The organism is Streptomyces tropicalis, from assembly GCF_029269835.1.
GTDB lineage: Bacteria > Actinomycetota > Actinomycetes > Streptomycetales > Streptomycetaceae > Streptomyces > Streptomyces tropicalis.
In genome coordinates, this window is record NZ_JARJBB010000030.1 from 1 (window position 1) to 40,664 (window position 40,664).

Below are 40,664 nucleotides of genomic sequence, written 5' to 3' on the forward strand. Positions count from 1 at the left end.
GCGGTGGTCACCGTCACCGGGCCGGGTGCGGTGGTCGTCGCCACCGGGCACGGTGGGGTGGTCGCCGCCGTGGTGGCGTCGGTCGTCGATGGGGATGGGGCCGCCGGGCCGGTTGCGGTGGTCGTCGTCACCCGGCTGCGTGCGGTGGTCACCGTCACCGGGCCGGGTGCGGTGGTCGTCGCCACCGGGCACGGTGGGGTGGTCGCCGCCGTGGTGGCGTCGGTCGTCGATGGGGATGGGGCCGCCGGGCCGGTTGCGGTGGTCGTCGCCACCCGGCTGCGTGCGGTGGTCACCGTCGCCCGGCCGGTCGCGGTGGTCACCGTCGCGGCGGTGGTCGCCGTCGCCGGGCCGGTTGCGGTGGTCGCCGTCGTGGCGGTGGTCGCGACCGGGCCGGCTGCGCTGGTCGCCGCGGCCCAGCCAGTCGCGGAGGTCGCGGCTGCCCATCCAGTCGCGGACGTCGCGCCGGTGGTCGCGGGCGTGGCGGCCCCAGGACTCGCTGTCGACGAGCCGGCCCCACGCGTCGCGCAGCGTCGCGGTGTCCTCGTTGTCCCACACGTAGGTACGGCGGTCCTGGTAGACGTCGGAGAAGGTGTCGCGGCCGACGCCGGAGTGGACGCGCACGGTCGCGCCGGCCGCCAGCCGGCGGTGGCGGAAGACGTAGGTACGGCCGTCCTCGTCCGACAGTCTCCAGCCGTCCAGGTTCACGGCCTGGCGGGAGTCGTTGGTGAGGGCCACCCACTCGCCGTTCAGGGAGCGGTTGGAGCCGTCGTCCCGGCCGGGGGAGTCGTACTGCACGGCGCTGATGAAGACCGAGCGGTGGTGCTGGGCCGGGTGACCGGCGGCCGAGGCCGGGAGCGCCATGGCGCCGACAGCGGCGCCCGCGACGACGGCGACGGCGGTCGCACGGCGGACGGAGGGGGAGACGGTCACGAGGATCCTCCAAGGAAGGAGTCCGGCGCACCCCCGGGCCTGCGAGGGTCAGGCCGTCGCAGGCCCGGGGGTGCGTGATACCAGTGGCGGCCGGCCGGCCGCGCACCCGCACACTGCCAACCCGCCCCCGCCGCCACTCGTCCGGTACGCCGTGTATTACCGTTCCGGGATATTTTCGTTACGGTCACATGCACTATCCATTTATCGCCCGAATACTACCTATTGACCTACTATCAGGCGTTCAGGTCGCGGCCGCGCCGGGATCCGCGCTTCCCGGCGGCCCCGCGGCAGCCCGCCCGCCGCCGCGGCATCACCCGGAAGTGAGTAACAGACCGCACCCCCGCCGGGGGTGAGGCACCGGGTGCGCCACGGCGGAAGAACATCCGAAAATGACGTCCCGCCCGCCGCTCCCGCCCCTTACAGTGCCCCGGGGAATTCACGGGGAGGGGGCGCTCTCATGCGCAAGGGAGTCAAGGCCGCCGTCGTCGGCGGTGTGGTCGTGGTGCTGGTGGGCGGGGCCGGGTACGGCGCGTTCAACGTGGTGTCCGCGCTGAGCGGGGGCGGCGGGCTCGGCGGCCCGGCGCCGGTGCGGACCGGGCCGCCCAGCGGGGACGAGGTCGAGGACACCGCCGGGAAGTTCTTCGCCGCCTGGGAGAAGGGGCAGGCGGCGACGGCGGCCTCGTACACCAACTACCCAGAGGCCGCAGGGGCGTTGCTGACCGCGTACGGCGGGGACGCGCACCTCGCCCAGGTGCGGATCACGCCCGGCGCGGCCTCGGGCGCCACCGTCCCGTTCTCGGTGAGGGCCACCGTGTCCTACGGCGGGAAGTCGGAGCCGCTGGCGTACGACAGCCGGCTGACGGTGGTCCGCGGCACCAGCACCCACCGTCCGCTGGTCGACTGGCAGCCCTCCGTGGTGCACCCCGACCTGAAGAAGGGGGACACCCTCGTCACCGGCCCCTCGGCCGCGCCGCCGATCGAGGCCGTGGACCGCAACGGCACCGTCCTGACCAAGGACGACTACCCGTCCCTCGGCCCGATCCTGGACGCGCTGCGCGCCAAGTACGGGGACACGGCCGGCGGCACGCCCCCGGTCGAGCTGAGCATCCGGCACGAGGACACCGACGCCGCCGAGACCCCGCTGCTCACACTCGCCAAGGGCCGCGCGGGCAGGCTGACCACGACGATCAGCGCCCGGGCGCAGGCCGCGGCGGAGCAGGCGGTGCAGCGGTACGCCGAGTCGTCGGTCGTCGCCGTCCAGCCCTCCACGGGCGAGGTCCTCGCGGTGGCCAACCACCGCGACGACGGCTTCAACGCGGCGTTCCTCGGCCGCCTCGCGCCCGGCTCCACCATGAAGATCATCAGCGCGGCCACCCTCATCGACTCCGGGATCACCACCGCGAGCGGACCCGCGCCCTGCCCGGACCAGGCGGTCTGGCAGAGCGAGACCTTCCACAACCTCCGGGGCATGACCGCCGACGAGCACGCCACCCTCGCCGACAGCTTCGCGCGCTCCTGCAACACCGCGTTCGTGAAGTACGCCGACTCGGTCCGGGTGGACTCGCTGACCCGGGAGGCCGAGCGGCGCTTCGGGCTCGGCCGGGACGACTGGAAGGTCGGCATCCCGTCGTACGACGGCTCGGTGCCCGCCTCCGGCGGCCCGGACACCGCGGCCAACCTCATCGGCCAGGGCGAGGTCCAGATGAGCCCGCTGGACATGGCGTCGGTGACGGCGACCGCGGCGACCGGCCGGTTCCGCCAGCCCGTCATCGTCCCGGCCGCCCTCGACGACCGCGAACTGGCACGTGCGGACGGCCTGCCGGCGGGCACGGTCGCCCAGCTGCGGCAGATGATGCGCCGCACCGCCACCAGCGGCACGGCGGCTCCGGCGATGTCGGGGCTGTCCGGCAGCATCGGCGCGAAGACCGGCTCCGCGGAGGTCGACGGCCAGGCGCGGTCCAACAGCTGGTTCACCGGCTACCGCAACGACGCGGCCGCCGCCGCCATGACCCAGGAGGGCGGCCACGGCGGCGACGCGGCCGGCCCGATCGTGGCGGCCGTCCTCCGCGCGGCCGGCTGACGGGGCCGGACTCCGCGGGCTCTCACGGGAGTTGCCCGGTCCGGCGCACCGTGCCGGACCGGTCGCCGGGCCGCGGGCCAATGTCGCAGCTCTGCTACGGGACCGGCCGCCGGTCCCGTTCTCCCGTGCGGGACCCTAGGCTGGTCGCCGTCGTTGGCAGCATGAGGCGGTGAGGGGGGCGGGGGCCCCGGAGAGACGCGGAGGAGCACAGGGCAGTGGGCAAGAGGAGACGCGCCGTCGAACGGCGCGCGACAGCGAAACCCGCCGTGCTCGGCGGCATGATCGCCGTGGTCGTGTGCGGCGCGGGCTTCGCCGTCCATGCGCTCTACGGCGGCGGCACGACCGGCGGCCACACCCGCTCGGCCGCCGGAGCCGACGACCACAAGGCGGTGAAGACCGGCCCCCTGTCGGCGGCCGAGGTGCAGACCACCGCCGAGCGCTTCCTCTCCGCCTGGCAGCGCGGCGGCACGGCCGAGGCGGCCGCCGCCACGAACGACGCGGCCGCCGCCACGTCCCTGCTCGGCGGGTACGCCAAGGACGCCCACCTGGAGCACGTCACGCTGACCGAGGGCACCCCCGCCGGGGCGAAGGTGCCCTTCGCCGTGAAGGCGACGGTGGCGTACAAGGGCCTGAGCCGGCCGCTTGCCTACGACAGCGCGCTGACCGTCGTGCGGCGCCCCGCCGACGGCCGTCCGGTCGTCGACTGGCACGCCTCCGTGGTCCATCCCGAACTGCGCGACGGCGACACCCTGGAGACCGGCGAGTCCGGCAACCCGCCGATCCGGGCCCTGGACCGGGACGGCAGGGAGCTGACCACGGCCGCGTACCCGTCGCTGGGGCCGGTGCTCGACGGACTGCGCGAGAAGTACGGCCGGAGCGCGGGCGGCCGGGCGGGCGTCGAACTGCGCGTGGTCCGCGGCAAGGCGTCGACGGCGGCCAAGTACTCCGACAAGACCCTGGCCACGCTGAGCAGGGGCACGCCGGGCACGGTGCACACCACGCTGGACCCCGCGCTGCAGGCTACGGCGGAGAAGAAGGTGGCCGCGCAGGACAAGGCCTCGGTGGTGGTGATACGCCCGTCGACCGGGGAGATCCTGGCGGTCGCGAACACCGGCCACGGTTTCAACACCGCGTTCCAGGGTTCCCTGGCCCCCGGCTCCACGATGAAGGTCATCACCTCGTCGCTGCTGATCGAGAAGCGGCTGGCCTCGCCGGACAAGCCGCACCCGTGCCCGAAGACCTTCACGTACGGCGGCTGGAAGTTCCACAACGACAACAACTTCGAGATCAAGGACGGCACGTTCAAGGCCAGTTTCGCCCGGTCCTGCAACACCGCCTTCATCAGCCAGGCCGGGAAGCTGAAGGACCCCGACCTGACCCGGCAGGCCCAGGAGGTGTTCGGGCTGTCGATGAACGACTGGGCGATCGGGGTGCCGTCCTTCGACGGTGCGGTGCCGGTGCAGAGCGCGGCGCAGATGGCAGCCTCGCTGATCGGCCAGGGCGGGGTCCGCATGAACCCGCTGAACATGGCGTCGGTGGCGTCGACGGTGCGGGCGGGCACCTTCCACCAGCCCTACCTGGTCTCCCCCAAGGCCGACGGCCGCACGCTGGCCACGGCGTCCCGGAAGATGTCCGCGTCCACCCTGTCCGACCTGCGCGAGCTGATGCAGTACACCGCTTCCTCGGGCACGGCCGCCCAGGCCATGGCCGGGCTCGGCCCGGACTTCGGGGCGAAGACCGGCTCGGCGGAGGTCGACGGGCAGAAGAAGCCCAACGGCTGGTTCACGGCGTACCGCGGGGACCTCGCCGCCGCCGGTGTCGTGCAGGCCGGCGGCCACGGCGGCGACACGGCGGGCCCGATCGTGGCCGCCCTGCTCAAGCAGGGGGCCTGAGCAGGGGCACAAGCCCGGGCGCGGAGCCCGAGCGGGGCACCCCGGCGCCGGGCGCAGGGAGTTCAGCGGTGCCCGACGGGCTCCACGGCGGCGGCCATGTAGGTGCGCCGCAGAAATCTGATCAGCGTCTTCATCTCGAGCTGGACCACGGAGACGCCCTGCGAGGAGTGGAACTCCACCACGGCCTGGACCCGGCCGCACGGCCAGACCCGGACCTCGCCGGTGCCGGTCGGGACGCGCAGCCCCTGCTCCAGGAGCGCCCGGGGGAAGGTCCACTCGCGGCCCCCGGGGAGACCGACTCTGACGGATCGGGGGTCGGCATCGGCGTCGTAGCGCAGGACCACCGGGACGGCACCGAGGTCGTCCTGCATGTCGTCGTCCGTGAGGATGTGTGCGCGTGCGTACTGTTCGACCACCGGCATCGGACGACCCTTTCACGCTGGGTAACGTAGGCGAAAGCCGTACGTCCGCTTCCTCTCCAATGTGCCATATTTTCCGGATCGCGCCCCTTGACAAGGGCGTCAACGTCACCGACATGGCGATCGTCACGACCGTCGTGTCGTACGCCGTCTTCCGGGGCCTGGTGAAGGTGCTGCCGCGGCGCCGCAGCTCGGTCACGGCCGCCTCCTTCGCCGCCGCCCTCCTGTCCGTCCCGGCCGCCGTCGTCGCCTTCACGCTGATGTACGCGCTCGGCGGCACGACCGACGTGCCGATCGGCAGGGTCGCCACCGCCATGATCGGCGTCCACGCGCTCATCGGCCTGGGCGAGGCCGTCATCACCGCGCTGACCGTCGGCGCCGTCGTCGCCGTCCGCCCGGACCTGGTGCACGGGGCGCGCGGGCTGCGGCAGCGCCTGCGGCTGCGGGTCGGCGGCGAGCTGGTCGACGCCCCGGCCGCGGAGCCGGCCCCGGCCGCCGCCCTGGAGGGGGTGGGCATGCAGGACTTCGCCGACCGCCCGCCGCACCACCTGCCCTTCGGCCAGCGCCGCCGGGTGGCGGTGGCGACCGTACTGGCCATGGAGCCGGAGATCCTGGTCCTGGACGAGCCCTCCTCCAACCTGGACCCGGCCTCGCGCCGCGAACTGGCCGACATCCTGCGGTCGCTGGACGTGACCGTCCTGATGGTCACGCACGACCTGCCGTACGCGCTGGAGCTGTGCCCGCGCCCGCTGGTGCTGAGCGACGGCGTGATCGCCGCCGACGGCCCGACCGGCACCCTGCTCTGCGACGAGGAGCTGATGCGCGCCCACCGTCTGGAGCTGCCCTTCGGCTTCGACCCGCGATCCGTGACAATGGGCGCGTGACGAACCAGCCCGACGGCGAGGCGGAGACCGGACCGCCGCTCCTGGACCGCCAGTTGTGCTTCGCGCTGTACGCGGCGCAGCGGGCGGTGACGGCCGCGTACCGGCCGGTGCTGGAGGAGCTGGGCCTCACCTATCCCCAGTACCTGGTGCTGCTGGTGCTGTGGGAGCGCGGTGAGACGACGGTGAAGGACCTGGCCGCCGCACTGCGCCTGGACTACGGCACCGTGTCGCCGCTGCTGAAGCGGCTCCAGTCGGCGGGGCTGGTGCGCCGGGAGCGGTCCGCCCGCGACGAGCGCTCCGTGCTGGTCGCGGTCACCGGGCGCGGCGAGGAGATGCGGGAGCGGGCGGCACGGGTGCCGCGGGCGCTGCTGGAGGCGACGGAGCTGGACGAGGCCGGGGCCGAAGGCCTGCGCCGGGAGCTGTGGCGGCTCGCCGAGCGCGCGGGCCGGGCGGCGGACCGCGCCCGCTGAGCACCGCCCGCACCACGGGCCCCTGCAGGACCGCACTCCCGTACCCATCAGTATCTTGTGCGCAATACACTTGTGCACTCCTGTATGGCCGTCGTCCGTCATGCCTGCCCCGGGGAGGTCCCGCCGTGCCCGAAGACGCCACCGACACCCGACCGACGAAGATCATGTACGTCGCCGAGGCCACCGCGCACGGCGGCCGGGACGGCTTCGTCACCAGCCAGGACGGCCGGATCGACCTCCAGGTCGCGATGCCTCCGGAGCTCGGCGGCGACGGCTCCGGCACCAACCCCGAGCAGCTGTTCGCGGCCGGGTACAGCTCCTGCTTCCACAACGCGCTGATCCTCGCCGGCCAACGCTCCGGGTACGACCTGGCCGGATCCACCGTCGCCGCGAAGGTCGGCATCGGCCCCAACCGGCACCGCGGCTACGGCCTCGCGGTCGCCCTGAGCGTCTCCCTCCCGGTCCTGGACCCCGACCTCGCGGCGCGTCTGGTCGACGAGGCCCACGAGATCTGCCCCTACTCCAACGCCACCCGCGGCAACATCGATGTAACGATCGTGCTCGGCTAGCGCGACCCAGGAATCGCAGGCCGGACACCCTTGTTGCATTCGATGCCATAGTCAGGAGTGCGAGGCCGTCCGCGAGCGGGGCGGTGCGGGCGAGACGGAGAGGAACACGGGCGTGGACGTGGACGTGCACGGCACGGTGGCCGAGGGCTTCGAGCCGGTCCGGGACGCGTTCGCGGCGAACTTCGCCGCGCGCGGCGACCGGGGCGCGGCGGTCGCCGTGTACCGGGACGGGCACCGCGTCGTCGACCTGTGGGGCGGCACCCGTGACATCGACGGCACCGCCCCGTGGGAGCGCGGCACCGCCCAGATCGTGCGCTCGGCGACCAAGGGCGTGGCCGCGGCGGGCCTCCTGCTGCTGCACCAGCGCGGGGAGCTGGACCTGGACGCGCCCGTGGGCGCGTACTGGCCCGAGTACAAGGCGGCGGGCAAGGAGCGGACCCGGGTCCGCGACCTGCTCGCCCACCGCGCGGGCGTGCCGGTGCTGGACCGGCCCCTGACACCCGAGCAGGCCGCGGACCCGCTGCGCGGCGCCGAGGCCGTGGCCGCCCAGGCGCCGGTGTGGGAGCCGGGCACCGGTCACGGCTACCACGCGCAGACCTACAGCTGGCTCACCGGCGAGCTGGTGCGGCGGGTCACCGGCCGCCCCGTCGGCGCGTGGATCGCCGACGAGATCGCCGGGCCGGCGGGGGCGGACCTGTGGGTCGGGCTGCCGCCGGGTGAGGCCCACCGCGCGGGCCGGGTCGGCCGAATCGCCGACCCGGAACCGGCGGGCGGGCTGAAGGTCCGGCCCAAGCGGTCGGTGGCCGAGACGTACGCCGACCCCGCGTCGGTGACCAACCGGGCGTTCGCGGCGATCAGCCCGCTGCCGGACGAGAACGACCCCGCCTACCGGGCCGCGTCCCTGCCCGCGTCCAACGGCGTCGCCACCGCCGACGGGCTGGCCCGCTGCTACGCCGCCCTCATCGGCGAGGTCGACGGCGGTACCCGCCTCTTCACCCCGGAGACGGTGACGCTGGCCCGCACCGAGCAGTCCGCCGGTCCGGACCGCGTCCTCGTGGTCGGCACCCGCTTCGGACTCGGCCACATGCTGCACGGCGGCGCCTCGCCCCTGCTGGCACCGGGCTCCTTCGGCCACCCGGGCCGGGGCGGTGCCCTCGGCTTCGCCGACCCGGAGTCGGGCGTGGCCTTCGGCTACGTCACCAACGGCTTCCGCACGAGCGTCACCGCGGACCCGAGGGCGCAGGCGCTGGTGCGGGCGGTGCGCACGGCCCTCACGGCATCGCCGGTCGCCTGACGCCCACCGTCCACCGCCCGACCGCCGTCCACCGCCGAACGCCCGCCGCCGAACGTCTGCCGTCCGCCGCAGGACGCCCGCCGGGGCGGAGGACGGCGCACGCGTCCCCCGGCCCGCGCCGGGGCGCACCGCGCCGCCCCGGGCCGGACGGGCCGGACGGGCCGTAACCGGACGCGCCCGGGCGCCGGGAGCGTCCGGGTGCCTCAGGCGTGGATCGGGTGCGACATGCGTCCCGACATCTGGTCGATCTCGCCGTGCGCCTTGTCCAGGAGGGCCATGGCGATCTCGTTGAGGGCCCGCGCGCCCGCGATCTCCTCGCCGACCCGCGGCTGGTTCTCGTCGGTGCGGTGCCGGCTGGCGCGGCCGTGCCCCCGCACCTCAGTCCCGTCGGGCAGGCGGACCAGTGCCGCGGCCCGCGTGTGCTGGTCGTCCTCCTGGAACTCCAGCTCCACGTGCCATCCCACAGCGGTGTGCATCATGACGGTCACCTCCGGAACATCTGCTTCCAGGGTGCTCCTCGGCAGGCCCGCCCGCACCCACGGACGCTGCTCAACCCGGGTGCAGCATCAGCCCGATGCCGGCGACGACCGGCCCGGCCGCCGCGATGCGCGGAGCGCCGAGCCGCTCCTTGAAGAACACCGCGCCGATCAGCGCCCCGACGATGATCGAGGACTCCCGCAGCGCCGCGACCGGCGCGAGGTCGGCCCGGGTCTGCGCCCAGAGCGCGAGCGCGTACGCCGTCACCGACAGCACCGCGCCGAGCATCCCGAGCGCGGCGAACGGCCCGAGCGCCGCCGCCGTCCCGCCGCGCAGGCGCACGAGCGCGTACGCGGGGATCACGGCGCCCTGGAGCACCATCAGCCAGGCGATCTGTCCGAGCGGCGATCCCGCCATGCACACGCCGAGTCCGTCGACGACCGTGTACGCGGCGATGGACAGGCCGGTCGCGCAGGCCGCGCCGAGCGCCGCCCACGGGGCCGGCGGCCGCGCAGGCCCCACAGGGCGACGCCGGTCAGCCCGGCGCAGGACACCGCGACCCCGGCGGCGGCCCAGCCGCCGGGCACCTCGTGGGCGAGGACGGCGGCGAGCACGGTGACGAGGAGCGCGGCGGTGCCGCGGGCGAGCGGGTGGACCTGCCCGAAGTCGCCCAGCCGGGAGGACGTCATCAGCAGCGCGAAGTACACGACGTGCAGGGCCGCGGAGCCGGCCAGGTACGGCCACGCGGGGGCGGCCGGAGCGGCGGTGAACGGTGCCATGGCCAGACCGACGAGCAGGCCGACGCCCGCGATCAGCGTGAAGGCGGCGAGCTTGTCGGTGATCCGGTGCGCGAGGGCGTTCCAGCCGGCGTGGGTGACGGCGGCCAGCAGCACGGCCGCGACGACGACCGGCGTCACCGGGCGCCCCCGCCCACGCACCCCGCCGACCGGGCCCCCGCCCCGTCATCGGCCCCCGCACCCGGCCCGCTCCCGCCGTCATCATGCCCGGCAGGCCAACGGCCTCCCCGCCCGCCCGGCAGCACGCCCCGCCCCGTGGACGCGACCGGCCGGTGAGGACGCGCCCCTCCGTGCGAAGGGGCGCGTCCTCACCGGCCGCGGTGCGGGGGTCGCGGGTCAGAGGCGGGCCGGCTCGGGAGTGCCGGCGGGGACCGCGGGCGCCGGGGAGAGCCGGCGCAGGCCCTCGCCCTCGACGTCCACGTCGGGCAGGGCGCGGTCGAGCCAGGCCGGGAGCCACCAGGCGCGGCGGCCGAGCAGGGCGAGGACCGCGGGGACCAGTGCCATCCGCACGACGAAGGCGTCGAAGAGGACCGCGACGGCCAGGCCGAAGCCGATCATCTTCACCATGGCCTCGCTGGAGCCGATGAAGCCGGAGAAGACGGCGATCATGATGATCGCGGCCGCGGTCACCACCCGGGCGCCGTGCCGGAAGCCGGTCACCACGGCCTGCCCGGGGTTCTCCCCGTGCACGTACGCCTCCCGCATCCGCGTCACGAGGAACACCTCGTAGTCCATCGCGAGGCCGAAGACCACGCCCACCATGAAGATCGGCATCATCGACATCACGGGGCCGGTCTGCTCGACGCCGAGCGGGCCGGACAGCAGGCCCCACTGGAACACCGCGACGACCGCGCCGAGCGCGGCCATGACGCTGAGCAGGAAGCCGAGGGCCGCCTTCAGCGGGACCAGGACCGAGCGGAAGACCACGATCAGCAGCAGGAAGGCCAGGCCCACCACCAGCGCCAGGTACGGCACCAGCGCGTCGTCGAGCTTCTGCGAGACGTCGATGTTCATCGCCGTGGAGCCGGTGACGAGGATCCTCGCGTCGGTGCGGGCGGTGATGCCGTCGCCCGCGGCGCGGAGGGAGTGGACCAGGTCCTCGGTCGTGGCCGAGGACGGCTCGGAGTCCGGGATCACGGTGACGATCGCGGTGTTCCCGGCCCGGTTGGGCTGGGCGGGGGCGACGCCGGCGACGTCCCCGAGCCCCCTGACCTCGTCGGTCACCTGGGTGAAGGCCGCCTCGGGGTCGGCGCTGCGCCGGGCGTCCACGACCACCGTCAGCGGCCCGTTGAAGCCGGGGCCGAAGCCCTCGGAGAGCAGGTCGTAGGCGCGCCGCTGGGTGGTGGACACCGGCTGGGACCCGTCGTCGGGCAGGCCCAGCCGGAGGGAGGCGGCCGGGACGGCGGCGGCGCCGAGGCCGACCACGCCGAGCAGCAGCACCGCGACGGGGCGGCGGACGACGAAGCTCGCCCAGCGCGTGCCCATGTTCGGCCGGGCGGGCCGGCCGTCGGTGCGCCCGCCGCCGAGGAGCCGGCTCCGCCCGCCCGCCGGGCGGACCCTGCGGCCGGCGTAGCCGAGCAGGGCGGGGATCATCGTCAGGGCGATGAGGACGGCGACGACGACGGTCCCGGCCGCGGCGACGCCCATCTTGGTCAGCATCGGGATGTTCACGACCGACAGGCCGACCAGTGCGATCACCACGGTCAGTCCGGCGAAGACGACGGCGGAGCCGGCGGTGCCGACGGCCCGTCCGGCGGCCTCCTCGCGCTCGCGGCCCTCGGCGAGCTCGGCGCGGTAGCGGGAGACGATGAACAGGGCGTAGTCGATGCCGACCGCCAGGCCGATCATCGAGGCCAGGGTGGAGGTGGTGGAGCCGAGGTCGAGGGCCCGGGCGAGCGCGGCGATCGTGGAGACGCCGATGCCGACGCCGACGAGCGCGGTCAGCAGCGGCAGGCCCGCCGCGAGGAGCGAGCCGAAGGTGACGACGAGGACGACGGCCGCGATGCCGATGCCGACGACCTCCGTGGCACCGGTCTCGGGCGCGGCGGTGAGCGCGTCGCCGCCGACCTCCACGGTCAGTCCGGAGGCGCGGGCGTCCTGCGCGGCCTTCTTCAGCGCGGTGCGGGAGGAGTCCTCCAGCGCCATGCCGGAGACCTTGTAGCGCACGGAGGCGTAGGCGACGGTGCCGTCCCGGCTGACCGCCCGCGCGCCGTACGGGTCGGCGACGGAGGCGACCTCGGGGCCGTGGGACAGCCGCGCGACCGTCTTCTCGACGACCGCGCGGGGCGCGGCGTCCGTCATCCGCTCACCGGCCGGCGCCTTGAAGACGACGCGTGCGGTCGCCCCTTCGGCGCTGGTCCCGGGGAAGCGCTGTTCCAGCAGGTCGAAGGCGCGCTGGGCCTCGGTTCCCGGGATGGAGAAGGAGGTGTTGCCCGCGGGGGGCGCGCCGGCGGCGCCGACGCCGGCGAGCGTCAGCAGCGCCACCCAGATCAGGGCGACGACGTGCCGCCGCCGGAAGGCGAACCGGCCGAGCCGGTAGAGGATCGTGGCCACGTGGACGTACTCCCGGTCAGGTCGTGGGGTCTTCAGGGCAGGGGGTATCGGCCCGACGACGAGGGGGAGACCGCCCGTGCCGCGGGGGCCGGGGGTGGGGAGGTCGCGTCAGGTGGTGCGGTGAGCGGGTGGGTCAGGGGGTGGGGACGCCGAGTGCGGGGAGCACCACGGCGTCGACGTAGGACGTGACGAAGGCCCGGGTCGGCGGCTGCTCGTCGAGCAGCGCCCTGGTGACGAATCCGCCGACGAGCATGTGCAGCAGGAAGTCCAGCGCGGGGCAGTCCGCACGGACCTCGCCCCGGTCGACGGCGCGTTGCAGCATCCGCCGGAACTCCGTCATCTCCGGTTCCACGAGGTGCTCGCGGAACGCCTGGCGCAGGTCCGGGTTGTGGTGCATCGCCATGGCCACACCCCGCATCAGCGCGGAGTGGCGCTCCATGGTGCAGTCGTCGTCCTGTGCCACGAGGGCGTGCAGGTCGCCGCGGAGCGTGCCGGTGTCGATCTCGCCGATCCTGCCGGGCTTGCCGTGCCGGATGGCCCGGACGACCAGTTCGGCCTTGCCGCCCCACTGGCGGTAGAGCGTGGCCTTGCTGGACCGGGTGCGGGCGGCGACGGCGTCCATGGTGAGGGCGTCGTAGCCGACCTCGCGGAGCAGGTCGAGGACGGCCTCGTAGAGCTCGGCCTCGCGTTCGGGCGTGATCCGGCTGCGGCGCGTCGACGCGGCCTCGGTCATCCCGCCCGCCTTCCCTCTCCGAACGACACGGTTTCGTACAGGTCGAATGTAGCGCAGGCCTCTAAAGAAACGAAACCGTTTCGTACGTGTCGTGGGTCACGCCCACCGTCCTCCCACGAGTTGCTGCGCCCCCTCCCCCGGAAAAGCATGGTGAGGTGAGCTATCTGCACCTGCCGCACCTCAGCGGCGAACTGCTCTGCTTCGTGGCCGAGGACGACCTGTGGCTCGCGCCGCTGGACGGGTCGGCCCGCGCCTGGCGGCTCACCGTGGACCGCACCAAGGCCGGCCACCCCCGCTTCTCCCCCGACGGCAGCGAGATCGCGTACACGAGCTGGCGCAGCCTGGTGCCCGAGATCCACGTGGTGCCGGTGGACGGCGGCCCCGGCCGGCAACTGACGTACTGGGGCAGCGCCGACACCCAGGTCTGCGGGTGGACCCCGCCGGACGGGCAGGGGCGCAGCGACATCCTCGCCGTCGCCTCCCACGGCCAGCCCTTCTCCTACTTCACCTGGGCCCACCAGGTCTCCACCGACGGCGATCCCGGCCGCAAACTCCCCTGGGGCCCGGTCGCCGACCTCCAGATCGCCGACGCCGAGGGCGCGGGCGAGCACCGCACTCTGCTGCTCACCGGCACACCGCCGCACGAGCCCGCGTCCTGGAAGCGCTACCGGGGCGGCGCCACGGGCCGGCTGTGGCTGAACGGCCGGCAACTGCTCCCCGACCTCGACGGGCACCTGCACTCCCCGCTCCTGATCGGCGGGCGGGTCGCCTTCCTCTCCGACCACGAGGGCATCGGCAACCTCTACTCGTGCGCCTACGACGGCACCGACCTGCGCCGCCACACCGACCACGACGCCTTCTACGCCCGGCACGCCTCCAGCGACGGCACGCGGGTGGTGTACCAGTGCGCGGGCGACCTGTGGATCGTCGACGACCTGTCGCCGGACGGGGTCCCGCGCCGCCTGGACGTGCGGCTGAGCGGCGCACAGGCCGGCCGCCGCCCCTACCAGGTGCCGGCCGCGCAGAACGTCGACGGCCTCTCCGTCGACGAGACCGGCCGGGCCTGCGCCGTCGTGGTGCGCGGCTCGCTGTACTGGCTGACCCACCGCGACGGCCCCGCGCGCACCCTCGGCGACACCCCCGGCGTCCGGGTCCGGCTGCCCGAGATGCTCGGCGGCACCGGGCAGGTCGCCTACGTCACCGACGCCGAGGGCGAGGACGCGGTGGAGATCGCCCGGCTGCCGCGCGCCACCGGCGAGAGCGCGCCGCGCCGGCTGGCCGCGGGCGCGCTGGGCCGCGCCCTGGAGATGGTCTCCGACCCCGAGGGCGAGCGGCTGGCCCTCGCCTCCCACGACGGCCGCCTGCTGCTGCTCGACGTGCCCGAGGAGGACGCCGGTGACGGTCACGGCGGCCCGGGACCGTCGGGCCCGGGCGACGGTACGGACGGCGAGGGCGCCACCGGGGACGGCGAGGGCGCCACCGGGGGCGGCACGGTCACCGAACTGGTCCGCTCCGTCAACGGCCCGGTCCGCGACCTCGCCTTCTCCCCGGACGGCGCCTGGCTGACCTGGTCGCACCCCGGCATCGGCCGCTCGCTGCGGCAGATCAGGATGGCCCGCATCAAGGACCGGCAGGTCGTCGACGTCACCGACGGCCGCTTCGAGGACGAGAACCCGGTGTTCACCCGGGACGGGCGCTACCTGGCCTTCCTGTCCTGGCGCGGCTTCGACCCGGTGTACGACGTGCACACCGGGGACCTGTCCTTCCCGCTCGGCTGCAAGCCCTACCTGGTCCCGCTCTCCTCCGCCACCCCCTCCCCGTTCGCCCTGACCCCGGAGGGCCGTCCCGCCGCGGGCGGCCTGGACCCGGTGGAGAACGGCGGCGAGGGCGGCGCCGTGACCGTGGAGGTGGAGGGCCTGGAGAGCCGGGTCACCCCGTTCCCGGTCGCCGCCTCCAAGTACTCGGCGCTGCAACCGGTCGCAGGCGGTGGGCTGGTGTGGCTGCGGTGGCCGATCTCCGGCGCGCTCGGCGAGACCTTCGCCAACCCCGACGACACCACCGGCCGTCCCACGCTGGAGCACTTCAACCTCACCAAGGCGAAGAAGTCCGACCTGGTCGGGCATCTGGACTGGTTCGCGGTGAGCGGCGACGGCACCCGGCTGGTCGTGGTCGACGAGGGCGACCTGCGCGCGGTGCCGTCCACGGAGCTGGGCGACAGCGACTCCACGACCTGGATCGACCTCCGCAGGATCCTGCACGTGGTCGACCCGGCCGCCGAGTGGCGGCAGGCGTTCGAGGAGGCGGGCCGGCTGATCCGCGCCTACTTCTGGGACCCGGGCATGTGCGGGGTGGACTGGGACGGCGTGCTCGCCCAGTACCGGCCGCTGGTCGAACGGGTCGCCTCCCCCGACGAGTTCGCCGACCTGCTGCGCGAGGTGCTGGGCGAGCTGTGCACCTCCCACGCCTACGTCGCCGCCGCCCGCCGCAACGAGGGCCCGCCGCACTACCAGCGCCACCAGGGGCTGCTCGGCGCCGACCTGGTCCGGCGGGACGAGGGCTGGACGGTCCGGCGCATCCTGCCCGGCGACTCCTCCGACTCCCGGGCCCGTTCACCGCTGGCGGGCACCGGTGTCCGCGAGGGCGCGGTGCTGACCCACGTGGACGGCCGGCCGGTGGACCCGACGACCGGCCCGTACCCGCTGCTCGCGGGGGCGGGCGGGACGACGGTGGAGCTGACCTTCGCGCCCGCCCGCGGTGACGGTCCCCGGCCGCCGCGCCGCATCGCCGTGGTCCCCCTCGTCGACGAGCGGCCGCTGCGCTACCAGCACTGGGTGGCCCGGCGCCGGGCGGTGGTGCGGGAGCTGAGCGGCGGCCACTGCGGCTACCTGCACATCCCCGACATGGGCGGCTCGGGCTGGGCGCAGTTCAACCGCGACCTGCGCCGGGAGATGTCCCGGCCCGCTCTGATCGTCGACGTCCGCGGCAACGCCGGCGGGCACATCAGCGAACTGGTCGTGGAGAAGCTCACCCGCACGATCCTCGGCTGGGACCTGACCCGTGACGCCGAGCCGGTGTCGTACGCCTCCAACGCGCCGCGCGGCCCCATCGTGGCGCTCGCCGACGAGGCGACGTCGTCCGACGGCGACATGATCACGGCGGCGATCAAGCTGCTCAAGCTGGGTCCGGTGGTCGGCCGGCGCACCTGGGGCGGGGTGGTCGGCATGACCGGCCGGCACCGCCTGGGCGACGGCACGGTGATCACGGTCCCGATGAACGCGGCCTGGTTCGACGCCTACGGCTGGTCCGTGGAGAACCACGGCGTCGCCCCGGACCTGGAGATCACACGCACCCCCCTGGACTGGGCCGAGGGCCGCCACGCCCAGCTGGACGACGCGGTCGAACTGGCCCTGGAACTCCTGGCGACCAACCCTCCGGCGACCCCGCCGGACCGCCTCGACGTCCCCCGGCACACCCGGCCCGAGCTGCCCCCGCGCCCGTAGCGGCACGGCCCGGCGCCACCGGACAGGCGCTGCACCACCGGGCACCGCACGGCACGGCACGTACGGCTCGGCAGTGCCCACGGCGCGGACGTGGGGTGCCCCGAACTCACTGGGGCACCCCACGCGTTCACGGCCGGGGCCGAGCGCAGCGACTAGGCGTCGTGGTCCTGGTCGAAGCGGTCCTCCATCTCGTCCCGCGTGTTCTCCATGCCCTGGCGGGCACGGTCACGCGGCTGGGAGGAGCGCTCGCGCTGCTGCTGGCCGGTGTGCTGCCCCGGGTGCTGGCCCGGGTGCTGGCCCGTCTTCTCGCGGGTCTCGCGGGTCTCGCCGGCCTTCTGCCTGCCCTGCTGCATCTGCTCGGCCTGGTCCTGGAACTTGTCCTTCATGCCCATGCGTGTTCACTCCCAAAGTGGGTGAGGGGATCGGGCTCGACCAGATTCACACGGCCCGTGACCCTGCGCATGTCGATCAGTCACGCACCGTAGCGCGCTCCTGTTCGTCGGCCGCGCCACCCGCTCCCACCAGGCCCGTCCGCATGCCCGTCAGCCGGTCGGAGAACCGCCGCATCTCCCGCCGGCCGACCGTGCCGATGACGCCCGGCAGGTAGCCGCGCACCCCCTGCATCCCGCGCAGCCACCACTGCCCGTACACGTGACCGGAGCGCCGCTCGATGCCGGCCACGATCCGGTCCACGGCCGGGCCGAGCGGGTAGGTCTTGTTGGACGGCCACGGCAGCCGCTGCCTCAACTCCCGCATGACGTCGTCCTGATCGGCCCCGCGCACCATGTCCGTGTCCGTCCACGACAGGTAGGCGACGCCCACCCGCACACCCCGGTGGCCGACTTCGGCCCGCAGGCTGTGCGCGTACGCCTCGACGCCCGACTTGGACGCGCAGTACGCCGTCATCATCGGCGCCGGGGTGATCGCGGCGAGCGAGGCGACCTGGAGCAGGTAGCCGCGGCTCTCGGTGAGCACCGGCAGGAACGCCCGGCCCGTCACGGCCGACCCGATGAGGTTGACCTCGATGACCCGCCGCCAGGACTCCGGGTCGGAGTCGGCGAACGGACCGCCGTTCGCCACACCGGCGTTGGCGACCACGATGTCGACCTTCCCGAAGCGCTCCTTCACCTCGGCGGCGACCCGGCTCATCGCCTCGTGGTCGGTCACGTCGGCGTGCCAGTGGGCGCTGTCCCCGTGCAGCCGCTCGGACACCTGCTTGAGCGCGTCCGGCTCCAGCCCGACGAGCGCGACGCGCGCGCCGCGGGCGGACAGCTTGCGCGCGAGCAGCTCGCCGACGCCCCGTGCGGCGCCGGTGACGACCGCGACCTGCCCCTCCAGACTCACCCTGCTCATGCACCCTCCTTGATCGTTGCGTCGTCGCCGTGCCGCGGGCCGTCCGCCGGCGCATGGACGGTGACCAGTTCCCGGATCCTCGCGGTGACCAGCTCGGGAGCCTCCACCGGGGTCATGTGCCCGAGCCCGGGCAGCTCGGTCAGTCCGGCGCACCGCGGGAGCGCCGCCGCCAGCGCCCGCGCGTGCACCACCGGGGTCATCCGGTCGGCGGTGCCCGCGATCACCGCGGTCGGCACCTCCAACTCCGCGACACCGTGGTCGAGATCGAGCCCGTTCAGCACCTGCGACCAGGCGTGCCGCACCCGGCGCGGGCAGGCGTGCACGATCCGCGCGCACGCCTCCACCATGTGCGGGGCGGAACCGGCGCCCATCGTCGCGTACTTGAGGATCCGCCGGGCGGCCGGCGTGACCGGCCCGAGCGGCGCGCGGGAGCCGAGGACCCGCCCGGTCAGCCAGGTCCGCAGCCGTCCGGCGCGGATCGGCACGACGGTCGACTCGGCGACCAGCCGCGAACTGCCGGTGCTGCACAGCAGGACGGCGGCCGCGTGCGCGCGGAAGCGGGGCCGGGCGGCCGCGGCCATCACGGTCATGCCGCCCATGGAGTGCCCGACGATCACGGCCCTCCGGCCCGGTTCCAGGGTCGCCGCGAGCACCGCCTCCAGGTCGTCGGCGAGGGCGTCGGTGCTGCACGCCGCGCTCGCCGGGCTGCGGCCGTGACCGCGCTGGTCGTAGGCGACGACCCGGTGGTCCGCGGCGAGGTCGCGGATCTGCGCGGCCCAGAAGGCGGTCGAGCAGGTCCATCCGTGGGAGAACACGACGACCGGGGTGTCCGGGGCGTCCGGGTCGCTCTCGGGTCCGTGCACCTCCACGTGCAGCCGGGCGCCGTCGGCGGACACGGCGGTGAGGGTGCGGGCGGGCACGGGCGGCGCGTACGGGCCTGCGGCCACGGGGGTCGGACGGCTCACGCCTCCACCTCCGCGGGCTGCTGCGGGGTGCCGTCCGCGGCCGCACCGGCGGCGGATCCCGCCGTGCGCGGCGCGGTCGCCCCGTGGCCGTCCTCCGCGGCCGGGGACCGCAGCACCCGGTACTCGCCCAGGTCCACCCGGCGGGTGGCCCGGCGGAACTCCGCCGTGGTGCCCGGCCAGACGGTGGTGTTGCGGCCGCGCGCGTCCAGGTACCAGCTGGTGCAGCCGCCGGTGGTCCACACGGTGCGCTTCATGCGCTCCTGCACGAAGTCGTTCCAGGCGTCCACGGCCTCGGGGCGGGCGTCGAGGGCGACCCGGCCGCCGAGCACGTTCAACTGGCGCAGGAAGTTCGCCATGTAGTTCAGCTGCGACTCGATCATGAGGATCATCGAGGAGTTGCCGAGGCCGGTGTTCGGCCCGATGATCGTCATCCAGTTCGGGAAGCCCGCGGCGGAGGCGCCGCGCAGGGCCTCCATGCCGCCCTTCCAGGTCTCCGCCAGGGTGCGGCCGTCCGCCCCGACGACCCGCTCGGCGATCGGCATGTCGGTCACGTGGAAGCCGGTCCCGAAGATGATCACGTCGGCCTCGGCCTCGCTGCCGTCGGCACCGACCAGGGTCGAGCCCCGCACCTCGGTGAGCCCGGCGGCCACGACGTCCACGTTCGGCCGGGCCAGGGCCGGATAGTAGGTGTTCGACAGCAGGATCCGCTTGCAGCCGATGCGGTAGTCCGGGGTCAGCTTGGCGCGCAGCGCCGGGTCCTTGACGGCGCGGGTCATGTTGCGCCGGGCCAGCCGCTCGACGATGCCCAGCTCGTTCGGACGCTTGGTGAACGCCTGGACCTGGAGCTCCCGGATGCCCCACAGCAGTCCGCGGCGCGCCTGCGCGGTGAAGGGCAGCGCCCGGTGCAGCCGGCGCTCCAGGCCGCTGATCTCGCGGTCCACCCGCGGCATGACCCACGGAGGGGTCCGCTGGAAGAGGGTGAGCTTCGCCACGTCGGGCTGGACGGCGGGCACGATCTGGATGGCGGAGGCGCCGGTGCCGATCATGGCGACCCGCTTGCCCCGCAGGTCGAGTCCGTGGTCCCAGCGGGCGGAGTGGAAGACCTTCCCGGGGAAGGTCTCCAGGCCCTTCACCGCGGGGAGCCTCGGGTCGGACAGCGGGCCGGTCGCGGAGACCACGGCGTCGGCGGAGAGCCGTCCGGCGGCGGTCTCGATGTCCCAGCACAGCCGCTCGGCGTTCCAGGTCATCCGTGTGACCTCGGCGTGGAAGCGCAGGTGCGGGCGGAGCCCGAAGACGTCCGCGACGTGCTCCAGGTAGGCGCGGATGTGCTCCTGCCCGGAGAAGGTGCGCGGCCAGTCCGGGTTGGGCGCGAAGGAGAAGGAGTAGAGGTGGGACGGCACGTCGCAGGCACATCCCGGATAGCTGTTGTCGCGCCAGGTGCCGCCGACGCTGTCCGAGCGTTCCAGGACGACGAAGTCGGTGATCCCCTCGCGGCGCAGGCGTACGGCCGCGCCGAGCCCGCCGAACCCGGACCCGATCACCGCCACCCGCACATGCTCGTGTTCGGCCATTGCGCGCCCCTCCATGCCTCGCGTTGCCCGTAGGCGGCCGCGCCGGACGCACCGGCCCCGCCGACTCTGCCAGTGAACACTGGCGCAGTGGGAGCGTAGAGGAGGTCCGTACCGAGCGGTAGGGGGCGGGACAAGGAAAGTTACCGGCGGTACAACATAGGGTGCCGGTGTGGCAGACGACGGTGGACGACGCGAGTACCGCATGGAGGAGCTGGCCCGGCTGGCCGGCATCACGGTGCGCACCCTGCGCTTCTACCGGGAGCGCAAGCTGATCCCGCCGCCCCGCCGCGAGGGCCGCATCGCCTGGTACGACGACCACCACCTGGCCAGGCTGCGCACCATCTCCGCCCTGCTGGAGCGCGGCCACACCCTCAACGGCATCGCCGAGCTGGCGGAGGCCTTCGACCACGGCCGGGACGTCGGCGACCTGCTCGGCGTCGGCGGCCCCACCGAGGAGACCCCGGTCCGCCTGACCCCGGAGGAACTCGCCGACCGCTTCGCCGGCGAGGTCACCGCGGAGAACCTCGCGGCCGCCATGGACCTCGGCTACCTCGGCACCGACGGCGACGAGATCGTGCACGTCAGCCGTCGTCTGCTCGACGTCTCCGCCGCCCTGGTCCGCGAGGGCATCCCCCTCGCCGAGGTCCTCGCCGCCGGCAAACGCGTCCGCGACCACGCCGACGCCCTCGCCGCCCTCTTCACCGACCTCGTCACCCGCCACGCCCCCGAGGAGGAGCTCCACCGGCTCCGCCCCCTGGCCAAGAGCGTGGTGGAGGCGGAACTGTCGATGGCCCTGGACCGGTACCTCGGCGGGCGGGACAGCGGGCGGGACCGGACGGCTCAGCGGTCGTAGACGACCGTCACCGGGGCGTGGTCCGACCAGCGCTCCGCGTGCGTGGCCGCCCGCTCCACGAACGCCTTGACCGCCGTGGCCGCCAGCCCCGGCGTCGCCGCCTGGTAGTCGATCCTCCACCCCGTGTCGTTGTCGAAGGCGCGCCCCCGGTAGGACCACCAGCTGTACGGGCCCTCGGTGTCCGGGTGCAGGGCGCGGACCACGTCGACGTAGCCGCCGTCGGCCGGGGCGAGGACCCGGGAGAGCCAGTCGCGCTCCTCGGGGAGGAAGCCGGAGTTCTTGGTGTTGCCGCGCCAGTTCTTCAGGTCGGCCTGCTGGTGGGCGATGTTCCAGTCGCCGCAGACGAGCACCTCGCGCCCGTCGGCAGCGGCCCGCTCCCGCAGTTCCTTCAGATGGGCGAGGAACTCGCCCATGAAGCGGACCTTCTCGTCCTGCCGCTCGGTGCCGACCTCGCCGGAGGGCAGGTAGAGGCTGGCCACCGTGAGGCCGGGCAGGTCGGCCTCGACGTAGCGGCCGCTGCCGTCGAACTCGGCGGAGCCGAAGCCCACCCGGACGCGGTCGGGCTCACGGCGGGTGCAGAGGGAGACGCCCGCGCGGCCCTTGGCGGCGGCCGGGGCGTGCACGACGTGCCAGCCCTCGGGCGCGCGGACGGGCTCGGGCAGCTGGTGCGGCTCGGCCCGCACCTCCTGCAGGCAGAGCACGTCGGCGTCCGTCGCCGCGAGCCACTCCACGAAGCCCTTCTTCGCGGCGGCCCGCAGTCCGTTCACATTGGCGGTCGTCACAGTGAGCATCCCGGCACCTTACCGGCACACTGGACGGGGTCTCGTCCGAGACGGCCCACCTGTCCGCCCCCGCAGTGATCTACGGTTCCCCCATGATTCTCCGCCCCGTTCCCTTCGACCACCCCGACGCCGTGAAGCTCAACGACGAGGTACAGGCCGAGTACCACGTGCGCTACGGCGACGGCGGCGACGCCACGCAGCTGGACCCGGCGGACTTCCGGCCGCCGAACGGCCTGTACCTGATCGCCTACGACGTGGACGGCACCCCCGTCGCGACGGGCGGCTGGCGCGGCCGGGACGCGAACGCGGAGGGCAACGAGGACGGCGACGCGGAGCTGAAGCGGATGTTCGTGGTGGCGCAGATGCGCGGCCGCGGCCTGGCCCGGCGCATCCTCGCCGCGCTGGAGGACGACGCCCGCGCCGCGGGCCGCGTCCGGATGGTCCTGGAGACGGGCGACCAGCAGCCGGAGGCCGTCGCCCTGTACGGCTCCTGCGGCTACGAGCCGTGCGTCAAGTTCGGCTACTACCGGGAGTACGACTCGAGCATCTGCCTCGCCAAGCGGCTGTAGCCGGCCAAGTACGCGTCGGTCCCCGCCCGTTGTCCCGGCGGGGGCCCCGCCGGGAGCGCGGAGGGCGCTCGGGGGCATGTGGCCGGGGCGGCGGTGGACGGCGCCGCGGAGGGTGCCGCAAAAAAGTCGGAGCCCGATCGGTGATACCGATCGGGCTCCGAGCTGCGTGGACCTGAGGGGATTTGAACCCCTGGCCCCCTCGATGCGAACGAGGTGCGCTACCGGACTGCGCCACAGGCCCTTGCAACGAGTGAAACTCTAGCATCCCCGCGCGGGTGGTTGGAAATCCGCTCCCCGCCAGGTCAGCGGGCGGGGAGCGGCGGATGCCGCCCGCCGCCGGGCCGCCCTCCTGCTACTCGTTGGCGGCCCGCGGACGGCCCCCGTCCTCGTACTGGTCGAAGAGCGGCGTCCGGCCGCGCTCGCGGGAGCGGCGGGCGGAGGCGGCGCGGCGGGCGTCCGTGCGTCCGGCGTCCGCGGCGTCCTCCGGCTGCTCCGCGGGCTCGCCCGGCTCGCGCGCCTCGTCGTCCCCGGCGGCGGCCACCGCGTCCGGCTCCGGCAGGGCCGAGCCTGAGCGGGCCGAGCTCCAGGTGCCGGGGGCGCCGAGGTCCACCTCGGAGGTGGCGCGGGGAGCGACCGGCGCGGTCACGTACGTCGGCAGCGGCACGGGCACCGGGTCCCAGCTGTCCCCTTGCCCGGGGCGGCGCTCGCGCTGCTGGTCGAGCCACTCGGCGTGGTCGGTCTGCTCGACGAGGGCGCGCCGGTCGGCTGCGAGGCTGGACAGTTCCGGGTCGGCCTCCGCTTCGGGTCCGGCGTCCGCCTCGTGCGTCTCCTGCTCCGCGGCGGCACGGCGGCGCGGAGGGCGCTCGCGCAGCCGCTGTGCGGCGGCCTCCGCCTGCCGGCGGTCCATGTGGAAGGCGAAGCGGCGCCGCTCCTGCGACCGCAGGTACACGATGTACCCGCTGAGCAGGAGGGCGGGCACGCCGGGTGCCCACAGGAAGGCCAGGCCGCCCACGGCCGCGACGATCGCGCCGGCGGTGAAGGCGAGGAAGAGCATGACGGTGGTGCGCCGGCGGCGTGCGAGGACCTTGGTGCGCCGGGCGCGTGCTGCGGCCGCCTCCGAGCCGGGGGCCCGCCGGGCGGCGGGCACGCGGGTGCGGCCGCGCGCGTCGCCGGGTGCGGGTGCCGTCGCGGTGGACCGGGCCGCGGGGGCGGCCGGCTCGGCGCCCGGGACGGTGGACCGGGCGGCCGGGGCCGCGGGTCTCGCCGCAGCGCGGGACACGCGGTCGCGGGCCGGTTCCGGGGAGGGCTCCTGGCTGCGGGCCGGCGGCACGGCGAAGGCCCGGACGTCCACCGAGTCGGTGATGCCGTCCGGTTCACCGGCGTCGGGCTCCCCCGTCCCGGAGGAACGCGCCCGCAGGTCCTTGGCGTACCGGCGCTCCATTCCCGCCCGTCCGGACAGCAGCCGGATGGCGGTGCTGAAGCGTTCCGTCGGACGAGCCTCGTTCAGCTCGTCCTGCCTACGGAGCCACATGGGCACCAAGTAGGCGGCCCAGGCCCCGACGATGACTGCGTAGATGAGGCCGCTGCTGCTCACGTCTCACACGGTAGAGGGGTTTGCATGAGGCCATCCGCCAATTGGGCCGGTGTGTCGCACGATCTGGCTGATATTTCGAACTTTTTTTGTGATCGATGCGATCACCGGGCCGTCAAGGCCGGGAATTCCCGGCATCCAAGACGGTCATCGAGGGATCGAGAGGGATCAATTTCGAACAGATATTCAATTTCCGGGGTGTGCGGGATTCCCGCCGGTCGTCCTGCGGGTCCCGGTCGTGGTGTCGTGGGTCCGCTGTGCCCGGTTGCGCCGCCAGCGGGACAGCAGTCCGTCGGGGACCTCCTCCGCGGTGAGCGCGAAGACCAGATGGTCCCGCCAGGCCCCGTCGATGTGGAGATAACGCGGCCGCAGCCCCTCCTCGCGGAATCCGAGTTTCTCCACCACCCGACGGCTCGGCCCGTTCTCCGGGCGAATGCAGACCTCGATGCGGTGCAGGCCGACGGTGCGGAAACAGTGGTCGACGACGAGGGCCACCGCGGTCGGCATCACCCCGCGTCCGGCGACCGACTGGTCCACCCAGTAGCCGACGTGGCCCGAGCACATCGAGCCCCAGGTGATCCCGGCGACCGTCAACTGCCCCACCAGGCGCCCCTGGTACTCGATGACGAACGGCAGCATCCGGCCGGCGTGCGCCTCCGACCTGAGGTGGCGGACCATCTGCCGGTACGTCGGCCGGTGCGCGATCGGGCCGCTGGGCGTGGGCGGCGGGATCGTCGCCTCCCAGGGCCGCAGCCAGTCCCGGTTGCGCCGGTTGACCTCGCGCCAGGCCCGCTGGTCGCGCAGCTTTATCGGCCGCAGGACGACATCGCCCTCGGCGAGCACGACGGGCCAGGATGGGCTGTTCAGCGCGCACCCCCTGGACGTCCGGGACGGTCGCCGCCGTGGGGACCGGCGACCGGCCCGGGGTGGTCCCCGCCGCGGAGCTGGTCGACGGCGTGCCCCAACAGGGGTTCGAGGACGGCCAGTCCGTCCTTCACCCCGCCGGTGGAGCCGGGCAGGTTGACGATCAGGGTGCGGCCGGCGACGCCCGCCAGGCCCCGGGAGAGCGCCGCGGTCGGCACCTTCTCCCGGCCGAAGGCCCGCACGGCCTCGGCGATGCCCGGCACCTCGTGGTCGATGACGCGGCGGGTCGCCTCGGGGGTCCGGTCGGTGGGCGAGATGCCGGTGCCGCCGGTGGTGACCACGACGTCGTACCCGGCCGTCACGGCGGCGCGCAGCGCCTCCTCCACCGGGTCGCCGTCGGGCACGACCGAGGGTCCGTCGACGGTGAAGCCGAGGGCCCGCAGCCCGTCGGCGATCAGCGGCCCGCCCCGGTCCGCGTAGACGCCCGCGGCGGCGCGGTTGGACGCGGTCACCACCAGGGCGCGGTACGGCGCGGGCGCGGTGCCCGCCTCCGGCTGCTCCTGAGTCATGTCCGGCTCCAGTCGCCCGACTTGCCGCCCGTCTTCTCCTCCACGCGCACGTCCGTGACGACCGCTCCCTTGTCGATCGCCTTGACCATGTCGATCACGGTGAGGGCGGCCACGGAGACCGCCGTGAGCGCCTCCATCTCGACGCCGGTGCGGTCCGTGGTGCGCACCGTGGCGCGGATCTCCACGGCGTCGTCCGCGACCGTCAGGTCCAGTGTCACACCCGACAGCGACAGCGGGTGGCACAGCGGGATCAGGTCCGGGGTGCGCTTGGCGCCCATGATGCCCGCGATCCGGGCGGTCGCGAGGGCGTCGCCCTTGGGGACGCCCTCGCCGCGCAGCAGCTCGACCACGCGGCGCGAGACGAGGACGCGGCCGCTCGCGCGGGCGGTCCGCGCGGTGACGTCCTTGCCGGACACGTCGACCATGCGGGCGGCGCCCGCGTCGTCGAGGTGCGTCAGCCGGTCCTGGGCGGAGGGTCCGGGGGTGTCCCCCCGGGAAGGCACGGTCATGATCGTGTGGCGCTCCCGGTCCGGGCCCGGCGCGGTGCGGTGCGGGCCTGTTGTGCGCGACACGGTACCGCCCGCCGGGGCGGGCGGGCGGAGCCGACCCCCGCGGCCCGCGGCCGGGCCGGCCCGGCCGCCGCACGGGAAGCCGGCCGCTCCCGGTTCCCGGTCCGGGGCGGACCCGGGCGGGCCGGGGCGAAGGGGGTCAGACCAGCAGGACGACCTCGACCTCGGCGCCGGGCTCGACGGACGTGGTGTCCTCGGGGACGACGATCAGCGCGTCGGCCTGGGCCAGGGCGGCGATCAGATGGGATCCGGAGCCGCCGACGGGCCTGACCTCGCCGTCGGCGTACGCCCCGCGCAGGAACTGCCGGCGCCCCTCGGGCGAGGTGAGGGCCTTGTCGGCGGCGAGGGTGGCCCGGGTCCGGGGCCGGTGGACGTCGGTGAGGCCCATCAGGGTGCGGATCGCGGGACGGACGAACAGCTCGAAGGAGACGTACGACGAGACGGGGTTGCCGGGCAGCGCCAGCAGCGGGACGTGGTCGGGGCCGACGGTGCCGAAGCCCTGGGGTTTGCCGGGCTGCATGGCCAGCCTGCGGAAGTCGACGCCGCCGCCGGGCCCGTCCTCGTCGCCGACGGACGACAGGGCCTCCTTGACGACGTCGTACGCCCCGACGCTGACTCCGCCGCTGGTGACCATCAGGTCGGCGCGGACGAGCTGGTCCTCGACGGTGGACCGCAGGATCTCGGCGTCGTCGGCGACGGCGCCGACCCGGTAGGCGATGGCGCCGGCGTCCCGCGCGGCCGCGGTCAGGGCGAAGCTGTTGGAGTCGTAGATCTGGCCCTTGCCCAGCGCCTCGTCGGGCTGGACGAGCTCGCTGCCGGTGGACATCACGACCACCCGGGGGCGCGGGCGGACCCGGACGGTGCCGCGGCCGATCGCCGCGAGCAGTGCGATCTGCGGGGGGCCGAGGACGGTGCCGGCCTCCAGGGCGCGGTCGCCGGCGCGGACGTCGCTGCCCTGGGCGCGGACGTGGGCGCGGGCGACCGCCGGGCGGTACACGCGGACCTGTCCGAAGGCGCCCTCGGGGGCGAGGCTGCGGGCGCGCATGCCGCCGACGGGGCCCCCGCCGAGTCCGCCGTCGGTCCATTCCACGGGGACGACGGTCTCCGCGCCGGGCGGCAGGGGGGCGCCCGTCATGATGCGGGCGGCCTGGCCGGGGCCCACCGGTGCGAGGTCGGCCGCGCCCGCGGCCACGTCCCCGACGACCTCGAGCACGGCCGGGTACTCCTCGCTCGCCCCGGCCACGTCCGTGACCCGCACCGCGTACCCGTCCATGGAGCTGTTGTCGAAGGGCGGCAGGGACACCGGCACCATGACGTCGTCGACCAGGACGCAGCCCTGGGCGTCGAGCAGGTTCAGCTCGATGGGGTCCAGCGGGCGGACGGTGGTGAGCACGTCCTCGAGGTGCTCGTCCACCGACCACAGGTGGTCGGGACCGGTGGGGCGGGGCGCGGCGCTGCTCAACTTCGTTGCATCTCCTCGGCTACGTACCGCTGAAGCCAGGCCCTGAAGTCCGGGCCCAGGTCCTCACGTTCGCATGCGAGTCTGACAATGGCACGCAGGTAGTCGCCGCGGTCGCCGGTGTCGTAGCGGCGGCCCTTGAAGACGACGCCGTGCACCGGGCCGCCGACCTCCTCGTCCTCGGCGAGCTGCTGGAGGGCGTCGGTGAGCTGGATCTCGCCGCCGCGTCCGGGCTCGGTGGTGCGCAGTATGTCGAAGATGTGCGGGTCGAGGACGTACCGGCCGATGATCGCGTAGTTCGAGGGGGCCTCCGCCGCCTCGGGCTTCTCCACGAGGCCGGTGACCTTGACGACGTCGCTGTCGCCGGTGCCCTCGACGGCCGCGCAGCCGTAGAGGTGGATCTGCTCGGGCGCGACCTCCATGAGCGCGACGACGCTGCCGCCGTAGCCCTCCTGCACGTCGATCATCCGCTGGAGCAGCGGGTCGCGCGGGTCGATCAGGTCGTCGCCGAGAAGCACCGCGAAGGGCTCCCGGCCCACGTGCGGGGCCGCGCAGAGCACGGCGTGACCCAGTCCCCGGGGGTCGCCCTGGCGGACGTAGTGCATGGTCGCGAGGTCGCTGGACTCCTGGACCTTGGCGAGCCGCTCCCCGTCGCCCTTCTTCTCCAGGGCGGACTCCAGCTCGTAGTTGCGGTCGAAGTGGTCCTCGAGGGGGCGCTTGTTGCGGCCCGTGACCATGAGGACGTCGTCGAGACCCGCGGTGACGGCCTCCTCGACCACGTACTGGATCGCCGGCTTGTCCACGACCGGCAGCATCTCCTTGGGAGTGGCCTTGGTGGCCGGCAGGAACCGGGTGCCGAGGCCCGCTGCGGGGATGACAGCCTTGGTGATCCTGGGGTGCGACTGTGTCATGGCCGCCACCCTAACCGGTGCCTTTTGCACTGAATCTGAAGCTCCGGTTAATTGGACATCAATGCGGAGTGCGGGGAAAGGCACGGGAACGACGTTGGACGACACCGGACGCGCGGGCGGTTCCGACAAGCGTGTGCTGCGGCGGGAGTGCCTCGCGGCGAGGAGCGGGCTGACCGCGGACGGCGTGCGGGAGGCGGGGGACGCGCTGGCCCTGCGGGCCCTGGAACTGCCGGAGCTGGCGGGGGCGGGCACGGTGGCCGCGTACGTCTCCGTCGGCACCGAACCGGGCACCGGGGCGCTGCTGGAGGCACTGCGCGGGCGGGGCACGCGGGTGCTGCTGCCGGCGCTGCTGGCGGACAACGACCTCGACTGGGGCGTCTACGACGGGGAGGGCTCCCTCGCGCGCGTGCAACACGGCGGGCGGATGGCCCTGTTGGAGCCTGCCGGGGAGCGGCTCGGGCCGGACGCGGTGGCGTCGGCGGACGTGGTCCTGCTGCCGGGGCTCGCCGTCGACGCGCGCGGGATGCGCCTGGGCCGCGGCGGCGGCTCCTACGACCGGGTCCTGGCCCGGCTGGAGCGGGCCGGCGCGCGGCCCGCCCTGGTGGTGCTGCTGTACGACGCGGAGGTCGTCGCGCACCTCCCGGCGGAGGCGCACGACCGCCCGGTGCAGGCGGTCGTGACGCCGTCGGGGATCAGGCGGTTCAGAGCTTGATGTGCTTCAGCGGGCCGCACTTCTTGTAGTCGTCGTAGGTGTGGCAGGCCCGGTAGTAGACGTAGTCGTCCAGAAGGCCCATGTCGATCTTCTTGTAGATCTTGACCTTGCCGGCGCCGCCGCACTTCTTCTTCAGGACGAGCTTGGAGTCGACGGAGCCGGCCTCCAGGTAGTCGCAGCCGGACCTGGTCTTCTTGTTCAGCGTGCCGATGAACCAGACACGCTGGTCGCCCGCCCGGTTGTTGACCTGGTACTTGCCGGACACCGTCACGTAGTGGCCGGAGCCGGTGCTGAAGGTGCCGTTGGAATCGGCGGCCGCCGGCGAGGCCGCCAGACCCACCAGGGCGGTGGCGAGGGCGAGCGGCTTCAGGAACCTGCGGTAGGACACGATGAACCCCGTTTCGTAGTGCACCCGGGCTGGTCGTGCGCGGGTCATGATCACTATAGGGGGCGGGTCCGACAACGCCGCAGGGCCCGCATCCCCAGGGGATGCGGGCCCTGCGCTCCGCGTGCGCTCAGGGTGTGAGGACGAGGCGGTCGCTGGTGCTCCGGTCGACCGCGCCCGGCGAGAAGGACCACGGCAGCAGTTCGCCCTTGGCCCACTTGCCGGTCTGGTCGGTGTAGTGGGCGCTGAAGGCGTGCCCCGAGGCGCCGGTGAGGTTGATCCACCGGGACTTGTCGAGGTCGGCCAGGTTGACCACCATCCGCATCGACGGCACCCAGACGACGCCGTAGCCACCGGCCGCGTCCCAGCCCGTGGCGTCGACCGCGGCCTCGCCGCCGCTGAGCTTCCAGGGGCCGCGGTTGAGGACGTACTTCAGGAGGCCGGGCCCGTCGGTGCCGAGGGTCTGGTTCTTCAGGAACAGGCGGTGCAGCCGGCCCCAGCTCCAGGTGTCGATGTCCTTGCCGAGCTTGGCGGTCAGCTCCCAGCGGGCGTCGATCATGGCGCGGGCGAACAGCTCGTCGCGGTTGTCGGCCTTGGGCCGGGTGCCCGACGCCGGGGTCTTCCACCAGTCGCTGTTCGGGTCGTCCATGAGGGTGCGCACCACCTCGAACCAGCGGTCGCCGCCGTCGGGCTGCGCCTGGTCGCTGTCGCGCTCGCCGCACTCGCGGACCTTCTGGTCCTGGTCGGCCGGGCCGGTGTTGTCGGCCGGCTCGACCCACAGGCACTGGCCCTGGACGCGGAGCTCCTTGGGCAGCTTGTTGCCGAAGGCGAGCTTGAGGATGTTGCGCCAGACGGCGTTGAAGTAGGCGGCCGCCGCGGAGTCGGCGTCCTGGGTGTAGTCCCAGCCCTCCAGGAGCTTCTGCGCCTGGCGGACGTCCTTGTCGCCGATGTCGATCTTCAGCAGCTGGGGCACGAGCTGCTTCGCGATCTCGCTGCTGTCGTCCAGCTGCATCTGTCGCATGTCCTCGGTGGAGATCTTGCCCCCGCCGTCGATCTTCGACTGGATCAGGTCGCTTATGCGCTGGCTGCGGGTGCCGTAGCCCCAGTCCGTGGTGAGCGTGTACGGGTAGCTGCCCGGGTCGACGACGGCCTGGTTGGCGGTGACGACGTAGCCGCGCTCGGGGTCGTACTCGTAGGGCAGCTCGTCCTGCTTGATGTAGCCGGTCCAGTCGTACTTCGAGTCCCAGCCCGGCGCGGGGATCGAGCCGTCGTCGCTCTTGGCGCGGATCGGGATGCGGCCGGGCAGCGTGTAGCCGATGTGGTTGCGGGTGTCCGCGTAGATCAGGTTCTGCGAGGGCACGTCGAACAGGGCCGCCGCCGAGCGGAACTGGTGGAAGTCCTTGGCGCGGTCGAGGGCGAAGACGGCGTCCATGGTGGTGCCCGGTTCCAGGGCGGTCCACTTCAGGGCGACGGCGTAGCCGTCCCCGCGGTCGGGGGCGGCGGTGTCCACGGCGGCCTTGCGGCCGACCGTGACGAGTTCGTCGTCGCGGTCCGACAGCAGGGGGCCGTTGTTGGTCTCCCGGACGACGATCGACTTGGAGGCGCCGCCGGCCACCTTGATGGTCTCCTGGCGGGTCCGGAAGGGCACCACCTTGCCGTCGCGCTGGTAGCCGTCGCCGCTGAGCTTCTCCAGGTACAGGTCGCTGACGTCGACGCCGGAGTTCGTCATGCCCCAGGCGATGTCCTGGTTGTGGCCGATGACCACACCGGGCATGCCGGAGAAGGTGTAGCCGGTGACGTCGTAGGGGCAGGCGCTGGAGACCGAGCGGCAGTGCAGGCCCATCTGGTACCAGACCGACGGCAGCGCGGGGCCCAGGTGCGGGTCGTTGGCCAGCAGCGGTTTGCCGGTGATGGTGTACTTCCCGGCCACCACCCACGAGTTCGAGCCGATGCCGTTGCCGTTCACGCCGACCGCGGCGGGCAGGTCCTGCATGACGTTGCGCAGGCCCATCAGCTGGCCCTGCACACCGGACCCGGCCGGGGTGCCGCCGGCGCCCGCGGTGCCGGTGCCGGCCGTCCCGGAGGTGCCGGACGTGCCGGTGCGCCCGGTGCCGGCGGTGCCGCCGGCGCCTGCCGTCCCGGTGGTGCCCCGGGAGGTGCCGGCGGACCCGGCCGGGGTGCCGCCGCTCGCGTCGAAGGTCCGGGTGAGGGCGTTGTACTGGCCCTCCGTGACGATCGCCTTGTTCCGGGCGTACGGGTAGTCCGGGTACAGGTCCTTGATCTGCTTCGGGCCCAGGCGGCTGCTCATCAGGGCGCGGTCGATCTCGTCCTGCATGTTGCCGCGCAGGTCCCAGGCCATGGCCTTCAGCCAGGCGACGGAGTCGACCGGGGTCCACGGCTCGGGCTTGTAGTCGTTGGTCAGGCCCAGCGCCGCGTACTCCAGGGAGATGTCCCGCGAGTCCTTGCCCTTGAGGTAGGCGTTGACCCCCTCGGAGTAGGACTGGAGGTACTTCTTGGCGGCGGGCGAGAGCTTGGTGTCGTACTCCTGCTGCGCCACCCGGTTCCAGCCCAGGGTGCGCAGGAAGGCGTCGTTCTTGACCTGGCCCCTGCCGAACATCTCCGACAGGCGCCCGGAGGTCATGTGCCGGCGCACGTCCATCTCGTAGAACCGGTCCTGGGCCTGGACGTAGCCCTGGGCCATGAAGAGGTCCGCGGACGAGGAGGCGTAGATCTGCGGGATGCCGTTGCCGTCGCGCTTGACGTCGACGGGGCCCGACAGGCCGGGCAGCGAGATGGTGCCCTTGGTCTGCGGGAAGGAGGCGCGCACGGTGCTGACGGACCAGAAGGCCCCGTAGGCGACGCCCCCGATGAGGGCCAGCACCAGGACGAGCACGAGCAGGCGGGCTTTTCGCCCCTTCTTCCTGCCGGACTTGCCGGGCTTGTCACCCGTTGAGGCGGTGGTGTTGGGGGGCATCGCTGTCCTTGCTGTCCTAACGCGAGCGGCAGGCGGTACTGGAGTGCTGGAGCAACCATAGGCGCAGGGCCCGGTGCGCCTTGACGCGGAGTCGGGTCCGGGAGCGGAAGGATGCCCGGCCCCGTCGCCGAAGCGTCAAGAAAACGTCAAGAGTTAGGTAGGGTAACTAGACAAGGTAACGAAAAGCCGCCGCATCCCGGGGAGGGACCGCCGCTGACTGTCCACCACCTCAACCAGCTCCTGCTCGTCTGCTCGCTCGTCCTGCTCGTCGCCGTCGCAGCGGTCCGCATCTCGTCGCGCAGCGGGCTCCCCAGCCTGCTCGTCTACCTGGGCATCGGCGTCCTCATGGGCCAGGACGGCCTCGTCCACATCCACTTCAGCAACGCCGAACTGACCCAGGTCATCGGATACGCGGCCCTCGTCGTGATCCTGGCCGAGGGCGGTCTGGGCACGAAGTGGAAGGAGATCGAACCGGTCCTGCCGGCCGCCGTCGCCCTGGCACTGGCCGGGGTCGCGGTGAGCGTCGGCGTCACCGCGGCCGGCGCGCACTACCTCGTCGGTCTCCCGTGGCGGCAGGCGCTCATCATCGGCGCGGTGGTGTCCTCCACGGACGCGGCGGCCGTCTTCTCCGTGCTGCGGCGGATCCCCCTGCCCTCCCGCGTGACGGGCATGCTGGAGGCCGAGTCCGGGTTCAACGACGCCCCGGTGGTCATCCTGGTCGTCGCCTTCTCCACCTCCGGACCGGTCGAGCACTGGTACGTCCTGCTCGGCGACATAGCCCTGGAACTGGCCATCGGCGCCGCCGTCGGCCTCGCGGTGGGCTGGCTCGGCTCCTGGGGCCTGCGGCACGTCGCCCTGCCCGCCTCCGGCCTCTACCCGATCGCCGTGATGGCGATCGCGGTCAGCGCCTACGCCGCCGGCGCGCTCGCGCACGGCAGCGGCTTCCTCGCCGTCTACCTCGCCGCGATGACGCTCGGGAACGCCAAGCTGCCGCACTGGCCCGCCACTCGCGGCTTCGCCGAGGGCCTCGGCTGGATCGCCCAGATCGGCATGTTCGTCCTGCTCGGCCTGCTCGTCACCCCGCACGAACTGGGCGACGACATCTGGCCCGCCCTCGTCATCGGCCTGGTGCTCACCATGGTGGCCCGCCCGCTCAGCGTGGTCGCCAGCCTGCTGCCGTTCCGGGTGCCGTGGCAGGAGCAGACCCTGATGTCGTGGGCCGGGCTGCGCGGCGCCGTCCCCATCATCCTGGCCACGATCCCCATGGTGAACGGCGTCGACACCACCCACCGCATCTTCAACCTGGTCTTCGTCCTGGTCGTCGTCTACACCCTCGTGCAGGGCCCGACGCTGCCGTGGCTGGCCCGCACGCTGCGCCTCGGGCAGGGCCCCGAGGCGGCCGACCTCGGCATCGAGTCCGCGCCCCTGGAGCGGCTGCGCGGGCACCTGCTGTCCGTGGCGATCCCCAGGGGCTCGCGGATGCACGGCGTGGAGGTGGGCGAGCTGCGGCTGCCGGCCGGGGCCGCGGTCACGCTCGTGGTGCGGGAAGGCACGTCCTTCGTCCCCCTGCCCGCGACGGTCCTGCGGCGCGGCGACGAGCTCCTGGTGGTCGCCACCGACCCGGTGCGCGAAGCGGCCGAGCGGCGGCTCCGCGCGGTCGGCCGGGGCGGCAAGCTGGCCGGCTGGCTCGGCACCGACGGGCCCGCCCCCGGCTCCCGCTGACCGGGCCGGGCGTCCCCGGGCGGGCCACGGCCCGGCGGCGCCCGCCCGAAGGGGGCACGGGAGCGGGCGCGCCCCGGCACCCCGTCGGCAATCCCAGGGAAACGGCCGGGACGGTGCCGGTTTTCACAGGCTCACCGCCCGGGACCCCCTGTACGATGAAGGCGCACCCTGATCGAACCAACTCTGCCTGATGCAGAGCTGGCGCGACCGTATGGCGGCCGTCCGCCCCCCTCCGTGGGCACCGGCATCTACCGCAGTCCGCGCAAGAGGACAGCTCTCGGCGCCGAGGCCCCCACGCCATGAGGCCGCGCTACCAGGCGGCAGAAAGGCACGGGCCGTGGCATCCACGGTCACCACCGGACCGGCGGCGGACACGGCGGAGTCGACGACCTCGACGGCCGCGACCCACCCGGCGTCCTCCTCCCCCAGCTCCCCCAGCTCCCCCATCCCCCCCAGCCGCTCCGGCGCCCCGGCCGCCCCCGCCCGCCCGGGATACGGGCAGCTGCTGCGCACCCGCGGCGCGTGGACGTTCCTGCTGCCCGGCTTCGCGGCCCGCCAGCCGTTCGCGATGCTGACGATCTCCATCGTGCTGCTGGTGCAGCACACCACCGGCTCCTACGGCGCGGCGGGCGCCACCGCGGCCGCCACCGGCGTCTCCATGGCCCTGTTCGCGCCCTGGAGCGGACGGCTCGCCGACCGTCACGGGCAGCGCGCCGTGCTGGTCCCCGGCGTCCTGGTGCACACCCTCGCGGGCCTGGCGCTGACCGCGCTCGCCCTCGCACACGCCCCCCTGTGGGCGCTGTTCGCGGCCGCCGTGCCGACGGGCGCCTCGGTGCCGCAGGTCGGGCCCATGGTCCGGTCCCGGTGGGGTGTGACCCTGAAGGGCTCCCCGCTGATGAGCACCGCGGCGGCCTTCGAGTCGGTCACCGACGAGCTGACCTTCGTCGTGGGCCCGCTGCTCGCGACCGCCCTGTGCACCGCCGTCACCCCGGCCGCGGGCCTGGTGACGGAGGCCGCGCTGACCCTGGTCGGCGGTCTGCTGTTCGCGGCCCAGAAGCGCACCCAGCCGGCGGTCGGCACCGACGGGCACGCGCGCGTGGAGCACGCCTCGGCGCTGCGGATCCCCGGTGTGCGCGTCCTCGTCGCGACCTTCCTCGGCATCGGCTCGGTCTTCGGCGGCATGCAGGTGTCGCTGGCCGCGTTCACCGAGTCCATCGGCGAACCCGGCCTCAACGGCGTCCTCTACGGGGTCTTCGCCGCGGGGAACATGCTCTCCGGCGTGGTCTGCGGCGCCCTCGCCTGGAAGGTGGCCCCGCAGCGCCGCCTCGTCGTCGGGTACACGGCCCTGGCGCTGGCCGCTTCCGCGCTGTGGACCGCCCACTCGGTGGTCCTGCTCGGCGCCCTGGGCCTCCTCGTCGGCACCTGCATCGCCCCCTCCCTGATCACCGGCTACACGCTGGTCGAGGAGCTGGTCCCGGCCGGCGCCCGCACCGAGGCGTTCACCTGGCTCACCGGCGCCGTCGCGCTCGGCCAGGCCGCCGCCGTCACCGTCGCCGGCCAGCTGGAGGACCGGCTCTGGGGCGGCGCCGGGTTCCTCGTCCCGCTGGGCGGCACGGTGCTCGCCCTGGTCACCCTGGTGACCCTGCGGTCACGGCTCTCGGCACGGCCCACGGGCCGGACGGTCGCACGTGGCGTCGGTCACCGCGCGCCCGTGTCGGTGGACTGATCCCGAGGAATACGTCACTATGGACCGTCGTTAGCACTCACTGAGTGAGAGTGCCAGGAGGAAGACAGTGCCGACCTACCAGTACCAGTGCACCGAGTGCGGCGAGGGCCTCGAGGCGGTGCAGAAGTTCACGGACGACGCCCTGACCGAGTGCCCGAACTGCAAGGGCCGCCTGAAGAAGGTGTTCTCGGCGGTCGGCATCGTCTTCAAGGGCTCCGGCTTCTACCGCAACGACAGCCGCGGCTCCTCCTCGAGCAGCAGCCCGGCGTCGTCGAAGTCGTCGAGCTCCTCGTCGTCCTCCGACTCGGGATCCTCGTCCTCCGGGTCCGCCGCCTCGTCCTCGTCCTCGACGGGTTCGTCGTCCGGCACGTCGAGCACGGCCGGCACCTCCGCCGCCTGACCCCTCCTTTTCTTCCCCGGACCCCGCCGTGGCACGACGGCGGGGTTCTCGGCGTGCGCGGGTGGGGCGGGTGGACCGGGACTCCGGGGCGGACCCGGCGGGGCTGCGGTGCGGGGTCTGTCGGGCTGCGGTGCGGGTCCGGTAGGGCTGCGGTCCGGGTCCCGTCGGGCTGCGGTCCGGGGCGGGATGGGGTCCGCCGGTCACCGGGGTCGGCGCCGCGGAGGCGGGCGGATAGTGTGCCGGACATGGCGAACGCAGAGATCGGCGTAATCGGCGGTTCCGGCTTCTACTCGTTCCTCGACGACGTGACCGAGATCGAAGTGGACACCCCGTACGGGAAGCCCAGCGACTCCCTCTTCCTCGGCGAGATCGCCGGCCGCAGGGTCGCCTTCCTGCCCCGGCACGGCCGCGGGCACCACCTCCCCCCGCACCGCATCAACTACCGCGCCAACCTGTGGGCGCTGCGGTCCGCGGGTGTGCGCCAGGTCCTCGGCCCGTGCGCGGTGGGCGGCCTGCGCCCCGAGTACGGGCCCGGCACCCTGCTCGTGCCGGACCAGTTCGTCGACCGGACCAAGTCCCGCGCGCAGACGTACTTCGACGGGTCTCCGCTGCCCGACGGCACCGTGCCGCACGTCCTCCACGTCTCGCTGGCCGACCCCTACTGCCCCCACGGGCGCACGGCCGCGCTGAAGGCGGCCCGCGGACGCGACTGGGAGGCCGTCGACGGCGGCACACTCGTCGTCGTGGAGGGGCCGCGCTTCTCGACCCGTGCCGAATCGTTGTGGCACCAGGCGCAGGGCTGGTCGGTGGTCGGCATGACCGGGCATCCCGAGGCGGCGCTCGCCCGCGAACTGGAGCTCTGCTACACGTCGCTGACCCTCGTCACCGACCTCGACGCGGGCGCCGAGACCGGCGAGGGCGTCTCGCACGAGGAGGTGCTCCGGGTGTTCGCCGCCAACGTCGAACGGCTGCGGGGCGTCCTCTTCGACGCGGTCGCCGCCCTGCCCGCCGGACCGGACCGGGACTGCCCGTGCGCACGGGCGCTGGGCGGCATGGACCCCGGATTCACCCTGCCGTAGCGGGAGGCGGAGGCAGGGCGGGGCAGGGCGGGGACCCGGTGGAGGTTCCCCTTCGAGTGGGGGTGTTGGGGACGGACGCCGGGCGGACCGCCTCGTTCGGGTGAGCGAGTTGTCCACAACCCACGGGTAGTCCACGGGCTCCGGTGGACCCGGCCGGAATCGCGGATCGTGAGGTCGTCAGCCGATCCCACGTCACAGGCGGTGAACCCGTGCCCGCTCCGTACGCTCCGTCGTCCCCCTCCATTCCGTCGTCCCCCTCCATTCCGTCGTCCCCCTCCATTCCGTCGCGGCCGTACGCCCCGTCCCTTCCGGGCGCCCCGTCGTCTCGGCGCTTCCCGTCGTTTCCGCCCTCCCCGGAGGCGCTGTCCGCCGTAGCCCCCGCATCACCTCCGCCCCCATGGGAGCCCACGGTTCCTTCCGGCCCTCCGTGCTCCCCCGACCCGCCGGGCCCTCCGGCCCCTCCCCTCACTTCCGCCCCGGCTGTCCCGGCCGGCCCGGCCGGCTCCTGGGAACCGCCCGGCACGGACGCTCCCGCCCCCTGCGCAGTGCCGCTGTTCGCGCCCGTACGGGTACGCGGCGGCCGTCACGGGCTGCGGCGGCTGGTGCTGCGCCGCAGACGTGCCCTGGCGACCGGGCTCGCCGTCACCGCGGCCGCCCTGGTGGCGGCGGTGACGTGGGACGGGCATGACACGTCCCGGATCGGGCAGCCGAGGGGACATCCCGCGGTACGTGGCCGGACGCAGCCGCACGGCGCGGACGCCATGGGCGTGGTGACCGCACCGGTGCGGATCGCGGACGCGGCCACGGTCCGGCTGCTGCGGCCCGGCGACCGGGTCGACGTCATCGCCGCGGAGGATCCGGCGACGGGCGCCGCAGCGCACGTGGTCGCCCGCGGGGCGCGCGTGGCGGCCGTGCCGGACCCGGTGGAGGACCGGGGCGGCAGCGGCGCGCTCGTCGCCCTGTCCGTGCCGCGCGCCGCGGCGGCACGGCTGGCCGGTGCCGCAGCGACGGCCCGGCTGGCGGTGACGCTGTGGTGACCCGTAGGTTGCGGAGCTGTTTGTTCCACAACCAGATTGTCGGAGGAGGACTCCCAGGTGAGCGAGAAGAAGGACCCGGGCGTCTGGCAGGGCTTCAAGGCCTTCCTGATGCGCGGGAACGTCGTCGATCTGGCCGTCGCCGTGGTCGTCGGCGCCGCCTTCAGCAACATCGTCAACTCCGTGGTGAAGGGAGTGATCAACCCGGTCGTCGGAGCGATCGGCACCCAGGACCTCGACCACTACACCTCGTGCCTGAGCCCGCAGTGCACGGCGAAGGAGGGCATCACCATCGCGTGGGGCTCGGTGCTCGGCGCCGCCCTGCAGTTCGCGATCACCGCTGCGGTCGTCTACTTCCTCATGGTGCTGCCCATGGCCAAGTTCCTGGCCCGGCAGGAGGCCCGCAGGAAGGAACGGGCGGGCACGCAGGAGATCATCGAGGTCACCGAGCTGGAAGTCCTCAAGCAGATCCGCGACGAACTCGTCGCGCAGCGCGGCCCCGAGCACAGCCGGAGCTGACGTCCGGGCCGGCCGGCTCCGGGGGCGGAGGCTCCCGGGCCGCCGGACGGGCAGGACCCACCGGCCCGGCAGGGCCGGCCGGCACGGTGGACGCGCCGGAGGTTCAGAGGTGGTGGGGCGGCTTCTCGTCGAGGAAGCGCTTCAGGTCGGCGGCGGCGTCACCGTGCGGCCGCTCGCCCCAACCGCGGTCGGTGTCGTCCGCGGACTGCTGGCTCAGCGGGTCGTCGAAGACCAGCGCGTTCTTCGGATCACGCGGCTCGGGGGCAGTGCTCATACCTCCAGAGTACGGTCCGCCGCCGCCACGGCCGCCCCCGCGGCGCCCACGGCACGGGGTCGCGCGGGAAGACTGGCTTCCATGACATCTGACTCTTTGACGGACGTCGCCGGTGTGCGTGTGGGGCACGCCACGTTCAGGGGCGACGGATGGCTCACCGGCACCACCGTCGTGCTCGCGCCGGAGGGCGGTGCCGTCGCCGCCGTCGACGTACGCGGGGGCGGGCCCGGCACCAAAGAAACCGACGCGCTCGACCCCCGGAACCTGGTGCGCACGGTCGAGGCGATCGTGCTGACCGGCGGCAGCGCGTACGGGCTCGACGCGGCCTCCGGGGTGATGGGCTGGCTGGAGGAGCGGGGGCGCGGGGTGCGCGTGGGGCAGGACCCGGCGCACGTCGTGCCGGTGGTGCCCGCCGCCTGCATCTTCGACCTCGGCCGCGGCGGCGACTTCCGGGCCCGCCCGGACGCGGCCGCCGGGCGCGCCGCAGTGGAGGACGCGGCTGCCGGGGCGCCCGGCACTCCGGTGCCGGAGGGCTGCGTCGGCGCGGGGACGGGCGCGGCCGTCGGACCGCTCAAGGGCGGGGTGGGCTCCGCGAGCACGGTGCTGGGCTCGGGGATCACGGTGGCGGCGCTGGCGGTGGCCAACGCGGCGGGATCCGCGGTGGATCCGGAAACGGGGGTGCTGTACGGGGAGTTGTTCGGGGGGCGGGTCGCGTACCCGGAGCCGTCCGTCCACGAGGCCGCGCGGCAGCGGCTCGCCGAGTCGGCCGCGAAGCACGGCGTCCCTCCGCTGAACACCACGCTGGCCGTCGTCGCCACCGACGCGGACCTGACCAAGGCGCAGGCCCAGAAGCTGGCCGGCACGGCCCACGACGGCATCGCCCGCGCGGTGCGGCCCGTGCACCTGCTGAACGACGGGGACACCGTGTTCGCCCTCGCCACCGGCGCCCGTCCGCTGGACGCGGGCCGTCCCCTCGCCCTCAACGAGGTCTTGGCGGCGGGCGCGGACATGGTGACCCGCGCGATCGTCCGCGCGGTACGCGCGGCGGAGCCGGTGACGGGTCCGGACGGCGAGTGGCCGACGTACGGGGAGTTGTACGGGGGCAGGTAGGCGGGCGGGTCGGGGCGAGCGGGGGACGGCGCCGGACGGCGCGAGGAACAGGCGCACGTCAGCGCGGAGGGGTGG

Annotated in this window: 36 protein-coding genes, 1 tRNA gene and 1 pseudogene; 17 read left to right on the top strand and 21 right to left on the bottom strand. The window is 74.0% G+C overall.

What is annotated here, in order from left to right; translation table 11 throughout:
* Positions 1–930, bottom strand: a 930-nt coding sequence (locus P3H78_RS33625) for a lamin tail domain-containing protein (RefSeq protein ID WP_438828069.1), incomplete at its 3' end; no start/stop codon positions are given.
* 457 nt (positions 931–1,387) lie between these two features.
* On the opposite strand from P3H78_RS33625, the gene P3H78_RS30140 reads away from it, so the two are divergent.
* Positions 1,388–3,010: a penicillin-binding transpeptidase domain-containing protein gene (locus P3H78_RS30140; protein WP_276112352.1), complete on the top strand. Its 1,623-nt coding sequence runs from the start codon at positions 1,388–1,390 to the stop codon at positions 3,008–3,010.
* A 215-nt stretch (positions 3,011–3,225) separates the two neighbouring features.
* Positions 3,226–4,902 carry a penicillin-binding transpeptidase domain-containing protein gene (locus tag P3H78_RS30145; RefSeq protein WP_276112353.1) on the top strand — a complete coding sequence of 559 codons (1,677 nt, stop codon included), beginning with the start codon at positions 3,226–3,228 and terminating at the stop codon, positions 4,900–4,902.
* Between the two features lie 62 nt (positions 4,903–4,964).
* Here the strand turns inward: P3H78_RS30145 and P3H78_RS30150 are convergent, their stop codons facing one another.
* Positions 4,965–5,324, bottom strand: coding sequence for an SsgA family sporulation/cell division regulator (locus P3H78_RS30150; protein ID WP_276112354.1), 360 nt, complete (start codon positions 5,322–5,324; stop codon positions 4,965–4,967).
* A 59-nt stretch (positions 5,325–5,383) separates the two neighbouring features.
* On the opposite strand from P3H78_RS30150, the gene P3H78_RS30155 reads away from it, so the two are divergent.
* The 4 genes from P3H78_RS30155 (at position 5,384) to P3H78_RS30170 (ending at position 8,538) form a co-directional block, all read left to right on the top strand.
* Positions 5,384–6,205, top strand: a complete 822-nt coding sequence (locus P3H78_RS30155) for an energy-coupling factor ABC transporter permease (RefSeq protein ID WP_276112355.1) — start codon at positions 5,384–5,386, stop codon at positions 6,203–6,205.
* Positions 6,202–6,675, top strand: coding sequence for a MarR family winged helix-turn-helix transcriptional regulator (locus P3H78_RS30160; protein ID WP_276112356.1), 474 nt, complete (start codon positions 6,202–6,204; stop codon positions 6,673–6,675). Before P3H78_RS30155 ends, P3H78_RS30160 begins: the two co-directional genes overlap by 4 nt.
* Positions 6,676–6,839: 164 nt before the next feature.
* A complete protein-coding gene (locus P3H78_RS30165) occupies positions 6,840–7,244 on the top strand; it encodes an organic hydroperoxide resistance protein (protein ID WP_276112383.1) in 405 nt (134 codons plus the stop codon).
* 118 nt (positions 7,245–7,362) lie between these two features.
* On the top strand, positions 7,363–8,538 hold the full coding sequence (locus P3H78_RS30170) for a serine hydrolase domain-containing protein (RefSeq protein ID WP_276112384.1): 1,176 nt from the start codon (positions 7,363–7,365) through the stop codon (positions 8,536–8,538).
* A gap of 203 nt (positions 8,539–8,741) precedes the next feature.
* On the opposite strand, the gene P3H78_RS30175 is transcribed toward P3H78_RS30170, so the two are convergent.
* The 4 genes and pseudogenes from P3H78_RS30175 to P3H78_RS30190 form a co-directional block, all read right to left on the bottom strand.
* Positions 8,742–9,017 carry a DUF1876 domain-containing protein gene (locus P3H78_RS30175; protein WP_276112357.1) on the bottom strand — a complete coding sequence of 92 codons (276 nt, stop codon included), beginning with the start codon at positions 9,015–9,017 and terminating at the stop codon, positions 8,742–8,744.
* 70 nt (positions 9,018–9,087) lie between these two features.
* Positions 9,088–9,932: pseudogene (locus tag P3H78_RS30180) on the bottom strand (EamA family transporter).
* Positions 9,933–10,148: 216 nt separating this feature from the next.
* Positions 10,149–12,365 carry an MMPL family transporter gene (locus tag P3H78_RS30185; RefSeq protein ID WP_276112358.1) on the bottom strand — a complete coding sequence of 739 codons (2,217 nt, stop codon included), beginning with the start codon at positions 12,363–12,365 and terminating at the stop codon, positions 10,149–10,151.
* 133 nt (positions 12,366–12,498) lie between these two features.
* Entirely contained in the window at positions 12,499–13,098 is a 600-nt protein-coding gene (locus tag P3H78_RS30190) for a TetR/AcrR family transcriptional regulator (protein ID WP_276112359.1), read from the bottom strand.
* Between the two features lie 155 nt (positions 13,099–13,253).
* Between P3H78_RS30190 and P3H78_RS30195 the strand changes: the two genes are divergently transcribed.
* On the top strand, positions 13,254–16,598 hold the full coding sequence (locus P3H78_RS30195) for a S41 family peptidase (protein ID WP_276112360.1): 3,345 nt from the start codon (positions 13,254–13,256) through the stop codon (positions 16,596–16,598).
* A 152-nt stretch (positions 16,599–16,750) separates the two neighbouring features.
* On the opposite strand, the gene P3H78_RS30200 is transcribed toward P3H78_RS30195, so the two are convergent.
* The 4 genes from P3H78_RS30200 to P3H78_RS30215 all read right to left on the bottom strand — a co-directional run bounded on the left by P3H78_RS30200 (position 16,751) and on the right by P3H78_RS30215 (position 20,487).
* The gene (locus P3H78_RS30200; protein ID WP_276112361.1) at positions 16,751–16,990 is read right to left on the bottom strand and encodes a hypothetical protein; all 240 of its coding nucleotides are present in this window, start codon (positions 16,988–16,990) and stop codon (positions 16,751–16,753) included.
* Between the two features lie 76 nt (positions 16,991–17,066).
* Positions 17,067–17,951, bottom strand: a complete 885-nt coding sequence (locus P3H78_RS30205; protein WP_276112362.1) for an SDR family oxidoreductase — start codon at positions 17,949–17,951, stop codon at positions 17,067–17,069.
* Positions 17,948–18,916, bottom strand: a complete 969-nt coding sequence (locus tag P3H78_RS30210; RefSeq protein WP_276112363.1) for an alpha/beta fold hydrolase — start codon at positions 18,914–18,916, stop codon at positions 17,948–17,950. Before P3H78_RS30210 ends, P3H78_RS30205 begins: the two co-directional genes overlap by 4 nt.
* Positions 18,913–20,487, bottom strand: a complete 1,575-nt coding sequence (locus P3H78_RS30215; protein ID WP_276112364.1) for a flavin-containing monooxygenase — start codon at positions 20,485–20,487, stop codon at positions 18,913–18,915. Before P3H78_RS30215 ends, P3H78_RS30210 begins: the two co-directional genes overlap by 4 nt.
* Before the next feature lie 202 nt (positions 20,488–20,689).
* Here P3H78_RS30215 and P3H78_RS30220 point away from each other — a divergent pair, with 202 nt between their 5' ends.
* Positions 20,690–21,340, top strand: coding sequence for a MerR family transcriptional regulator (locus P3H78_RS30220; RefSeq protein WP_276112385.1), 651 nt, complete (start codon positions 20,690–20,692; stop codon positions 21,338–21,340).
* Here the strand turns inward: P3H78_RS30220 and P3H78_RS30225 are convergent.
* The gene (locus P3H78_RS30225) at positions 21,328–22,131 is read right to left on the bottom strand and encodes an exodeoxyribonuclease III (protein ID WP_276112365.1); all 804 of its coding nucleotides are present in this window, start codon (positions 22,129–22,131) and stop codon (positions 21,328–21,330) included. The two genes, P3H78_RS30220 and P3H78_RS30225, sit on opposite strands and share 13 nt — an antisense overlap.
* A gap of 83 nt (positions 22,132–22,214) precedes the next feature.
* On the opposite strand from P3H78_RS30225, the gene P3H78_RS30230 reads away from it, so the two are divergent.
* Positions 22,215–22,691 (top strand): GNAT family N-acetyltransferase, encoded by a 477-nt coding sequence (locus tag P3H78_RS30230; protein WP_276112366.1) that lies wholly within the window; start codon positions 22,215–22,217, stop codon positions 22,689–22,691.
* 167 nt (positions 22,692–22,858) lie between these two features.
* Here the strand turns inward: P3H78_RS30230 and P3H78_RS30235 are convergent.
* From P3H78_RS30235 to galU, 7 genes are all read right to left on the bottom strand, one after another.
* Positions 22,859–22,932: transfer RNA gene (locus P3H78_RS30235), tRNA-Ala, on the bottom strand.
* 111 nt (positions 22,933–23,043) lie between these two features.
* A complete protein-coding gene (sepX, locus tag P3H78_RS30240) occupies positions 23,044–24,285 on the bottom strand; it encodes a divisome protein SepX/GlpR (protein WP_276112367.1) in 1,242 nt (413 codons plus the stop codon).
* A 183-nt stretch (positions 24,286–24,468) separates the two neighbouring features.
* Entirely contained in the window at positions 24,469–25,125 is a 657-nt protein-coding gene (locus tag P3H78_RS30245) for a GNAT family N-acetyltransferase (RefSeq protein ID WP_276112368.1), read from the bottom strand.
* A 20-nt stretch (positions 25,126–25,145) separates the two neighbouring features.
* Positions 25,146–25,715, bottom strand: coding sequence for a MogA/MoaB family molybdenum cofactor biosynthesis protein (locus P3H78_RS30250; RefSeq protein ID WP_276112369.1), 570 nt, complete (start codon positions 25,713–25,715; stop codon positions 25,146–25,148).
* A complete protein-coding gene (gene moaC / locus P3H78_RS30255) occupies positions 25,712–26,224 on the bottom strand; it encodes a cyclic pyranopterin monophosphate synthase MoaC (protein WP_276112370.1) in 513 nt (170 codons plus the stop codon). The genes P3H78_RS30250 and moaC overlap by 4 nt, the downstream gene beginning before the upstream one ends.
* Positions 26,225–26,423: 199 nt before the next feature.
* A complete protein-coding gene (glp, locus tag P3H78_RS30260) occupies positions 26,424–27,746 on the bottom strand; it encodes a molybdotransferase-like divisome protein Glp (RefSeq protein ID WP_276112371.1) in 1,323 nt (440 codons plus the stop codon).
* Positions 27,743–28,654 (bottom strand): UTP--glucose-1-phosphate uridylyltransferase GalU, encoded by a 912-nt coding sequence (gene galU / locus P3H78_RS30265; RefSeq protein WP_276112372.1) that lies wholly within the window; start codon positions 28,652–28,654, stop codon positions 27,743–27,745. Before galU ends, glp begins: the two co-directional genes overlap by 4 nt.
* 94 nt (positions 28,655–28,748) lie before the next feature.
* Between galU and P3H78_RS30270 the strand changes: the two genes are divergently transcribed.
* A complete protein-coding gene (locus tag P3H78_RS30270; protein WP_276112373.1) occupies positions 28,749–29,366 on the top strand; it encodes a 5-formyltetrahydrofolate cyclo-ligase in 618 nt (205 codons plus the stop codon).
* Here P3H78_RS30270 and P3H78_RS30275 read toward each other — a convergent pair.
* Together P3H78_RS30275 and P3H78_RS30280 are read right to left on the bottom strand one after the other, a co-directional pair.
* On the bottom strand, positions 29,356–29,802 hold the full coding sequence (locus tag P3H78_RS30275) for a hypothetical protein (RefSeq protein ID WP_276112374.1): 447 nt from the start codon (positions 29,800–29,802) through the stop codon (positions 29,356–29,358). The genes P3H78_RS30270 and P3H78_RS30275 overlap by 11 nt on opposite strands.
* A gap of 79 nt (positions 29,803–29,881) precedes the next feature.
* The gene (locus P3H78_RS30280) at positions 29,882–32,725 is read right to left on the bottom strand and encodes a penicillin acylase family protein (protein ID WP_276112375.1); all 2,844 of its coding nucleotides are present in this window, start codon (positions 32,723–32,725) and stop codon (positions 29,882–29,884) included.
* A 111-nt stretch (positions 32,726–32,836) separates the two neighbouring features.
* Between P3H78_RS30280 and P3H78_RS30285 the strand changes: the two genes are divergently transcribed.
* The 6 genes from P3H78_RS30285 (at position 32,837) to mscL (ending at position 39,205) form a co-directional block, all read left to right on the top strand.
* Positions 32,837–34,447 carry a potassium/proton antiporter gene (locus P3H78_RS30285; RefSeq protein ID WP_276112376.1) on the top strand — a complete coding sequence of 537 codons (1,611 nt, stop codon included), beginning with the start codon at positions 32,837–32,839 and terminating at the stop codon, positions 34,445–34,447.
* 445 nt (positions 34,448–34,892) lie between these two features.
* A complete protein-coding gene (locus tag P3H78_RS30290) occupies positions 34,893–36,173 on the top strand; it encodes an MFS transporter (protein WP_276112386.1) in 1,281 nt (426 codons plus the stop codon).
* Positions 36,174–36,240: 67 nt separating this feature from the next.
* Positions 36,241–36,573, top strand: a complete 333-nt coding sequence (locus P3H78_RS30295; RefSeq protein WP_276112377.1) for an FmdB family zinc ribbon protein — start codon at positions 36,241–36,243, stop codon at positions 36,571–36,573.
* A 245-nt stretch (positions 36,574–36,818) separates the two neighbouring features.
* Complete coding sequence (locus tag P3H78_RS30300; protein WP_276112378.1) at positions 36,819–37,652, top strand: S-methyl-5'-thioadenosine phosphorylase; 834 nt, start codon at positions 36,819–36,821, stop codon at positions 37,650–37,652.
* A gap of 545 nt (positions 37,653–38,197) precedes the next feature.
* Positions 38,198–38,689 carry a hypothetical protein gene (locus P3H78_RS30305; protein WP_276112379.1) on the top strand — a complete coding sequence of 164 codons (492 nt, stop codon included), beginning with the start codon at positions 38,198–38,200 and terminating at the stop codon, positions 38,687–38,689.
* 57 nt (positions 38,690–38,746) lie between these two features.
* Complete coding sequence (gene mscL, locus P3H78_RS30310) at positions 38,747–39,205, top strand: large conductance mechanosensitive channel protein MscL (RefSeq protein ID WP_276112380.1); 459 nt, start codon at positions 38,747–38,749, stop codon at positions 39,203–39,205.
* 103 nt (positions 39,206–39,308) lie between these two features.
* Here the strand turns inward: mscL and P3H78_RS30315 are convergent, their stop codons facing one another.
* Positions 39,309–39,479, bottom strand: coding sequence for a hypothetical protein (locus tag P3H78_RS30315; protein WP_276112381.1), 171 nt, complete (start codon positions 39,477–39,479; stop codon positions 39,309–39,311).
* An 81-nt stretch (positions 39,480–39,560) separates the two neighbouring features.
* Between P3H78_RS30315 and P3H78_RS30320 the strand changes: the two genes are divergently transcribed.
* Positions 39,561–40,589 (top strand): P1 family peptidase, encoded by a 1,029-nt coding sequence (locus P3H78_RS30320; RefSeq protein WP_276112382.1) that lies wholly within the window; start codon positions 39,561–39,563, stop codon positions 40,587–40,589.
* Positions 40,590–40,664 lie beyond the last annotated feature (75 nt).

Excerpts from the sequence above, each read along its gene's own strand:
- P3H78_RS30190 (WP_276112359.1), bottom strand. The coding sequence starts at position 13,098 with ATGACCGAGGCCGCGTCGACGCGCCGCAGCCGGATCACGCCCGAACGC.
- P3H78_RS30165 (WP_276112383.1), top strand. The coding sequence starts at position 6,840 with ATGTACGTCGCCGAGGCCACCGCGCACGGCGGCCGGGACGGCTTCGTC.
- P3H78_RS30320 (WP_276112382.1), top strand. The coding sequence starts at position 39,561 with ATGACATCTGACTCTTTGACGGACGTCGCCGGTGTGCGTGTGGGGCAC.
- P3H78_RS30175 (WP_276112357.1), bottom strand. The coding sequence starts at position 9,017 with ATGATGCACACCGCTGTGGGATGGCACGTGGAGCTGGAGTTCCAGGAG.
- P3H78_RS30220 (WP_276112385.1), top strand. The coding sequence starts at position 20,690 with ATGGAGGAGCTGGCCCGGCTGGCCGGCATCACGGTGCGCACCCTGCGC.
- P3H78_RS30285 (WP_276112376.1), top strand. The coding sequence starts at position 32,837 with ATGCCCGGCCCCGTCGCCGAAGCGTCAAGAAAACGTCAAGAGTTAGGT.
- galU (WP_276112372.1), bottom strand. The coding sequence starts at position 28,654 with ATGACACAGTCGCACCCCAGGATCACCAAGGCTGTCATCCCCGCAGCG.
- P3H78_RS30155 (WP_276112355.1), top strand. The coding sequence starts at position 5,384 with ATGTGCCATATTTTCCGGATCGCGCCCCTTGACAAGGGCGTCAACGTC.
- P3H78_RS30230 (WP_276112366.1), top strand. The coding sequence starts at position 22,215 with ATGATTCTCCGCCCCGTTCCCTTCGACCACCCCGACGCCGTGAAGCTC.
- P3H78_RS30225 (WP_276112365.1), bottom strand. The coding sequence starts at position 22,131 with ATGCTCACTGTGACGACCGCCAATGTGAACGGACTGCGGGCCGCCGCG.
- P3H78_RS30150 (WP_276112354.1), bottom strand. The coding sequence starts at position 5,324 with ATGCCGGTGGTCGAACAGTACGCACGCGCACACATCCTCACGGACGAC.
- P3H78_RS30250 (WP_276112369.1), bottom strand. The coding sequence starts at position 25,715 with ATGACTCAGGAGCAGCCGGAGGCGGGCACCGCGCCCGCGCCGTACCGC.
- moaC (WP_276112370.1), bottom strand. The coding sequence starts at position 26,224 with ATGACCGTGCCTTCCCGGGGGGACACCCCCGGACCCTCCGCCCAGGAC.
- P3H78_RS30215 (WP_276112364.1), bottom strand. The coding sequence starts at position 20,487 with ATGGCCGAACACGAGCATGTGCGGGTGGCGGTGATCGGGTCCGGGTTC.
- P3H78_RS30315 (WP_276112381.1), bottom strand. The coding sequence starts at position 39,479 with ATGAGCACTGCCCCCGAGCCGCGTGATCCGAAGAACGCGCTGGTCTTC.
- P3H78_RS30280 (WP_276112375.1), bottom strand. The coding sequence starts at position 32,725 with ATGCCCCCCAACACCACCGCCTCAACGGGTGACAAGCCCGGCAAGTCC.
- P3H78_RS30275 (WP_276112374.1), bottom strand. The coding sequence starts at position 29,802 with ATGACCCGCGCACGACCAGCCCGGGTGCACTACGAAACGGGGTTCATC.
- P3H78_RS30140 (WP_276112352.1), top strand. The coding sequence starts at position 1,388 with ATGCGCAAGGGAGTCAAGGCCGCCGTCGTCGGCGGTGTGGTCGTGGTG.
- P3H78_RS30300 (WP_276112378.1), top strand. The coding sequence starts at position 36,819 with ATGGCGAACGCAGAGATCGGCGTAATCGGCGGTTCCGGCTTCTACTCG.
- P3H78_RS30200 (WP_276112361.1), bottom strand. The coding sequence starts at position 16,990 with ATGGGCATGAAGGACAAGTTCCAGGACCAGGCCGAGCAGATGCAGCAG.
- P3H78_RS30205 (WP_276112362.1), bottom strand. The coding sequence starts at position 17,951 with ATGAGCAGGGTGAGTCTGGAGGGGCAGGTCGCGGTCGTCACCGGCGCC.